The organism is Dyella psychrodurans (assembly GCF_003363265.1).
Taxonomy (GTDB): Bacteria; Pseudomonadota; Gammaproteobacteria; order Xanthomonadales; family Rhodanobacteraceae; genus Dyella_B; species Dyella_B psychrodurans.
This window is the reverse complement of record NZ_QRBF01000013.1, coordinates 1-44,970: the sequence shown is the minus strand read 5'-3', so window position 1 is coordinate 44,970 and position 44,970 is coordinate 1. Positions and strand designations below refer to the sequence as shown.

At 60.4% G+C, this 44,970-nt stretch carries 37 protein-coding genes and 1 pseudogene; 9 read left to right on the top strand and 29 right to left on the bottom strand.

Annotation, left to right across the window (positions count from 1 at the left end):
- From DWU99_RS21075 to DWU99_RS20625, 4 genes and pseudogenes are all read right to left on the bottom strand, one after another.
- Nucleotides 1-1,934, bottom strand: a pseudogene (locus DWU99_RS21075) (hypothetical protein); the annotation flags it as partial.
- A 203-nt stretch (nt 1,935-2,137) separates the two neighbouring features.
- Nucleotides 2,138-2,320 carry an SEC-C metal-binding domain-containing protein gene (locus DWU99_RS21480; protein ID WP_425476830.1) on the bottom strand — a complete coding sequence of 61 codons (183 nt, stop codon included), beginning with the start codon at nt 2,318-2,320 and terminating at the stop codon, nt 2,138-2,140.
- A 134-nt stretch (nt 2,321-2,454) separates the two neighbouring features.
- On the bottom strand, nt 2,455-4,059 hold the full coding sequence (locus DWU99_RS20630; protein WP_158543401.1) for a tetratricopeptide repeat protein: 1,605 nt from the start codon (nt 4,057-4,059) through the stop codon (nt 2,455-2,457).
- 563 nt (nt 4,060-4,622) lie between these two features.
- Nucleotides 4,623-5,444: a hypothetical protein gene (locus tag DWU99_RS20625; protein ID WP_115479990.1), complete on the bottom strand. Its 822-nt coding sequence runs from the start codon at nt 5,442-5,444 to the stop codon at nt 4,623-4,625.
- Nucleotides 5,445-5,553: 109 nt separating this feature from the next.
- On the opposite strand from DWU99_RS20625, the gene DWU99_RS20620 reads away from it, so the two are divergent.
- Nucleotides 5,554-6,465 (top strand): bestrophin family protein, encoded by a 912-nt coding sequence (locus DWU99_RS20620; RefSeq protein WP_115479989.1) that lies wholly within the window; start codon nt 5,554-5,556, stop codon nt 6,463-6,465.
- Between the two features lie 88 nt (nt 6,466-6,553).
- On the opposite strand, the gene DWU99_RS20615 is transcribed toward DWU99_RS20620, so the two are convergent.
- The gene (locus DWU99_RS20615) at nt 6,554-8,395 is read right to left on the bottom strand and encodes a hypothetical protein (protein WP_115479988.1); all 1,842 of its coding nucleotides are present in this window, start codon (nt 8,393-8,395) and stop codon (nt 6,554-6,556) included.
- A 182-nt stretch (nt 8,396-8,577) separates the two neighbouring features.
- On the opposite strand from DWU99_RS20615, the gene DWU99_RS20920 reads away from it, so the two are divergent.
- The 3 genes from DWU99_RS20920 (at nt 8,578) to DWU99_RS20610 (ending at nt 9,557) form a co-directional block, all read left to right on the top strand.
- The gene (locus DWU99_RS20920; protein WP_147292994.1) at nt 8,578-8,772 is read left to right on the top strand and encodes a hypothetical protein; all 195 of its coding nucleotides are present in this window, start codon (nt 8,578-8,580) and stop codon (nt 8,770-8,772) included.
- Nucleotides 8,773-9,068: 296 nt separating this feature from the next.
- On the top strand, nt 9,069-9,200 hold the full coding sequence (locus DWU99_RS21375; protein ID WP_267897548.1) for a hypothetical protein: 132 nt from the start codon (nt 9,069-9,071) through the stop codon (nt 9,198-9,200).
- 84 nt (nt 9,201-9,284) lie between these two features.
- Complete coding sequence (locus DWU99_RS20610; RefSeq protein ID WP_115479987.1) at nt 9,285-9,557, top strand: XAC0095 family protein; 273 nt, start codon at nt 9,285-9,287, stop codon at nt 9,555-9,557.
- A 220-nt stretch (nt 9,558-9,777) separates the two neighbouring features.
- Here the strand turns inward: DWU99_RS20610 and DWU99_RS20605 are convergent, their stop codons facing one another.
- From DWU99_RS20605 to DWU99_RS20550, 12 genes are all read right to left on the bottom strand, one after another.
- On the bottom strand, nt 9,778-10,116 hold the full coding sequence (locus tag DWU99_RS20605; protein WP_115479986.1) for a hypothetical protein: 339 nt from the start codon (nt 10,114-10,116) through the stop codon (nt 9,778-9,780).
- 39 nt (nt 10,117-10,155) lie between these two features.
- On the bottom strand, nt 10,156-11,142 hold the full coding sequence (locus DWU99_RS20600) for an RHS repeat-associated core domain-containing protein (protein ID WP_115479985.1): 987 nt from the start codon (nt 11,140-11,142) through the stop codon (nt 10,156-10,158).
- A gap of 272 nt (nt 11,143-11,414) precedes the next feature.
- A complete protein-coding gene (locus DWU99_RS20595; RefSeq protein ID WP_115479984.1) occupies nt 11,415-12,668 on the bottom strand; it encodes an ABC transporter permease in 1,254 nt (417 codons plus the stop codon).
- Nucleotides 12,669-12,734: 66 nt separating this feature from the next.
- Nucleotides 12,735-15,014, bottom strand: coding sequence for an FdhF/YdeP family oxidoreductase (locus DWU99_RS20590; RefSeq protein WP_199535895.1), 2,280 nt, complete (start codon nt 15,012-15,014; stop codon nt 12,735-12,737).
- 170 nt (nt 15,015-15,184) lie between these two features.
- On the bottom strand, nt 15,185-15,637 hold the full coding sequence (locus DWU99_RS20585) for a hypothetical protein (RefSeq protein WP_115479982.1): 453 nt from the start codon (nt 15,635-15,637) through the stop codon (nt 15,185-15,187).
- A gap of 164 nt (nt 15,638-15,801) precedes the next feature.
- Nucleotides 15,802-17,820, bottom strand: coding sequence for a hypothetical protein (locus DWU99_RS20580; RefSeq protein ID WP_115479981.1), 2,019 nt, complete (start codon nt 17,818-17,820; stop codon nt 15,802-15,804).
- 167 nt (nt 17,821-17,987) lie between these two features.
- Complete coding sequence (locus DWU99_RS20575; protein WP_115479980.1) at nt 17,988-18,407, bottom strand: hypothetical protein; 420 nt, start codon at nt 18,405-18,407, stop codon at nt 17,988-17,990.
- A 90-nt stretch (nt 18,408-18,497) separates the two neighbouring features.
- Nucleotides 18,498-19,106: a hypothetical protein gene (locus DWU99_RS20570; RefSeq protein WP_115479979.1), complete on the bottom strand. Its 609-nt coding sequence runs from the start codon at nt 19,104-19,106 to the stop codon at nt 18,498-18,500.
- 72 nt (nt 19,107-19,178) lie between these two features.
- Nucleotides 19,179-20,240, bottom strand: a complete 1,062-nt coding sequence (locus DWU99_RS20565) for a hypothetical protein (protein ID WP_199535894.1) — start codon at nt 20,238-20,240, stop codon at nt 19,179-19,181.
- A gap of 96 nt (nt 20,241-20,336) precedes the next feature.
- Nucleotides 20,337-21,071, bottom strand: coding sequence for a TSCPD domain-containing protein (locus tag DWU99_RS20560; RefSeq protein ID WP_115479978.1), 735 nt, complete (start codon nt 21,069-21,071; stop codon nt 20,337-20,339).
- A 216-nt stretch (nt 21,072-21,287) separates the two neighbouring features.
- Entirely contained in the window at nt 21,288-21,758 is a 471-nt protein-coding gene (locus DWU99_RS21295) for a hypothetical protein (RefSeq protein WP_115479977.1), read from the bottom strand.
- Nucleotides 21,759-21,856: 98 nt separating this feature from the next.
- Nucleotides 21,857-24,004 carry an adenosylcobalamin-dependent ribonucleoside-diphosphate reductase gene (locus tag DWU99_RS20550; RefSeq protein ID WP_115479976.1) on the bottom strand — a complete coding sequence of 716 codons (2,148 nt, stop codon included), beginning with the start codon at nt 24,002-24,004 and terminating at the stop codon, nt 21,857-21,859.
- Nucleotides 24,005-24,361: 357 nt separating this feature from the next.
- On the opposite strand from DWU99_RS20550, the gene DWU99_RS20545 reads away from it, so the two are divergent.
- From DWU99_RS20545 to DWU99_RS20525, 5 genes are all read left to right on the top strand, one after another.
- Nucleotides 24,362-25,732: a DegQ family serine endoprotease gene (locus DWU99_RS20545; protein WP_425476829.1), complete on the top strand. Its 1,371-nt coding sequence runs from the start codon at nt 24,362-24,364 to the stop codon at nt 25,730-25,732.
- 204 nt (nt 25,733-25,936) lie between these two features.
- The gene (locus tag DWU99_RS20540) at nt 25,937-27,316 is read left to right on the top strand and encodes a LysM peptidoglycan-binding domain-containing protein (protein WP_115479975.1); all 1,380 of its coding nucleotides are present in this window, start codon (nt 25,937-25,939) and stop codon (nt 27,314-27,316) included.
- 27 nt (nt 27,317-27,343) lie between these two features.
- Nucleotides 27,344-28,042 (top strand): HAD family hydrolase, encoded by a 699-nt coding sequence (locus tag DWU99_RS20535; protein ID WP_115479974.1) that lies wholly within the window; start codon nt 27,344-27,346, stop codon nt 28,040-28,042.
- 88 nt (nt 28,043-28,130) lie between these two features.
- Nucleotides 28,131-29,507: a leucyl aminopeptidase family protein gene (locus DWU99_RS20530; RefSeq protein ID WP_115479973.1), complete on the top strand. Its 1,377-nt coding sequence runs from the start codon at nt 28,131-28,133 to the stop codon at nt 29,505-29,507.
- 300 nt (nt 29,508-29,807) lie between these two features.
- The gene (locus tag DWU99_RS20525; protein WP_199535893.1) at nt 29,808-31,547 is read left to right on the top strand and encodes a M1 family metallopeptidase; all 1,740 of its coding nucleotides are present in this window, start codon (nt 29,808-29,810) and stop codon (nt 31,545-31,547) included.
- Nucleotides 31,548-31,556: 9 nt separating this feature from the next.
- Here DWU99_RS20525 and DWU99_RS20520 read toward each other — a convergent pair whose 3' ends face one another.
- The 12 genes from DWU99_RS20520 to mreC form a co-directional block, all read right to left on the bottom strand.
- Nucleotides 31,557-32,165 carry a DUF4126 domain-containing protein gene (locus tag DWU99_RS20520; protein WP_115479971.1) on the bottom strand — a complete coding sequence of 203 codons (609 nt, stop codon included), beginning with the start codon at nt 32,163-32,165 and terminating at the stop codon, nt 31,557-31,559.
- A 235-nt stretch (nt 32,166-32,400) separates the two neighbouring features.
- The gene (locus DWU99_RS20515) at nt 32,401-34,707 is read right to left on the bottom strand and encodes a carboxy terminal-processing peptidase (protein ID WP_115479970.1); all 2,307 of its coding nucleotides are present in this window, start codon (nt 34,705-34,707) and stop codon (nt 32,401-32,403) included.
- A gap of 14 nt (nt 34,708-34,721) precedes the next feature.
- Complete coding sequence (gene lipA, locus DWU99_RS20510; protein ID WP_115479969.1) at nt 34,722-35,732, bottom strand: lipoyl synthase; 1,011 nt, start codon at nt 35,730-35,732, stop codon at nt 34,722-34,724.
- An 8-nt stretch (nt 35,733-35,740) separates the two neighbouring features.
- Entirely contained in the window at nt 35,741-36,409 is a 669-nt protein-coding gene (lipB, locus tag DWU99_RS20505; protein WP_115479968.1) for a lipoyl(octanoyl) transferase LipB, read from the bottom strand.
- 132 nt (nt 36,410-36,541) lie between these two features.
- Nucleotides 36,542-36,832 (bottom strand): DUF493 family protein, encoded by a 291-nt coding sequence (locus tag DWU99_RS20500; RefSeq protein ID WP_115479967.1) that lies wholly within the window; start codon nt 36,830-36,832, stop codon nt 36,542-36,544.
- Nucleotides 36,833-36,857: 25 nt separating this feature from the next.
- Nucleotides 36,858-38,093, bottom strand: coding sequence for a D-alanyl-D-alanine carboxypeptidase family protein (locus DWU99_RS20495; protein ID WP_115479966.1), 1,236 nt, complete (start codon nt 38,091-38,093; stop codon nt 36,858-36,860).
- 66 nt (nt 38,094-38,159) lie between these two features.
- On the bottom strand, nt 38,160-39,080 hold the full coding sequence (locus DWU99_RS20490; RefSeq protein ID WP_115479965.1) for a septal ring lytic transglycosylase RlpA family protein: 921 nt from the start codon (nt 39,078-39,080) through the stop codon (nt 38,160-38,162).
- On the bottom strand, nt 39,077-40,048 hold the full coding sequence (gene mltB, locus DWU99_RS20485) for a lytic murein transglycosylase B (protein WP_115479964.1): 972 nt from the start codon (nt 40,046-40,048) through the stop codon (nt 39,077-39,079). Before mltB ends, DWU99_RS20490 begins: the two co-directional genes overlap by 4 nt.
- 135 nt (nt 40,049-40,183) lie before the next feature.
- Entirely contained in the window at nt 40,184-41,299 is a 1,116-nt protein-coding gene (gene rodA / locus DWU99_RS20480; RefSeq protein ID WP_115479963.1) for a rod shape-determining protein RodA, read from the bottom strand.
- On the bottom strand, nt 41,296-43,305 hold the full coding sequence (mrdA, locus tag DWU99_RS20475) for a penicillin-binding protein 2 (protein ID WP_115479962.1): 2,010 nt from the start codon (nt 43,303-43,305) through the stop codon (nt 41,296-41,298). The genes rodA and mrdA overlap by 4 nt, the downstream gene beginning before the upstream one ends.
- A 43-nt stretch (nt 43,306-43,348) precedes the next feature.
- Nucleotides 43,349-43,837: a rod shape-determining protein MreD gene (gene mreD / locus DWU99_RS20470; RefSeq protein ID WP_115479961.1), complete on the bottom strand. Its 489-nt coding sequence runs from the start codon at nt 43,835-43,837 to the stop codon at nt 43,349-43,351.
- Nucleotides 43,834-44,838: a rod shape-determining protein MreC gene (mreC, locus tag DWU99_RS20465; RefSeq protein WP_115479960.1), complete on the bottom strand. Its 1,005-nt coding sequence runs from the start codon at nt 44,836-44,838 to the stop codon at nt 43,834-43,836. Before mreC ends, mreD begins: the two co-directional genes overlap by 4 nt.
- Nucleotides 44,839-44,970: the final 132 nt, after the last annotated feature.

The window sequence follows — 44,970 nt, the reverse complement described above, 5'->3', positions numbered from 1 at the left end:
GGCGTTGGCGTTGGCGTTGGCGTTGGCGTCGGCGTCGGCGTCGGTGTCGGTGTCGGTGTCGGTGTCGGTGTCGGTGTCGGTGTCGGTGTCGGTGTCGGTGTCGGTGTCGGTGTCGGCGCGGGAGGCAAGCTGGAACGCAAATACCAGTTGTCCGAAGTGCCTGGCGTGACGCCGCCTTCAAACAGGTAATAGGTGTACGCACCCGCTTCCACGCGCCCGCCGTTCAACGAGAACGCCGTCGACGCAATCGTCGCGCCCTGCGTGGCCTCGACCAGCAAAATGCCGTTGGACGTGGTCAATCCACCCGTTCCGCCCGCATTGGTCACGTCAATGCCGGTGCTGCCGCTGCCACTGCCGCCGCTGATCACCAGTTTGTCGGAAGGCGAGTTGTCCGCACCGAGTACAGTGTTGAGCAACAACTTCGCGGGATCGCCGATGTAATTGCCCTGGATGGTGAACGTGTTGGATGCGGTCGATCCGCCGTTCGTCAAATCGATCGTGCCCGCGTTGGCCACGTTCACGAGCTGGCCCGCGGCGAAGGGGCTGATGCCTCCGTTCGCACCGTTGCCGGCCAGCAGCGTACTGCTCGCATCGATGGTCACCTTGCCCGTGCCCGTGCTCGCGTTGCCGACGATCATCGTGCCATCCATGGTCAGCTGCGTGCCGTTGGTGACGTTCACCGTCGGCCAGTTGGCGAATCCGGCAACCCCCGTCGCGGTGGCGCCATTGAATGTCAGGGTATCGGTCGAAACGCCGGCGCTGCTCACTGTTCCGGTCAGGTTGAACGTGCCTTGGATTTGCGCGGTGTTGAACGCGCCACTACCGCTCCAGCTCCACGAGCTGCCCTGCGCGAGCAAGGTCTTGAATCGCGTGAATGCGTTGGTGACGCTGCCGGTTCCCTGCAGAATGACCGTACTCGCACCCGTTCCGCCCCCGCCATCCGCCGAACCGATAATTACCGACCCCGTTTGCAGAATCAGCGTGTTGACGCCCAGGCCCATCTGTACGGCCACGCCGCTGTTGCTTTGAAGCAAGCCGGCGTTGACGATGGTGCTGGCACCGTTGAGCGTGCGCACCGCCGCGCCGTTCTGCGCCATGATCCTGCCGCCGGCAAGGTTCTGGATATTCGCCGTAAAGCTGGAACCCGCCGTGTTGGAGAACACCGCATCCGCACTGCTTCCCTGCGCTTGAATCGTGCCGCTGTTGACCAGCTTGTCCGTGTTGCCTTGCATGTAAGCCGTGGTGCTGCTCGTGCCGGTCGTCAACAATGTGCCCGTGTTGGTGATGGTGCCGCTTTGCCCGAGGATGGACATCGCTCGCGCATTACTGCCGGACGTGCTGATCGATCCGTTGTTGACCAACGTATTGTTCGCTTGGCCGACATTGGTCTGCCCCCACGCCGCCGTCATGCCATACGCATTCGGGCCCGCGGTCGTGATCGTGCCGTTGTTGGTCAGCGTATTGCCGTTGCCATTGGCCGCCATGCCGTCGTTGTAGGCACCCGTCGTGGCAATGCTTGCGCCGCTTGCGTTAGTCAGCACGTTGTTATCGCCCGTGCCGAGCAGCACGGCGCCACGATTGGTACCTGTACCGCCGCCGCCATTCAACGCGAGCGTGCCGCTGTTGGTGATCTGGCTGGCATGATCCACGCTGAAACTCACCGGACTGGTGGTGCGCGTGTTGGTGAAGTTCACGTTGCTGGCGACGTTGATCGCGACGTTGGCGCTGCCCGACTGCGCGATGACGGGCACTACGCCGGTGCCGCTGCACGTGACGGTGGTACCCGTCGCAGGCGCCGTATTCGTACAGGTGGCGTAGAGGGCGCTGGGATGAAGCAGCGACATCAGCAGCGCCGGCACCGCGGGAAATACATAACGCGGCAGATATCGCGACGCAGACCGACCACGATTTTCAGCACGTAGATTGCGCGACATCCTTGCCTCCCCGCATGGCTGCCAGCGGAAATGCCTTCGTGTGATGATGCATCGGTCGCTGTCTGCGGACGGCGGCCGGGGCATATCAACGTCCTTCATTATCTACGGTAATCTTTTGAAGTACATCACGTAAAGGACACGTGAAGATGCATCGACCCAGACGCGCAAAGCAGGCGGCGCGCTGCAAAAACCGCGATCACCGATCACCAAAAAAAGGGCGGCCGAAGCCGCCCTTTTGCTATCTCACGTAGTAATGGCGTCCGGCGCCATCGAACTTGCCGGTTCGCATGCAACAGTTCTTGAAACAACCTCGCGGAACCGCAGGGGCATGGATCGTTGCGGCCAAGTTTCTCGAAACAACTCCTTGCCGCCGTGCACGACGCGATCGCCTTTCTTGACCCGCTGCTCGGAAGGATAGCCCTTACGGCGTTTGCTGCTGCGTTCGAAAGCTGAAATGGTTGGTTGTCATGGCACTTCTCCTTTTGTGTCTCTGCGACGGTTTGCTGCTACTCGCGTTACGTCAGCGAGCCTGCAACGCCTCCGTCACACCTTGGCGTTGCATATCCTGCACCAGCATCTGCGCGTCGCCCATCTGTACATGCGACAGTTGGCGCGCCAGCTGACTCATGAATTTGCTGCGCGACTCCGTAATGGCCGGACTCATCGGGCCGGACGGGCTTATTTCATTGAGCGAATGCATGCATAGCGCATAGGCGGCAACGATGTCCTTTCCAACGCCCCAACCGTTCGCATACATCAAGCCCAGACCGTATTCGGCGGCGGGTTCGTCCTGCTCGGCACCCGCACGGAGCAACACGATGGCTTGAGCGTAATCCCGCGGCACGCCCAGGCCTTTGGTGTACATCATGCCGAGGCTGGTTTCTGCGTAAGTGTTGCCTTGATCGGCCGCCTTGCGAAACCATGCGACCGCTTGCGCATAATCCACAGGCCTGCCTTCGCCTTTCAGGTACATGACGCCGAGATTGGCCTCTCCGTAGGCATCGCCTTGCGCTGCGCTTTTCGTGAACCATGTAAAGGCATCGTTGTAACTCTGCGACACGCCTTGGCCCTTCTTGTACATCAAGCCGAGATTGGCCTCCGCACCCGGATCATTCTGTGCCGCCGCTTTCTGCAACCACAAAAGCGCCTGGCCATAATCCGGCGAACCGCCATAACCCATGACGTACATTTCGCCCAGATTGGATTCCCCCTGGGCGAGCCCCTGTTCGGCAGCCTTGCGATACCACTGCATCGCCTCGCCAAAATCCTGTGGCAGGCCGTGACCTGCCAGATACAAAATCCCCATGCCGTTTTGCGCGGGCGCATACCCCTGCTCGGCTGCCTGGTGATAGAGCGCGGCCGCCTGTGCGTAATTCCGCGTTACGCCTATGCCCTTCTCATACGCATGGCCGAGGTTGTATTGGCCCGACGACTCGCCTTGAGCAGCGGCCTCCTGGTAGAACGCAAGCGCCTTCTGCGGATCTTGCGGCACGCCTTCGCCGCGCGTGTACATGTTACCGAGACTGTTCTGTGCCTTGGCATCGCCTTTCTGGGCCGCCTCGTTATACCAGCGCAGCGCCTGACCGTAATCCTGCGGCACACCCAGGCCCTTTTCGTATATTCGGCCAAGGTTGAATTGGGCCGAATGATCGCCTTTCTCCGCTGCGTTGCCGAACAGGCTGAGTGCCTGGTTATAGTCCTTGGCGACACCCCGGCCATCCAGATACATCAAGCCAAGGTTGTTTTGCGACAGCGCATCGCCCTGGGCCGCCGCCTTGCCATACCACGCGGCGGCCTGAGCATCGTCCTGCGGTACGCCCTGACCGTGCGCGTACATGATCGCCAGCCTGAACTGCGCTTGCACATCCCCTTGCGCCGCGGAGAGGCCAAACCAATGCGCCGCCTGCGCATCGTCCTTCACGACGCCGTGCCCCTCCGCGTACATCAAGCCGAGATCGAATTGCGCGAACTTGTTTCCGTGTTCCGCGAGCGGCGTGAATTCCGCCACCGCCTTGGCGTAATCGCCTTCTTTCGCGGCCATGACGCCCTGACTGAGATCCGCGGCCACCGCGACTCCACACGCCATCCACAGCACGCCGTACAGGCATGCATTCCTTGCTTTCATGTTTGTCCCCCTGATGACTGAATGACCCGGATACTGGCAATACAGGCAACGCAGATGCCCCATCAGCAGGCCTAGCGTATCAAGGTTGGGGCTGCGAATCACACAGCGGGAAGAGGCAAGCCCGCCTTCAGGCAGAGCAACAACAAACAGGCGAGCCTGCCCCCGCTTTTTCCGCGCCCCACGCTCGCCAGATTGCGATGTTCGGTGGACATGCAGCCCGCGCAAGGAGCTGCTTGTCGAAGCGAACGAAGAGCTTCGCATGGCCGGCGATTCGGCCAACGAGCATGGCTATTGAGCCGGCGGCAATAAAGGGGCTGCTCCTTTATTTACCCATTGGTTTGCTCTGGTGCGGTTTCCGGCAATATCAAAGACTGACCAGTCGTCGTCCAATAAAAGCGTCTTTTTCCGTCGGAAATCGCGGAGCACTTTACACTTTTAAGCAAATCATATCGTCGCTGATCCGAACTCAGTCCACGAAAGACATCGCACTGTTGATCGAACGAATTTTGAAAGTTTGCATAAGCACGTACGTCATCGCCGTTACCATTGCGCACTCAGCCCTTTTAGGCCGTCCGTTTAATGTCGCCAATGGTTGCAGCAGTGACGTTGTTCAATCGCTTCAGGACCTCCTCATTGCGCATGACATCCTTATGTACGCGTTTGAAAATGCCCCGCAGGGCTGACTTCAAATGAGGCAAGGTTTCTCGCTGGTCGATACCAAGCATCACCGAGAAGATGGCGTGCATGTGCAACACTTCGACGTCCGACAGATAACCTTGCTGCTGCCAGCGCCAGCCTGCGGTTCTTCCGTCGTCGAAGTGAGAGAAGTTGAAACGTGAGTTGGCAAGGAAGATGCCGAATCCCATGAACACCGCAGCGAGATCGGTCGCGGGCTCCCGAACTTCCTGACCACCGGGTGGCTGCTCGGGGAACGTCGCCATGCGGTAATGTGCGAGCTCGTGCGCGAAGGTGGCCACCAGCGACATGGGGTCGCGTAACTTGCTTGGGTTATATGTGATTAGCGCACCACCCTCTTTCAGCGCACGGAACGTGCCTCCTGGCGAATTCGGTGCGCCCTGCACAAAAGCCTGTGGCGACACCATGGTGTCGGGGTCGTTTTCCTGGGATTCGAGCTTACATGGCCAGTCCGCCATGTCCGCATGCGCCTTCACCTGATGGAAGATCATTTCGGCGAAAGCGTGTCCACGCGAACCATCGTGTGGAAAGAACTGCGGCGTCGGCAGGATCAGTCGACGCTGACGAAACGCCTCAACGCCCCCGCCGTGCCGCAACAACCATTCAAAGCAGTCGAATTGCCAGCCTGCCAATTCGGCGTCCAGCAGCGCTCCCTTGCGAAACACTCCAAACATGACTCCTCCGATCATGCGTACGTACTGCTAGTGCTTGAGTATTGCACCTCGGATGGGTTTTGTCGCTCGACGAGGGGGCTGTGGTGTAATTTCCACCTGGCACCCCCTCGTCCACAGAGCCGTCATGATCGTTCGCCCCCGCCCCAACTGGTTTCGTCTTTTGCTTGTCGTTCGGGGCTCGGTCCTGCCGGCCATCCTGCCGCAGTTGCTGTTGACGCTGGCGTTTAGCGTGGTGGTTACGCTTCTGCATGGCCACGTCTATGTCTGGAAGGTGTCTTTGACGTTTGTGCCGTTCTCGCTGATCGGCCTGACCCTGGCGATCTTTCTGGGTTTTCGCAATAACACCAGCTATGCCCGTTACTGGGAGGCGCGCGTGCTGTGGGGCGAGGTGTTGAACGACACGCGCTCGCTGGCGCGGCAGTCGCTGACCTTGATCGACTCGGGTTCGGGCAGCACCGTGTTCGTTCATCGGCTTATCGCCTTTGTGCATGCCTTGCGCCATCAGCTACGCGGCACGGATTCGACGACGGATCTGGCACGCTGGCTTTCCGAGGACGATCTTGCTCGCTTGAACGGCGCGCGCTACAAAGCCTCCACCATTTTGCTGATGGCCGACGAGTGGCTTCGCGACCGGCGAATGGAAGGCCGGCTTGCCGCACCGCTGGCGCAGGCGATGCAAGTTCATATGGGGCATCTGAGCGATGCGCTTGGCGGTTGCGAACGCATCGCCAACACGCCCATACCATTCACCTACGGCGTGATCATTCACCGCACGGTCTATCTGTACTGTCTTCTGCTTCCCTTCGGCCTGGTGGATTCCATCGGCACGATGACGCCGCTCGTGGTCACCTTTATCGCGTACACGTTCTTCGCTCTCGAAGCACTCAGTTCAGAAATCGAGCAGCCCTTCGGCACCGCGCCCAACGATCTGCCGCTCGATGCCATGTCCGAGGGTATCGAGACGTCGCTGCGGGAAATATTGGGCGAACGTGACCTTCCGGATGCGCCACGCCCCAAAAACTACCTATTGACCTGACGGAAAGATCGCCCTCCTATCGCGCCCTTCCTCATCTCGAAATCTCGTGCAAAGCGACGGCCACTCGAGAAAACAAGTCGGGCAGTCTTCATAGATGGTTATTACCGTTTCGAAGTACGTCCTGCCTCTTCTCTGATGGTGACCGACGTAGCGAGACGTGTACCGAACCATAATTCATAGTATCGCAGGCGCTGGGCTTCATCACTTCGTCATCGCTAATCGACAGCGTATATCGCGCCGCTTCAAATAGTGCAGCGCTTTCGCTTTGATGCATCATCAAATAGGGCGACATGTAGCCCGCCGCAGCCGCATCATTTTGCAAGTCGTATGCAATAACCGCGTTAGTGACATAGGGAACCCACATGCCAAAATAGAACGGTTCTGGTGTATAGCCGAGGGCAATAGGTGCGTCGGCACCGAGGCTATTTAAGGCTTGCCCCGCGCGGACTAGATCCGCCGTTACTCGTCTGCCATCAGCCATAATGTAAGCATGCCGAATGACATGTGCCGATTTCCACAGCGCTATCGCTGCAAAGCACGCCGTAACCATTGGAGCGATTCGCATAGCCTTATCGCTGAACGACCTACCCTGCTGCTGTTGCGCCGTCACCGAAAGCAAAATCACGGCGCCGAGCAGTGTCGTGAAATATTCCGCGACTTTGAATCCGCCGTAACTATAGCCACGGATGACCATGAGGCTTTGCGCGACCGCAAATGTGACCAAAATAGCGACCATCGCAGTTCGGACACGGCCCAGGCCGTCTGCATGCCTGATCGCATGCCATGAAATGATGGCAATAACCAAAGTAGCGCCAAACAACGGCAGCCCGGCGTACATATCTCCAACGGCGTCGGTTGCGCCGGCGTGACTGAATTCAAGCGTCGTGCGATACACGACAAGGGTACCCCACGCCCCCCATGGTAGTAATGCGCAGGCTACAGCCAGCTCGGCGGCCAACCACCATGCCTCGACCCAAAGCAGCCGCAAGGAATATTTACGGATCGAGACACCGATGACCGCCATGCCCCTTGTCGTGAGCATAAATGCAAGCACTTCAGGATAGCCGGAGAGTATTGAGCCGAGACACAACACTGACGCAACAAACCGACCACGGGAGCGAGGCGCGAGTGCTAGAGCCACGTAGGCAGTGGCCGCTGCGAGGTTCATCGCTGTTGCGAAATTTGAATTAAATGCGACATATAGAAGTGTCGGGCTAGCAAAAAGAAATATGCAGATGACTATGCGAATCCGCCAGGACTTCGCATAAAAATCTTCGGGCAAGAAGGCGAGAACCGATAGCGCGGACACGACCACGCCAGCGGCCTGTGTAGGGTTGTATAGGTACATAGGATCAACGTTTCGCACTGCGCTAAGCCACGCCAAATAACCTTCCGCGGCGGGACGCGGCTGAATGGCCTGGCCGCCAAAATAGGCGCGGCTTATCGCATAAATGGGATGTGCAGGCGATAAATCAGCGGCACCATGAAACGCATGATCAAGCATGTAACGCGCGCTGGAAACGAATGTGAAACTGTCGGCGTTTCGCGTACCTTCAAAGACGACCGCGTGACCCATCAAAACCGGCGCACTCAATAGAACGCCAACAAGAAACGCGGCGCACGCCAATACGCAAACAAAGGGACGTTGCCGCTCTTTCAGAGCGCGCCAATCATTGCGAGCGCGTCGATATTTCCAAAGAAAAACCGTGCCAATAGCGATTAAAAAAAACAGGGGCCATGCCGTGACGCTGACTGGCCACATCATTTGAAGTGCCCTGCATACGATAAGGCAAACCGATAGGCCCAGAGCGGCAGCGTACCCGACAGCTCGCATACCGTTCCCCAATCCCAACAACGATGCGATAGGAAAACCAATCAACATCGGAACGGCGGCGGCGAAGAAAAATCCGTATCCAAATTCCAATAGCATCCAATGCCTTCAGGAAAATAACCACTATGGGTTACAGAAGGTGAGGTGTCATCAGACTTTCAAACCCCAAGCCAATCCTCCGTGTTGGCGCGGCATAACCCTTACATAGAAATTCGAATAATGACCGTATCGAGACTATGAATGACGTGCGGTAGTGAATCCGCACTCATGGCGCCGCAGGCTTGTGCACCACCAGCTCCGCAGATAATCACCACCCCATTCAACTGATTTCATTAACAAAAAAAGCTCCGGCGTCGCCGTGGTCTTTTTTAAAAAATTTAACTCTCGATGTAGGGCAATTAGAAGGCATCGAGGCGCCGCTGGTGGAAATATTGGGCGATGATGCAGCACGCTCCAAAAACTACGTATTGACCTGACGGAAAGATCGGCCGCCTATCGCACCCTTCTTCATCCCGGCGTTTCGTGCGCTAGCGACGACATTTCCAATCCGCCGCCAAGCGCTTTCGCATCTGCCGCGTAGGCATTTACCAACGCACCGAATCACTCCACCCCGACAGATGGCAAAACGCACTTCATGCGATGGTGCGTTAGTCGGGCGTGCCCATCCCTTCGATGACAACGGCACGCCCGACATGATGTGAAGTAGCGCGGATCGCCCGAGTTCAGACCTCAGACGATCCGCTGGCCACCCTCAACTTCTCAGGAGTCAATGATGGTTACGTTCGATCATACGGCACCCGCACGCCCTCGTGCCCCCGCCACGGTGCATTTCTTCTACTTCACCGCCGCGCTGACGGCGCGACGTCGAGCCACAGTGGGCATTCGCCAAAACGGAAGCAGCTGATTCCGACAAAACGAGCAGGATTTTTCTGTAGCCCTTCACGCCGCGTGCAATACGCGGCGTGACCTAAGCGTGTGGAGAACGATCATGAAAGACATGCACAGCGACCCAACGGGACCGCAGCTCTATCTCTTGTCCGAAGAAGCTTACGAAGACCTGAGAAACATCCAGACCATGCTGACGCTGATGGCACACATCGCGTACAGCGAAGACGACGCCGCCAACGGCAATGTCGTGCTGAAGATCAGCCGTGCGGATCTCTATTACTACTTCCAGGAGATCAGCGCGCAGATCGGCGACGCGCTGGATCGGCTAAGCAAGGAGAACTGGACCGACACGCACAGCCGGTTGTGGCAATGACCAAAAGGAGTTCGTCACGTTGCCCATTAAAAGGCATTTTTACCGCAGGCTCTAATTAAACTGTCCGTGGAATCGGGATGCGTTCACTCCGCCCCCTTTTTCCCGCAACACAACGGCCGCCGGTCGGCGCTATAAGGGATACACCTCTCTCCGGCATGATCGGAGACGGGTGTCTATTTGCCTATTGACCTGGGCGGCGAAATGGTGGCCCCGTTTTGGGCTACGAGCCACCTCGCATGTTAGTGACCTTCACCAATTTCGTGACCGTCAAGATTCTTTTGCAAACACCTAAATTGCCGTAGTTGCCTTGAGGTCCCAAGGTGCCCTGGACGGTGATATACGATGTGCCTTTAACGCCTTTTCCGTCATTGGAGTGCAGTTCGGCTCGCGACATATCTCCTTTCAAACACCATTGTTCATTTAAGCCGTCCGGAGTTAGGTACGCATATTCAAAGTTGTAAAAATACTCACCGCTATAGGTTTCAACTTTTGTGCCTAACGATGCGCAGCCGGCCAAGAAAAGGAAAAGCGCAAGCGATATAGATTTGTAACGTTGCATCTTCCAACTCCGATCTGTCAGCCAAAAATAAAAGACGAATCAGCAGCCTCCATTACCCGCATGCGTGCCAGGTGAGCACGTATTAGTATTTGTAGGTGCGCGAAGTATCTCTTGCATAGTTTGCTGACTTGCTTGTCCTCCATCCAAGGAATTCATAATTCCAGATTGGCTCGAATCAGCTTGCTTTATGACGTTGCCATTGACATCTACGCCGCCCTTATATTGGTCGCCTGCGCCGCTAACGTGACCGAACTCATGTGACACCGTAGCTGGCGTCACCGCGTATTCGCCAGTGGCTGAAACGGTCACTCTGTCCCCTCCAATTTTGTTTGTTTCAGCTCGCCCTGATTGAGTTACACCCTGTGTATTGGGTACAACTGAGACAAAATTAGTATGTCCGGCTGAGTTTGTACCATTGGCCTCAATGGCCTGGGCCGCCACTGTAATAGTCTGCCCATTAAGGACAACTGTCCCAGAAAAGTTTTGCTTAAATGACGCATTGATATCTGACGTCGTTATAGGCAAATGTGCACCGCCACTTACTCCGACAATGTAAGGCACTGTAAGGGTCACATGCGTTGAGTCTGTCCAGAATAATTGCGCGTCTCGACCATTGGGATCTATGTTTAGGATCGGATTGTTGCTTGCATACGCATACCGATTGAAACCGTACACATCACCCGGCTGCACTCCCGCCGGGTCCACACTCAAAAACCGTCCCGTCTCCGGGTCGTAATACCGCGCCTGCATGTACACCAGGTCGGTATCCGGATCGTTGACGTGGCCAGTGTAACCCGGCCCATTCGGCGGCTGGCCTAACGCCTGCTGGCCGTACGGCCGGTAGTCGAAGGTTTTGGTGATGTTGCCTTGCGCGTCCGCTTCGGCCAGGACCGTGCCATTGGGATCGGTGAGGATGTAGGTGACTTTGTCGGCATGCACCACGCCGCAGAGCAGCAGGCAGGTCAGTAGCCAGATCGTGCGCCAAATGGTGCGTGTAGCGCGGTGTGTTGTCTTGGCGTGACGCATACTTCTCCCTCCCTTGGGTTCGGTGTCCCTGTATCGGATACCCAAAGTGACCGCATGGAAATCGAAGTAGCGCGGTTTGGTCGTAAGGTTTCTGCCTGTCAAAGACGCAGAAAGCGGTACCAGGTTCTGAGGTATCCCCACGTTTTCATACAGGGATTCTCATTTGAGCGAGAGCCGATTGACGTTGCTCGGAATTTTGGGCGCGCAAATAGATTGAGATCACTAAATACAGTGAAAGGGAGCCGCACCGCAGCCGCCGTCGCTTACAAAGCTCACAGGTTTCGCGTCGCCTCAGCCGGCGGCACGTTGGAGGCGCGGCGTGCGGGAGCGAATACCGCACTTTGGCCCAGCAGCAAGACTACGACCACGCCGACCAGCACGTAGAGCACGGGCATACGATCCATTTGGTAGTGCTTCATCAGCAGCAGGTTGAGGCCAGTGGCCAGTGCCACGCCGATCAGGGCGCCAGCACCGGAGATAAGCAGGTTTTCAAGCTGGAAGTAGCGAAGGATGTCCACCTTGCGCGCGCCCAATGCGCGACGCATGCCCATCTGCCGATGGCGTTGACCCACCCAGAAACTGGTGAGACCCACGATGCCCGCGGCGGTGACGCCGAGCAGGATCACGCAGATCACGCTCATCAGTATCGCCATGCCTACATCGGCGCGATGGGCTTCGTCACGAATATCGGCATACGACTTCACGCTGTCGTCGTCGAGCACGCGCAGGGGATCGACTTTGTAGAGCGCGGACGCTGTCGCACGCATCGCCGCCAGCAACCGGCCCGGTTTGGCGCGAACGGCGTAATGGGAGAGATTGCTGTTGATACGCATGGGCTCGAGCACCGAGTACCCCTCGAAGGAGCCGACCCAGCTATCGGTGGAGGTGGTCTGCAGGTTCTCGATCACGCCGACGATGGTGCTCGGCGTGCTTCGGCCGTTGAGGTACACGATTTTGCCGATGGCATTGCCTTTCGGAAACAGCAGATCGGCCAAGGTCTTGTTCACCATGGCCGTGCTGGCCTGGGTGTGGTCGCTGGAGCCCTTGTTGCCGACATCGCTCGCGTTGAAGTTTCGCCCGGCGATCACGTGCAGCCCCAAGGTGGGCACGAAGTTTTCGTCGCCGAAATAGAAGATGCTGCGCGCATTGCTGCCCATCATGCTGCTGTGGGGAGTGAGCGACACCGAGCCGACCCAGCTCAACCCAAACAGCGGCAGAGCATTGACTGGCGATACGGACTCCACGTCGGGCAATGCACGCAGCGCGGCGAGGTCTTCGCGCTGCATGGCATCCAGTTTCCGGATGCTGTTCGCATCGTCGCCAGTAGGGGCGTCGACCCACTGCTGGGTGACGAGGAACATGTTCTGTTCGTCGAGGCCAACGGAACGGTTCACGCGCTGGATGCGCTGCCCGATAATGAACGACGCATTGCACACGACGGCCAGCGTCAGCGCGATCTGCAAGGCAATCAGCACCACACCCGCCTTGTGCTTGCGTAGTGCCGCAATCACGGGATGCAATTTTATGGCGCGCTCCTCAATGGCTCTTCAGCTGTCGTGTGGGGTAGCCAGAGTTAATCGTCAACCGCCCTATTATTCGGCACGCGCCACACGCACCGGAACGGACTTGTAGGAAGGCGTCCCGCTTTCCTTGTCGATATAGTCCAGAGGCACCAGGCAATTGCCCTCGGGGTAATACGTAGCCACGGAGCCTCTTGCGATTTTGTAGACCACCGCGATCACCTTCGTCATGCGGCGTTCCTGGCCTTTGCCGAATGCGGTTTCCACGATCAACTCGTCGCCTTCCGCGATGCCTCGTTCGGCGAGGTCATATTCATTCATGAAGAGCACGTCGCGCCGCCCGAAGACGCCACGGTAGCGATCGTCCAGTCCGTAGATGGTCGTGTTGTACTGATCGTGACTGCGCAGCGTGGTCAGTTTGAGGATGGTTGGGTCCGTGAAAACCGGATCTTCCTGCAGCCCGGTGAAGCGAAGGAATTCCGCCTTGCCGGACGGCGTATTCCAGATGCGCTCCGTCGGCGGCAGCGGCAACCTGAAACCTCCCGGGACACGGATACGCTCGTTGAATTTCTCGAAGCCCGGAAAGACTGCCTCGATGCCATTTCGAATGCGGTCGTAGTCCTCGATCAGATGCATCCACGGCACCTTGCTCTCGGGGAGCGTGGCGGCCGCCATGCCGGCAACGATGGCGGGTTCCGACTTCAACGCTTCCGAGGCCGGCGTCAGCTTGCCGCGCGACGCATGCACCATCGACATGGAATCTTCCACCGTGACCGACTGCGGACCCGTGGCCTGCATGTCGCGCTCGGTGCGGCCCAGGCACGGCAGGATGAAGGAGTGCTTACCCGTGAGCAGGTGCGAGCGATTGAGTTTGGTCGCGATATGCACCGAGAGTTCGAGTCGTCGCACCGCCTCGAAGCACGCCTCGGGGTCGGGCAGCGCGACCGCCAGATTGCCGCCGAGGCAAATCAGCACCTTTGATTCGCCCGCCACGATGGCTTGCATGCCGGCCACGGCGTCATGGCCGTGCGCGGCCGGCGGACGGAAGCCGAAGGTTTGCTCGATCCGCTGAAGCATGGCGGCGCCGGGCTTTTCCGTAATGCCGACCGTTCGATCGCCCTGCACATTGGAGTGACCGCGCAGCGGGCAGATGCCGGCACCGGGTTTGCCGAAGTTGCCGCGCAGCAACAGCAGGTTGGCGATCTGCTGGACGTTCTGCGTGCCCATGCTGTGCTGCGTGATGCCCATGCCATAGGTGACGATGGTCGCCTTGGACTTGGTATAGGCTTCGGCGACCTTGCGCAACTCGTCCTCGGGTATGCCCGAGATAGTCTCGATGTCCCGCCAGGACGTCGCGCGAAGATCGGCGGCGAACGCCTCGAAGCCGTGGGTGTGCTCGGCGATGAAGGCGTGATCGAGCACGACGGACTCCGGCCCCAGCACCTCATCCATCTCAAGCAGCGCCTTCATGATGCCCTTGAGCGCCGCCGCGTCGCCGCCGACTTTGGGCTGGAGGTAGGTCGACGCGATCTCGGTCGCGCCAAAGGTCGCCATCTCCAGCGGGTCCTGCGGATCGGCAAAGCGTTCCAAGGCGCGCTCGCGTAAGGGATTGAACACGATGATGGGCGCGCCGCGACGCGCCACCTCATGCAGCGTGCCCATCATGCGCGGATGGTTCGTGCCCGGGTTGTGACCCATCGCGATGATGAGCTCGCAATGATCGAAATCGTCCAGCGAAACAGTGCCCTTGCCGATGCCAATGGACTGCGGAAGGCCCACGCTGGTGGCCTCGTGGCACATGTTCGAGCAATCCGGGAAATTGTTGGTGCCGTATTCGCGCGCAAAGAGTTGATAGAGGAACGCCGCTTCGTTGGAAGCGCGCCCCGAGGTGTAGAACTCGACGGCGTTCGGGTCGGCCTGGCTGCGCAGAATCGCGCCAATGCGCGCGAAGGCTTCGTCCCAACTGACGGCTTCGTAGATGTCCTTCTCCGGGTTGTAGGCCATCGGGTGCGTCAGTCGCCCCTGATCCTCCAACTGGTAGTCGCTCCATTCGCGCAGCGACGTCACCGTGTGCGATGCAAAAAACGTCGGAGGCACGCGCTTGTTCGTCGCCTCCCAGGTGACGGCCTTGGCGCCGTTTTCGCAAAACCTGAAGGTGGATTTATGCTCCTTGTCCGGCCATGCACAGCCCGGGCAATCGAATCCTTCGGGCTGATTGGTCCGCAGGAGCGTGACGGTGGCCTCAGGAGCATTCATCTGCTCCTGAATGGCCTTGGCCGTTGCTCGCAATGCGCCCCAGCCACCCGCGGGTGCGTCGTAAGGGCGAATGCCGGGGATAGCCTTGTCAGCCATGATGCCACCTCACTGCCGCGCTTGTAGCGCCTGATTACCGTCGACCTTTTTGGACACTCGGTTGCGGCGTCTGTTCCGGCAAAGTTCCGTCTAAAGATCCGTGGCGCGGCACCGCACTGAAATATCTGCCTCTGGGCCGGCATTGTCCAGATGAAGAGGCGCGAACCATCTCAGCGGCTTGAGCGAAGTTCCTTGATGTACAAAGGAATCGGCAATATGACGAAAGAAAAAATCGCGATCCACACCCAAAGAAATATCAGCGTTTTATTCCAGGCGGAAACAGTGCCACTCATGCTTCGCGATGGATCGTCCACGCGATAGGTAATCGGAATGACGACACCGGGCTCCAGCTTTTGGCACGAGCCGTTGCCATCCCAGCCGCCCCATTGAGTAGCCCCGGTGTAAGGCTGCCCATCCACCTCATAGCTATAGGTGTAACTGAAGCCTTTGCTCGCGCAGCTTCGCGAAACGACGACAGCTTTCGACACCACGCTTGCGTAGCTAAACGGCACAACGTGGACGATCCAACACACCAACACGAGGCCGCACACGCATCCCCACACCCAGGCAAAGCTGCGGCGCTTGGCGACGTAGTATTCGCGAAATCCGTCGTACCCATCCATTTCCTCACCCTCCTTTTTGCTGAGGAAAGCAATCTCGGCGTTTTTTCGCGCTTATTCTTCGAAAGTGAACCAGACACCGCATGGAACCTGTAAGAGCAACAGGAAAAAAGGGGATTAAGTATTTTTAACTACTCCATCCCCTTTTTCCCGCTCATGGCAAAGCACTATTTAGCGTAGCTCAGTGCAAACTTTGCTGTTTGGCCGCCGAATGTCTGGCCATCTTCCAGGCTGATTTTTTGCGGACCACCGGCGACGGACGGATAGAGCCAGAGCGCGACTCCGACGCTGCCCCCATCCTTGCTTAATCGATAGGTCAAATCATCGCCCGCTGATACGTCCAGTGTGGGCGTCACCGCGATCATGAACAAACTGTTGTCCAGCGACGTTTGCAAGTCACCCGAACCGGAAGCGCACTGGCGCCCCTTGCAAAGCGTTAGCTGGAGTGAGCCATTGGACGTATTGAAATAGGTCCCTACCACAACCTCGAAAGCGACGATCCGGCCGGCTCTAGGTGCATGGATGCTGCCAAAGGCAGTCTGGCCTGCGTTGAGGATCAATGGCGTTCGATCACTCTCATCATTGGGCAAAAAAGCAAGCTGGCTGGCAGGGATCGGCACCGGTGCGGCGCGTGGCACTAGAACGGTTACGGCGGGTTCCAGTTCGCAGGATGGGTGAAGTGCGAGAGAAGAGAACGTCTGTTGCAAAGCATTCGCAGAGGTCGGGGGATAGTTCGACGATCGTGCGAACGGTGCCTGCCATTTCATGGCGACGATGCTCAACCAACCCAGGCCTTGTGTCGAGTAATAGTCCTGATGGGTGAGGCGCGGCAACATCGCCCGGATGGTGAGGTTATCGAGCAAGGACTGCAGGCGCGTGGCATCCGGGTAGGGGATGTAAAGCGGGGGTTGCTGCAAAACGACGGGGTTGCCAGTGGCCAGGTAATCACGCACGTGCCTGGTTTCGTTCACCGTAAGCGCATGTCGTTGAACCAGTGAACTCATGTCGCTTCCTTGACGTCTGTGCAGGCCAGCCAAGGTTGCAGCGAAGAACAAGGTTGCGATAGTCCAGCTGACAAGCCGTTTGTTCGTGGTTGCCAGCTGGACAAGTGCCAGGTATGCGTTCAAAGCCATGGCCATGGCGGGGATGTCCATATAGCGCGAGGAAAGCGCGCTCATGTCGTGACCACGAGAGTGGGCGATCGCGAGAAATTGCAAACCCACCCAGGTCAGCATGCCGGCGGCAAATGCGTCGGCAGGGCAAAGGTTGCGTCCTCGAAGCACGCGGACAATCCAGACCAGCGTGGGCAGCCACAACACCACCATTAACAACCACCATCGCCGAGACGTTGATGGTTGCCAAGGCCAAGCCAGGTTGATCAGCAAGGAGCGAACATGCTCGGCCAAGCCATGCGCCTTTAGAGATTCGTGGTAGGGAATCGCAGGTGTAAACACCAAGCCGACAAGGGCGATCAACGCCATGCAGACGAATACACAGGGGGCAAAGTATGCCGAAGCGGGCTTTTGCGACCTGTTGCGTACAACCACCACCACGATGACGGCCAGGCAAGCAATCAGACCGGAAGCCATCGTGAACAAAGACATGATCCCAAAAGCCAGAAGCAACCCGATGTCGCGGCCCGAGCCTTTGCCAAAGGCAGCGACGGATTGCATCGCAATGGCTACCAATGCCATGAAGTAAAACGCGCTCTGAAATCCGGATGCGATGTTTTCCCACGCAAACGGAAGCGCCGCCAGCACGGTCATGAAGACCAGCAGCCCTAGCCGTTGCGATAGGTGTGGAAGGCCCCGACAAAGTCGCGCGTATAGCAATGCTTCCATCGCCGCGAATACTCCGGCGCAAGCATAAGCTTCGACCAGATTGTCCCACTGATGATGATTGAGTTCGAATAGAGCTAGCGTAAGCAAACGCGTCAGGGCAATGCGGTGTTCATTGTGTGGACTGAACAGGTCCATCCAATGCCAAGTGCCGTTTAGCCATGGCAGTAAAAGCCGATCAGCCTCCCCGTCCCACTGATCCCAGTAGGGCAAGCTGCCTGCGTACACTGACACGTATGCAAAGCGCGCCGCCAAGGCCGCCAGAAACATCAGCCATGGGGTGATACGCCACCAGCCATCGAATCTGGCGAAAGAAGGGGATGCCGAGTCGGCAGCGTGATGCGTCATTTCAGTGTTCCTGGAACGAAATTTGTTGCACTGTCACCAGGAAAGCCAATTCCAGGCGCCAAGCCTTAACTGTTGTCGATCAGCGCCTCAAAAATCCATCTACCTTTCAAAGAAGAAAAAGGAAGAGAGCGTTTCTCCATCACAAGTACGCTGTGGTAGTCCCGATTTCACGAAGCGCTCGGCGGTAACTCACCAAAAACAGCTCGATAGGCCTTGCGCTTGTATAGCAACGACGCCTGTGCCCGCTCTTCGGTGAGTAGACTCCACGACCAATGCACGCCGCCCTCATCCTTTTTGTTTGAATTAGTCGCAATGGCAAGCAGATAGGACCCATCAGGCGCTCGGCAAAGCCACCGTGCGTCCAACATGGAAAATCCGCCAAGGCCGTCCCTTTTAGCCATCGCAGGCCAACGATAAAGAATTTTTAGGTCGTCTGACCTCACTTCCTTTCCGTCGATGACCGCACGCTGTCCGACGAAGGAAGCCCCCACTAGCTCTTCGACACTGCTTTGCGTCATGCGGCGTGCAACGATCAGCACGGTGGCCGCGAGCAGGATGACAAAGAGTCCTGGCAACATACCTTCCATTTATCGCATTCGCCTTTTTACAAACCTCTTCCGTTTCCGGGGTCAGAGTCGGCTCCTTAAAAAGTGCACTCTGACCCTGGTTTTGGAAGTCTAGTTTTGCCAGAGCCAATTTGACGCCACCATTGCCATCGCAATCAAAATAAAACCAACAATCAGAATGGCATTCATGCGACGCCCATTTTCACGTGCGAGCCTCGGAGGCTCACTTGGCACCCAATGCGTGTCGCCAGCCACCCGCATCTCCCACGGCCCCCACACGCCGCGCCTATAGAAAAGCGCTCTATAGGGCTTCAATTTAAAGCCCAGCTCGGCGAGCAGCGCGTCGAAACCTACCAACCCTCCGTCAATCTTGGTCAGAAGGATATTTTCTTTATCCAACACCAACGAATCCGTTCCACCACGTGGCTGACTAGTGGTTATCACTTCCGAAATGAGGTGAAGCGAAATTTTCTTAACACGGAAGACACCGCGAATTGATATCGCGTCATCATCTATTCGAATGCGATAACGCCTGACATAGAAGCAGCCATATACCAAGAACGTAAGAATGCTGACGTCTACCAAGCCAAAGATGACGCGGCCAATCGTGCTTGGGTTGCCCGGCCCGGATGCCAAGATGATACCCACACCAAACACAATGGGCACCGCGACGAGCACTAGTAGAAGATATAACAACCAACTTGGGAAGCGGCACTCCATAGCTCCTCATCCGTGGCGTAGCGTGAGTGTCATAAAAGTACTCTGACCCCTTTGTTTGTACTTTGTTTGTAGTCACTCCCTTTTGCGCAGCACTGCCTCTTCAGGATGATTGATGGCCGATAAAATATTTTCGGCCACTTTGTCCATGAGTTTATTGCCCCAAAAAGGATCATTCACATCGTAATAGATAACGCGAATATGTTTTAAGTCGAAAGGGATATCGGCTTCGTTTGATGAAACTAGCACTACAGGCTTTTCCAACGCATGAGCCAAACCCAGCTCGTAAAACACATTAGGGTTTCTACTTGTAAGCTCAGCGACAAGTACTTTTGCCGAGTTTATCCCAGTCCAAATTTGGTCAATAATTTTTCCGGTACCAAATATTTCCGCGTCTGCACGCACTGGCCGCAGGCCAGCTTTTTCAATAGCGGGCTTATAAATCTTTGCGTAATAGTCACCAAGCGGGGGAGCGAACGGCATCATTACAAAGCATGAGTCATTCGCATCTACCTTTACCGATTTCTCCAACTTCTTCAGAGTCGGAGACGAACCACCATCCGACGAGCCAGTAGATACGTCGATTACCCTTGTCTTCCCATCAGCTTCCGCCAATAGCTCAGCCGCGTTTAAGGAATCGATAAAAATGTCCTGAAATTCTTGAACCTTGTCTGCAGGAACGCCAAAGGTATCAATGAGAGTGTTGTGGAAAAATTGAGAATCGGGAAGGTTCTCACCACGATAATGCCCATATACCTCGGAAATCACGGGTGCACTCAATACTGCTTCTCGCATCCCTTCCAGTCTATCTTGCGGATCTTGAGGTCGAAGAATTCGCTTGGCGCGATCCGTAACCGCAATTTGACCAGGGTTGGGTCTTTCCAAAAATCCATATTTAATACCGGAGCTCACTTCAACCTGGTATGGTCCTGCCGCACCAACTCCCAAGAAAGAGGCTGACTCTGCAACTGTGCATGGTTTGCCTGCGTTTTGTTCCAATATTGCCTTCGGAATTCTTAAAGACTTATCTACGGCGTTACGTGGATATTTAGCCGGAGGAGAAATCAGTTTCTCTCCGCTTTTTTCCCGTGCTGACTTCCTCGCGGCTGGTTTCGCGGGTTTCTTCTTCAGCGCCATAACAACCTCCTGATTTCGTATCCCTACTTGACTATGCTTGCAAAAAGACAAAGGGCGACAATGCTGTCGCCCCTGTAATCTACATATTTGGGTTCTTTACCCACACTTGCTATACCCACAATTCAAACAAGTTTGACACCCATCCATCAGCACCAGCGCCTTGGTGTTGCACTTGGCGCATAGCGTCGCACCCGGCGGAAAGCCAGCGGAGTCGCTGGTGTCCGCGTCAGTGGGACTCAGCTCAGTTTTTTTTTGAGCGGCTTGTTCGTATGCGGCACGCTTTTCGGCAATCAACGCACGCTGGCCTTCGCTCATCTCGGGATCGTGGATGAGGCCGATGTTCTTCATGTGCTGCTCGATCACCGCGCCGATCTCGGCGACGATGCTGGGCATGTAGACGCCGCCGGCTTTGAAGTAGCCGCCGCGGGGGTCGAATACGGCTTTCATTTCCTCGACGAGGAAGGTGACGTCGCCGCCTTTGCGGAAGACGGCGGAGAGGATGCGGGTGAGCGCCACGATCCACTGGAAGTGGTCCATGTTCTTCGAGTTGATGAAGATCTCGAAGGGGCGGCGCTGTTCGTACTTGGTGCCGGCGTTGAGCACGATATCGTTGATGGTGACGTACAGGGCGTGTTCGAACAGCGGCGACTTGATCTTGAAGGTGGAGCCGATCAGCGCCTCGGGGCGCTCCAGGCTCTCGTGCATCTGGATGACTTCGGCGACCGGAGCTTCTTTGGGCTCGACGGCGGCGGGTGCAGCGGCGGCCGCGGCTTTGTCCTCGGGCTTGACGACCTGGTAGCCCTTGATCTTCTTTTCGATCTTGATCGTCATGTGCGGTGGTCCTGAGTGTTTGGCGGTGCGCGGCTGGTGCGGCTGGTGCGGCTGCTGGTTTGTGGCTTGGGGTTTTCGCGCCTGGCAGCTTGAAATGTTGGGGCTTCGATGCCCCCTCACCCCGACCCTCTCCCCGGAGGGGCGAGGGAGGAAAACTTTTGGAGCGTCTTAAAAAAACATCCGGCCCGGCGCGAACCGGGCCGGATGTTTTATGACTTACTTCTTGCGGGCGGCCTTCTTGGCGGTTTTCTTGCTCGCCTTACGACCGGCCTTCTTGCTGGCAGTGGACCTCTTGACCGCTTTCTTAGCGGCTTTCTTTACGGCCTTTTTGGCCGTCTTCTTACCGGCGGCCTTTTTGGCCGTCTTCTTGCTGACCTTCTTTGCAGCTTTCTTGGCCGTCTTCTTCACGGCCTTCTTGCTGGCTTTCTTGGCGGCGCCTTTCTTGGCGGCTTTCTTCGCGACTTTCTTGGCTGCGCCCTTCTTTGCAGCTTTCTTGGTCGCCTTCTTGGCAGCCTTCTTCACCGCTTTCTTCGCTGCCTTCTTGGCCGGCGCTGCAGCCTTGGCTTTCTTGGCAGCCTTCTTGCGGCGAGCCTTTTTCGGTGCAGCCGGAGCAGCTTCGGCGGATTCCGCAGCAGCCGGTGCGATCAGATCTTCATGATGAACTTCGAACTCGGTATCGATGGACATGCGGGTATTCCCCTCCGGACGTTTGTTATGGAACTAGCGATAAGTGTATTACGGTGTGTGCGAAACGTAGCGCGAATTCGCGTTACATGCCACAACAACTAGAACTTGCCGTAATAACCTTCCTTCAAGGCATCGAACAAATTGGCGGCGCTGTGCATCTCGCCGTCGTACTCCACTTCTTCGTTGCCTTTCAGTTCCACAACGCTACCGTCTTCCAATTCGAAGCGGTAGAGGGTGTTCTCGAGGTCGGCTTCTTTTACCAGCACGCCCTGGAATGCAGCGGGGTTGAAGCGGAACGTAGTGCAGCCCTTGAGGCCCTGTTTATAGGCGTAGAAGTAGATGTCTTTGAAATCTTCGTACGGGTAATCGGTGGGTACGTTGGCGGTCTTGGAGATGGAGGAATCCACCCACAGCTGCGACGCGGCCTGGATGTCGACGTGCTCTTTGGGCGAGATGTCGTCGGCGGACACGAAGTACTCGGGCAGCTTGGCCTTGGTGTCTTCGGTGAACGGCATGGCGTCCGCGTTGATGAGGGCGCGGTAGGCGAGCAGTTCGAAGCTGAAGACCTCGACTTTTTCCTTGGTTTTGCGGCCTTCGCGGATCACGTTGCGCGAGTAGTGATGGGCGAAGCTGGGCTCGATGCCGTTGCTGGCGTTGTTGGCCAGCGACAGCGAGATGGTGCCCGTGGGCGCAATAGACGTGTGGTGCGTGAAGCGCGCGCCGACTTCGGCCAGCTCTTTGACGAGGTTGGGCGCCACGGAGGCCACGCGCTGCATGTAGCGGCTGTACTTGGCGTGCAGTACGCGGCCGGGGATGAGATCGCCGGCCTTGTAGCCGTCTTCGACCATTTCCGGGCGCTTGCGCAGCATCTCGCCAGTGACGGTGTAGTTCTTGGCGAGCACGGGTGCCGGGCCTTTTTCCTTGGCCAGGTCGAGTGCCACTTCCCAACCGGCGACCGCCATTTCGCGCGAGACGTCTTCGGTGAAGGCGACGGCTTCGGCGCCGCCGTAACGCATCTTCAGCATGGTGAGCGTGCTGCCCAGGCCGAGGAAGCCCATGCCGTGACGACGCTTGGAGAGGATCTCGTTGCGCTGCTGTTCGAGCGGCAGGCCGTTGATCTCCACCACGTTGTCGAGCATGCGGGTGAAGATCTTCACCACTTCGCGGTACTCGTCCCAGTCGAAGCGTGCCTTCGGGCCGAACGGATCGCGCACGAAGGTGGTGAGGTTCACCGAGCCGAGCAGGCACGAACCGTACGGCGGCAGCGGCTGCTCGCCGCAGGGATTGGTGGCGCGGATATGCTCGCACCACCAGTTGTTGTTCATCTCGTTCACCTTGTCGATGAGGATGAACCCGGGCTCGGCGTAGTCGTACGTCGAGACCATGATCATGTCCCACAGGTGACGCGCGCGGATGTGGCCGTAGATCTTGCAGGCGACCAGGCCGTCTTCGCGCTCGACGTAGTGTTCGTGGGTGGGCCATTCGCGCCACACGACCTTGGCGGGGTCGTTGAGGTCGATGTCGTCCTGTTCCTTGACGTGCACCGGGAAGACGAGCGGCCAATCTTCATCGTGCTCCACCGCCTGCATGAAGCCGTCGGTGATGAGCAGCGAGAGGTTGAACTGACGCAGGCGGCCGTCTTCGCGCTTGGCGCGGATGAATTCCTTGACGTCGGGATGGCTGACATCGAACGTGCCCATCTGCGCGCCGCGACGGCCACCGGCCGAGGAGACGGTGAAGCACATCTTGTCGTAGATATCCATGAACGACAGCGGGCCGCTGGTGTAGGCACCGGCACCCGACACGTACGCGCCGCGCGGGCGCAACGTGGAGAACTCATAGCCGATGCCGCAGCCGGCCTTCAGCGTGAGGCCCGCTTCGTGCACTTTCTCCAGGATGTTGTCCATCGAGTCGCGGATGGTGCCGGACACGGTGCAGTTGATCGTGGAGGTGGCAGGCTTGTGTTCCAGCGCGCCGGCGTTGGAGGTGATGCGGCCGGCCGGAATCGCACCGCGGCGCAATGCCCACAGAAAACGTTCGAACCACTGCTCGCGCAGTTCCGGCGTGGCTTCCACATCGGACAGGGCGCGCGCGACGCGCTGCCAGCTGTCGTCGATGGTGGCGTCGACCGGCTCACCCGTCTTGGTGCGCAGGCGGTATTTCTTGTCCCAGATATCCTGCGATGCGGGCTGCAGCGGAATCGCGGCGGCATCGCGGGCCATGGTTGTTGCACGCAAGGTGCTCATCGGCTTCCTGACCTCCCGGTATGGCCTCACGGCCCCGTTGGTTTCTTATAGATAGATGTGATGGCGCCGGTTGACCGGGAACGACCCGGTCGTGCCCGGCTCACGCCCCGCGCGTGGCCCAGGCCTGGCGTTACTTCGCGAACAGCGGCAGCCCCCTCCTGACGTTATTCACATGGGTACCAGTTCTTGGGTGTTCAACCGGCACCAGCACACAAGATGTTGTGATTGCGAACTCGCGGAAACGTTACCCCCCCGAAGGGGCGATGTAAAGTGGTAACTGCATCTCATTTGTCGGGAACCGTCCGCCGGGTGTTCAGTCGAAGAAGCCGGACTTTCGATCGTCGACCAGGAGACTTCATGCAACCCCGTTTTCTCCGCAGTTTTTCCGCTGCTTTCGCCATCGCATTGTGCGCTGCGACGATGCACGCCCATGCATCGATACCGCCGTCGGTGGATGGTCAACCCCTGCCCTCGCTCGCGCCGATGCTTCAGAAAGTGACGCCGGCGGTGGTGAACATTTCCACCAAGACGCGTGTACGGGTGAACAACCCGTTCTTCAACGATCCGGTGCTCCGGCAGTTCTTCGGACTGAACGGCGTGCCGCGCGATCGGGTGGAGCAGAGCCTGGGCTCGGGCGTGATCGTGGATGCGGCGAAGGGCTACATCCTCACCAACAATCATGTGGTGGGCGGCGCCGACGACATCACGGTGACGCTGCAGGATGGGCGCGATTTCAAAGGCACGCTGGTGGGGACCGATCCGGCCACCGACGTGGCGGTAGTGAAGATCAACGCGACGGGATTGCAGGCGCTGCCCATAGCCGATTCGAGCCAGTTGCGCGTGGGCGATTTCGTGGTGGCGGTGGGCGATCCCTTCGGCCTGGGGCAGACGGTGACGTCGGGCATCGTGTCGGCGCTGCAACGTTCAGGTCTGGGCGGATCGAGTTTCCAGAATTTCATCCAGACGGATGCATCGATCAATCCGGGCAATTCCGGCGGTGCGCTGGTGAATCTGCGCGGCGAACTGGTGGGCATCAATACGATGATCCTCTCGCCGTCGGGCGGTAACGTGGGCATCGGCTTTGCGATACCGACGAAGATCGCCGGCGAGGTGATGGAGCAGTTGATCGCGCACGGCAAGGTGAGCCGCGGCAACCTGGGCGCGCAGACGCAGGACGTCACGCCGAACATCGCCAAGCTGCTTGGGCTGAAGGACAGCAACGGCGCCGTGGTGACGCGCGTGATGCCGGGCTCGGCTGCCGATCGCGCGGGCCTGCAGGTGGGCGATGTGATCAAGTCGATCAACGGTGCGCCGCTGGAGAATGCCGATCAGCTCAACAACACCGAAGGTCTGCTGCCGGCCGACAGCACGGTGACATTGGGCGTGCTGCGCAACGGCGCCACACGACAGGTCACCGCAAAGCTCACGCAGGAGAAAGTCGCCACGCTCGATGGCGGCAAGCTCGATCCGCGCCTGGCGGGTGTCACGTTCAGCGAGCTGACCGATCAGCAGGCCAGCGAGGCTACGTCGGGAATCATTGCCACGTCAGTTAATCCCGACAGCCGCGCTGCACAAGCGGGGCTTTCCTCGGGCGATGTGATCGTCGGCATCGGCAATCGGCGCATCACCAGCCTGCGCGATTTGCAGGGTCTGGCGGCGGCGCGCCCGCGTCAGCTGGTGCTGCTGGTGGCCACCGATGAGGGACTCAACTACGTGGTGATTCAGTAGTTTCGCGGGAGGGCGCGCGCCGGCTTAGCACGCCGATGCGCTCCCTTTCCATCGACCTTTTCATGCAAATACATGAACGTACTAAATGTTTTGGCTTGATGTTTTGGCTCCGGACCGCTGAAATACAGCAACTCCGTCACTGCATACACGCTTTGTTGACGGCACACTTGCACCACTCCGCCACTTCGTAGGTCGCATTTCCCTATGCCAGTACGCATTACCCGCTTGCTCTCCGCCGCCCTGATTGGTGCCGCGCTCTCCACCACCGCCGTGATGGCCGCCACACAATCATTGACCTGGCGAGGTGACGTGGTCACCGCCAACGGTGTCGTCAAGGGCATGGCGAAAGCCTGGCAGTCGTCCGGGCACGGCAACCTGGAAATTCAGCCATTCAACACGGCATCGGGCCTGGATGCGGTGGCGAGCGGCGCTGCCGACATCGCCGGCAGCGCGCGCGGCAGCTCCGGTAGCGCCATCGATAGCAACCTCTCCTTCACGCCGGTGGCGTGGGATGGCCTGGTGCTGGTGACCAGCCCGTCCAATCCGGTGAGCAGCCTGACGCTGCAGCAGGTGCACGACATCTACTACGGCAGGATCACCAACTGGCAGCAGGTCGGCGGCAACGATGCGCCGATGGATGTGTTCGCCGTGGCCAGCCCCGGCGACGGCGTGGAATACAGCCTGCGCAAGCTGGTGTTCGGTCGCGGCAGCCAGCCGGTGGCCGCGCCGCGCCTGTATGTGAACACCACGCAGCTGGAACAGTCCGTGATGCTCGATCCGCGCGCTTTCGGCGTGACCACGCTGTCGAGCGTGGCGGGCAATCCGAGGATCAAGATGCTGCGCATCGACGGCGTTGCGCCGAGCGCGTCCACCGTGGCCAGCGGTGCGTATCCGCTGTTCACCGAACTTTATCTGGTGACCAATCCGAGCAGCCCGAACGCCGCGGCGGCGAAGTCCTTCATCGATTTCGTGCAGAGCGCAAAGGGCGATGCCGTGCTGCGCTCGCATAGCCTGGCCCCGTATCAGGGTTCGCCGCTGATCGCGATGGACGCTTCGCGTCGCAGCCGCCTGCTCGCCGAAGTGGGTGCGCATGCCAGTGCCGAACCGACCCAGCAGTATGCATCGGCACCCGCCGCGCGTCCGGCGCTGGCAGCCGCAGCTGCCGCACGTCCGGCAGTGGCTGCCAAGTCCGCGTTGAACGGCGTTGCCGGGAGCGTGGTGGCCGCGCCTGGTATCAGCAGCCTCAAGGGTGTGCGCGGCGATGCCTTTACCGAAGCCAGTGCCAGCAGCCGTGGCGGCAACTTTGCCAAAGTCACTGCCGATGCCTATGTGAGCTACGGCAAGGTCGCCAAATCGACCACCAAGTCCGGCAAGGCGGTCGAGTCCACGGGCAAGAAGGCCGAGTCCAAGAAGATCGTCAGCGCCACCAAGGCATCGACTAGCAGCTATCGCGTCGGTGCGGGCGAAACGCTTTATTCGATCGCACGCAAGCATGGCGTGGACGTGGCGCAGATTCGCAGCTGGAATCACCTCAAGGACAACACGGTTCGCACCGGCCAGGTGCTGCGCATCGAAGCGCGCTGATGTTGTTCCCCTAAGCAGGATGCCCCGATGCGCATCCTCGCGCTGACCATCGATCTGGACGACACCCTGTGGCCGGTCATGCCGGCCCTGGAAAAAGCCGACCGCGATCTGGACAACTACCTGCGTGAGCACTATCCGCAGGTAGCCAAAACCTGGCCGATTCCGGCGATGCGCGCACTGCGGGCGCGCGTCGCCGCCGAACGCGTGGACCTGGCGCACGACTTCACCGCGCAGCGCTACATCACCATGCAGCGCGCCTTCGATGCCTGCGGCATCGCCGAGGCGCCGCTCGATGCGCTGTGGGAAATCTATGCAAGCGCGCGCAACAGCGTGGAGCTGTATCCCGATGCCCTGCCCGCGCTCGAACGCCTGCGCAGCATGCGGCCGGTGGCGAGCCTGACGAACGGCAACGCCGATCTGGAGCGCATCGGACTGGACCACCATTTTGCGTATCACATTGCCGCGCGCGACATCGGCGCGGCGAAACCCGACGCGCGCATTTTTCATGCGGCATCCACCCTGTTGAACGTGGCGCCGGAACACATCCTGCATGTGGGCGACGATCCGGAACTGGACGTCGTCGGCGCGCGCGATGCCGGACTGCGCACCGCGTGGATCAATCGCGCCGGGCACCCCTGGCCGGGCACACTGGGGCCCGCGCCCGACCTGGATCTGCGCGACCTGGCCTCGCTGGCGGAATGGCTGGATCAACAGGGCGCCGCCTGATCGGCCGGTTTTGAACCGCCTCGGAAAAGCGCGCATCATGTGCGGTCATTGATCACGATGCGCATGCCCGGCATGCGTAAGGAATTGCATGACCGCCCTGACCGAACTCCGCTCCAACCGCAAGACCTCGACGCCCATCGAGGCTACCGACGTCGCCCATCTCGCCGCCACGCGCAAGCGCCTAAGCGCTGCACAACGCACCTGGCTGGACGAAAACGGTTTCGATGCCCGACCCGGCAGCGTGTGTCTGCTGGCGGATGCGAACGGCAAGCTTGCGCGCGTGATCGTCGGCGTGGATACGCAAGATCCGCTCTCGGCACTGGCCGCGCTGCCGATGACCTTGCCGGCCGGCGATTACGCGATCGCCGCCGAAAGCATCGCGCTCGATGCGCAGTTGGCCGCATTGGGCTGGGCGCTCGGCGCGTATCAATTCACGCGCTATCGCCAGGCGAAGCGCGAGCCTGCAACGCTCGCCATCGATGCCAAGACATTCGCCACGCTGGCGCCGCTGGTCGAAGCGACGCATCTCGTGCGCGACCTGGTCAACACGCCCACCGAAGACATGGGCCCGAAGCAACTCGCGGACGCGGTGAAGCAAGTGGGCAAGGCGCACAAGGCCAAAGTGCGCGAATGGGTGGGCGACGAATTGCTGGAAGACAACTTTCCCACCATCCATGCCGTGGGCCGCGCCAGCCATCGCGCGCCGCGCCTGGTCGAGCTGACGTGGGGCAAAGCCTCCGATCCGAAGCTGGTGGTGGTCGGCAAAGGCGTGTGCTTCGACACCGGCGGCCTCGACCTGAAACCTTCCGACGGCATGCGCTGGATGAAGAAGGACATGGGCGGCGCGGCGCACGCGATCGCGCTGGCGGGCCTGATCATGCAGGCCAAGCTGCCCGTGCGCCTGACCTTGCTGATTCCGGCAGTGGAAAACGCCGTGGCCGGCAATGCGATGCGTCCCGGCGAGGTGATCGTCACCCGTGCCGGCCTCAGCGTGGAGATCGACAACACCGATGCGGAAGGCCGACTGGTGTTGTGCGATGCGCTGGCCTACGGCGCCGAACAGAAGCCGGAACTGATCATCGACTTCGCCACGCTCACGGGTGCGGCGCGCGTTGCACTCGGCCCGGATCTGCCGGCGCTGTTTGCGAATGACGATGCCATCGCCGATGCCGCGCTCGCCTGTGGACGCGCGGCCGCCGATCCGATGTGGCGACTGCCGTTGTGGCGTCCGTACCGCAAGATGCTGGAGTCGTATCTGGCCGACTTCGCCAATGCGGGCGCCTCGCGTCATGCCGGTGCGATCACGGCGGCGCTGTACATGGAGCGCTTCATTCCCGAAGGCATGCCCTGGGTTCATCTCGACACGTATGCGTGGAACGACGCGGACCGCCCAGGTCGTCCGCGCGGTGGCGAAGCGATGGGACTACGTGCCCTGTTCGCGTATCTGCAAAAACGTTACGCCTGAGACACATCGTACGCCCGAAAACTCCCTCCCCTGCGTGCAGCAGGGGAGGGTTGGGGGTGGGGTGAAGCCTTTAGACGAAGCAAAAGCGTTACCCCCTCCCAACCTCCCCCTACTTCGCAGGGGGAGGAGCAAAGCGCAGCGCTCTGTCATCGTTTGCGGCCAGCCGCCGAGCATTCTTTTTCTTAGAAGCTCTCGGAATGCCGGATGCCAGTTCGTCACTGCCGGCATGACTTTCGGCTTTGTTGGGGCTTGCATGAAACTGTCAGGATGCCGGGATTCCCACGGCCACGAAGGATGCCCATGCACGCCCTGCGCCCCGCCCTGCTCGCTGCCTGCCTGGCTCTGAGCCTGAGCAGCCACGCCGCCGACACAACGTCCCTGCCGACTCAACCGCCGCTCACCACGCTGACGGAAAACTCCGGCGGTGCGATGCCTGCCGAGCAGAAGCGCGTGCACTTCGATCACGCGGAATTGCATATCGCCGTCGATCCGTCCGAACAGAGCATCGACGCGAGCGCCACGCTGACCTTCACCGCACGCGAGTCCACCAACGTGCTGCTGCTGGATCTGGATCGCAACCTGCCGATCAGCGCCATCGAGGTGGACGGCAAACCGCTCGCCGCGAAGGACTGGAGCAACCCGGAAGGACGCCTGCGCATCCAGTTGCCGCGCACACTGGCCAGCGGCGATAAGGTGTCCGCCACGGTGAACTACGCGGGACGGCCGCATGTTGCGAAGAAAGCGCCCTGGGACGGCGGCTTCGTGTGGAGCCACACGGCCGACGGACAACCGTGGGTAGGCAGCGCGGTCGAAGGCGAAGGCTGCGATTTGTTCTGGCCGTGCATCGATCACCCGCAAGGCAAGCCGGATCTGGTCGATCTCTACGTGACCGTACCCAAGCCGCTGGTCGCACCCGGCAACGGCGTGCTGATCGGCGTGAGCGATGAGGGCGACAAGCGCACTTATCATTGGCGCGCCAAGCACCCGACGACGTATGCCATCTCGATCAATGTCGGTCCGTTCAAGGAACTGCAGGGCGAATATCACAGCCGTTACGGCAACACGATCCCGCTGCAGTACTGGTACATCGAAGGCGAAGACGCGCAGGCGAAAGCCTTGTTTGCCGAGTTCTCGCGCATGCTGGATTTCAACGAGACGTATATCGGGCCCTATCCGTTCGGCGACGAGAAAATGGGCGTGGTGGAAACGCCGTACCTTGGCATGGAACACCAGACCATCAACGCCTACGGCAACCATTACGCGAAAGACGGCAGCGGTTTCGACTGGCTGCTGCAGCACGAATTCGCGCACGAATGGTTCGGCAATCAGATGACCAATGCCGACTGGGACGACATGTGGCTGCACGAGGCGTTTGCCACCTACTGGCAGCCTTTTTACAGCTGGTCCCTCAACGGCGACATGGGTTACTACGCATGGCTGGGAAGGCTGCGCATGACCTTGCGTGATCGCCATCCGCTAGTGTCGGGCAAGAACGAAACCGAAGCGCAGGTCTATGACGAAGTAAACGGCCCGGGCCAGGACATCTACAACAAGGGTGCGCTGATGCTGCACTCGTTGCGCGCACTGATCGGCGATCGCGCCTTCTTCGACAGCATTCGCTTACTTGTGTATGGGCGCCCCGATCCGAAGCCCGGCAATTTCGAACCGCATTACGCCTCCTCGCGCGACTTCGTCGACATCGTGAGCAAAGTGACCGGCCGCGATCTCGGCTGGTTCTTCAATGTGTACCTTTACCAGGCCGCGTTGCCGAAGCTGGATATTCAGCGGCAGGGCGACACCCTCAATCTGCGCTGGGAAACGCCGAGCAATCTGCCCTTTCCGATGCCGGTGGAACTGCAGGTGGGCGATACGTTGCAAACGATTCCGATGGATCATGGCTCGGGCAGCATCACCGTGCCGACGGGTGCGCTGGTAGTTGTCGATCCGCATTCGAAGCTGCTGCGCGATGAACCGCAGATCACCGAGTTCCAGCAATGGATGAAGGAACAGCGTGCGAAGAAAAAGGGCAATCAGGACTGAGGCCCGGCCTTATCCAGCGCCGGATAACATCGCCCCGAATTTGCGAAGCTGGCCGAAGATCATGCGCAGACCGCGCACGACCTTCGGCAACAGCCAGCACAGCAGCAACAGAAACAGCGCCAGCAGAATCAGTAGCGCCAGCGGGTGCTGCCACATCAGATAAAGAATGCCGATCAGCGAGATATCCTCGCCGGCACTCGCGCTCCAGTTGCTGACCGGCTCGGGCGACGTATTGATCAACGCGCGTCCGCCCGACTTCGCCAGATGCGTACCCGTCACGATGGCCCCGCCGAGCAAGGCAGCGGCAACCTGCATGTCGACGCCGGAGTTTTTGAACACGCCCCAGGCCAGCAGCGTGCCGATCGGAATGCGGATGAAGGTGTGGATCGAATCCCACATGCTGTCGAACACCGGAATTTTGTCGGCGAGGAATTCGCCCACCATCAGCGCGCCCGAGACGATCAGCACCCAGTTGTGGCTGAGCACTTCCAGGCCGGGAGGCAAGGTCACGTAACCCAGTCGCCCCAGCATGCCGGCGATGAACAAGGTGGCGTAGAGGCGGATGCCGCTGGCCCAGGCCAGTCCACCGGCGAGTGCGATGTTCGGAAGGAGGTTCATGCGGGATGGCTCCTATCGCGCGGGGGCGCTTCCGCCCATCCTCGCTCCAAAGGGGCACGGCATCCATCCATTTTTCGAAAGGCCGGTCGTCACCCCACCGTCATTCCGGCGAAGGCCGGAATGACGGTGGGATTGTGCTAAACGCGGCTGTGGATTGTTACCTGACAAGCACGAGTGGGGCGTAAAAAAAGCAGCGCCGAAGCGCTGCTTTTTTGTCCAGCCTGTTCGAAAACCCTCAGTGGCTGCTGCTCGAAGCAGCCGCAGGAGCCCTCGATGCGCCGCCGGACTGGCCAGCACTGTTCTGCGTCGGCAGCGGCGATGCGCCACCTACCGCTGCAACCGACGGGCCGTTGCCTTCCTTCCCGCCGTAGGGCAGCACTTCCGCCGCCAGCTTCGGATTGCTGTCGATTAGACCCACCGCGTCGTAGAGGATGTGTGCGGTTTCCTGCAGCTGCGGATCGGGCGCCTTCTTGGCCTCGTCCTGTTCCTTCAGCTCGGTCTTCAGGCTGCGCTCGTTGGGGTTGAGTCCATCGTCGAGCGCGCTGTCGGCATCCGCTTCGGCGTCATTGCCGTCGATGGCTTTGTGACGTGCGCGGAAGTCGGCCTGCAACGCATCCATTTGCTTGCGCTCGGTTTCGCGCTGGGCAAAGTTGAGCGAGATCGTGGTGCGGTCGCTGAGCTTCTTGTACTGGGTGAGTTCGTCCAGCATCAGCTGCCACGCGGGCGACTTGGCGTCGCGCGCATCGTGCAGTTGCTGAAGCTGTGGCAGGTAGCCCTTCATGTCGGCTACGGGCTTGTAATCGGCCGGCGCGATCTGCGTCCACGGCAGCGCATTGTCGTAGGTCGACTCGCCGAAATCCTTCTCCTCGCCGTTGCTCGGATACAGGATGTCCGGCGTCACGCCCTTCAACTGGGTGGAACCGCCGTTGATGCGAAAGAATTCCTGCACGGTCATCTTCAGCGCGCCGTAGTCGGGCTTGCTGTTGGGATCGGAAGCAAAGCGATCGAGGTCGATCAAGGTCTGCACCGTGCCCTTGCCGAATGTCGGTGCGCCAATGACCAGGCCGCGGCCGTAGTCCTGGATCGCCGCGGAGAAGATTTCCGATGCCGACGCCGTGCCGCGATTGACCAGCACCGCCATCGGGCCGCTCCACGTCATCGGGGCGAAATCGTCCTTGCCCTGCGCCTGCACGGCAGCGCGCGCATCGCGCACCTGCACCACCGGTCCCTGGTCGATGAAGAGGCCGGTGAGTTCGTTGGCTTCGTACAGCGAGCCGCCGCCGTTGTTGCGCAGGTCCACGATCACGCCCTGCACGCCCTTGGCCTTGAGTTCGCCGAGCAGCTTGGCGACGTCGCGCGTGGCGCTCTTGAAGTTCTTGTCGCCTTCGCTGCGTGCGCCGAAGTCGGAATAGAACATGGGCAGTTCGATCACGCCGATCTTGCGATCCACGCCGCCTTCGTTGATGTCGATGACCTTCGACTTGGCGGCCTGCTCTTCGATGGCGATCTTCTGGCGCACCAGCGTGACCATCATGTGCTTGCCATCCGGACCCTGGTCGGCCGGCGCAATTTCCAGGCGTACCGTGGTGTCTTTCTTGCCGCGGATCAGGTTGACGACATCGTCCAGGCGCCAGCCGACCACGTCCACGATCGGACCGCTGTCACCCTGGCCCACGCCCAGCACGGTGTCGCCCACGTGCAGCTTGCCGGACTTGATCGCCGGGCTGGCAGGCACCAGCGAGGCAATCTGCGTGTAATCGTCGCGCGCCTGCAGTTGCGCGCCGATGCCTTCCAGCGAGAGCTTCATCGTGATGTCGAAATTCTCGGCATCGCGCGGCCCCATGTAATCCGTATGCGGATCGGTGGAGTTGGAATAGGCGGTCATGAAGGTCTGGAAAGCATCTTCGCTGTCCAGCTGCCTGACGCGGCTGATGTAGTTGCTGTAGCGCTTGTCGAGCGTCTTGCGGATCTCGTCGTCGGTCTTGCCGGCCAGCTTGAGGCGCAGCCAGTCGTTCATGGTGCGCTTGCGCCACAGATCGTTGAGCTCGGCCTGGTCTTTCGGCCAGTCGGCATTCTTGCGATCGATGGTGTAGGTGTCGTTGGTGTTGAAATCAAAACCCTGCTTGAGCAGGCTGCGCGCATAGTTCATGCGATCGACCGCGCGCAGGATGTACTGGTTGAAGATGTCGAACGGCGGCGACAGATCCCTGTTCCAGATCGCCTGGCCGAACTTGTCCTTGTACTTGGCGAAATTCGCCATGTCCTGCTGCGTGAAGAACACCTTCTCGCCGTCGAGCAGCTTGAAGTACAGCGTGTAGATCTTCTGCGACATCGCATCGTCGAGCGGCTGCGCGTCGTAGTGGAAGCGGGTGAGCAGGTGCGCGGAGATGAGCGCCGCATCCGCTTCGCTGGCGGTCGACTGCAAGGGCAGCGTGGATTCCTTGCGCGGCTTGGTGGCACCCATGTCGGCGGCCGATTGCGCGGACGCCGTCACGGTGACGCTGAGCGCCATCAGCATGGCGAGCAGAGGACGAAAGGTCATGGCGTGCTTTCTCATCAGGCGTGCTCGGCGACGCCAGCGGCATGAGCCTGCTGGTCGGCATGGTAGGAAGAACGGACAAGCGGACCGGATGCGACGTGATGGAAACCCATCTCTTCGCCGGCCACGCGCAGGGCTTCGAATTCATCCGGCGTCCAGTAGCGGACCACCGGGTGATGATGCGGCGTGGGTTGCAGGTACTGGCCGATGGTGATCATGTCGACGTCATGCGCGCGCAGGTCGCGCATGGTTTCGATCACCTGCTCGTAGGTTTCGCCCAGGCCCAGCATGATGCCGGACTTGGTCGGCACTTCCGGATGCTGCGCCTTGAAACGCTTGAGCAGATCCAGCGACCACTGGTAGTCGGCGCCGGGACGCACTTCGCGATACAGGTGCGGCACGGTTTCCAGATTGTGGTTGAACACGTCCGGCGGGAAATCCTTCAGCACTTCGAGCGCGCGCTCCATGCGGCCCTTGCCGCGGAAATCCGGCGTGAGGATTTCGATGCGGATGCTGGGGCTGGCGTGACGCACCGCGCGAATGCACGCGGCGAAATGTTCGGCGCCGCCATCGCGAAGATCGTCGCGATCGACCGAGGTGATCACCACGTACTTCAGGCGCATGTCGCGAATGGTTTCGGCGAGGCGCGCGGGTTCCAGCGGATCGGGCGCGGCAGGACGACCATGCGCAACGTCGCAGAACGAGCAGCGGCGCGTGCACACGTCGCCGAGGATCATGAACGTGGCGGTGCCCTTGCTGAAGCACTCGTGGATGTTCGGACACGAGGCTTCCTCGCATACCGTCACCAGCGCGTTCTCGCGCAGGCGCGCCTTCAGCTGCTGCACGGCGTTGCCTTGCGGCAGGCGCACGCGAATCCAGCTCGGTTTGCGCAGCGTCGGCGTCGTCGCGTCGAAGCCCGCGCGATTGAGCGCGATCTTGTCGTTGCCCAACTGCTTCTCGGCAACGGGCGTACCGCTGACGACGCTGATCGGAATAGTCTTCGTGGGTGAAGCGGACGTATCGCTCATGTAGTAGGTCAGACCGCCACGCGAGCGGGTAGTTCGGGAATGAGGGGAGCAGTCGGTTCGGCGTTAAAGTCGAACTGCCGGCAGAACTCGCCGATCAGCACATCCTCAACGTCCGACAGCCGTGACGGACCGCCCAAGTCTAGCACCTGCGTGACCGCCAGATCCTTGTAGCCGCAAGGATTTATGCGGTGAAAAGGTTCCAGGTTCATGTTCACGTTGAAGGCCAATCCATGGAAGCTGCAGCCGCGGCGGACCCTGAGACCCAGGGCCGCCACCTTGGCGTCGGCCACGTAGACACCTGGCGCGCCTTCGCGGCGCACGGCCTCGATATTCCAATGCGCCAGCGTATCGATGATGGCCTGCTCGATGCGATTCACCAGCTCGCGCACGCTCACGCCGGCGCGACGCAGGTCGATTAACGGATAGGCAACGATCTGCCCCGGCCCGTGATAGGTCACCTGGCCGCCGCGGTCCACCGGCACCACCGGAATCTCACCCGGCGCCAAGACGTGCTCCATCTTGCCGGCTTGTCCCAACGTGAAGACCGGGTCGTGCTCGAGCACCCACAGCTCGTCGACAGTCGCGGCGGTGCGGTTATCGGTGAAGGCAGTCATCGCCTGCCAGACCGGCGCGTAGGGCTGGCGGCCCAGGCGGCGGATTTTCAGCGGTTGGGACATGGATCGCGGGCCTGCTTGGGGATGGGCCAAATCTGTGGCCGGAGCCTGGCGCTTGCAAGTGAAGGAAGTCGCCTATTTGTTTGGCCCTCACCCCCACCCTCTCCCGGGAGGGGAGAGGGAAAAGCCGGTTTTTTACAGGGTGAAACGGATGTCGGGATCGGCGCGCAGCACGGAATGCGCCAGGTCGTACTGCTCGCGCGTCTCACAACGGAAACTGACGGTGACGGACAGGAAGTTACCTTCGCGTGAATGCTTGTGCCGCACGGTTTCGTGCAGCACATGCAAACCGATGCCTTCGAGGAGCTGCGGCACGCGGGCCTTCAGGTCCGCTGCCGCGTTGCCCATCGCGGTGATCTCGAATTCGCCGGGAAACTGGAAACCCTGGCCTTCCTGTTGCGCCTTGACCTCGCCCAGGTTTTTCATCGACCTACTCCGCTCGCGTCAACGATCACTTTTTGCCGCTGCCGTGGAACCACAACAGGATCGTGTCCCACAAGCGCTTGAAGAAGCCGCCTTGCGGCGCATCGTTCAGGGCGATCAGCGGTACGTCCTCGATGATCTGACCATCTTCGGTGACATGCAACGTGCCGACCTGCTGACCCTTCTTGAAGGGCGCGATCAGGGTGGACGGAATGTCCATGACCGCCTTGAGCTTGTCGTAATCGCCCGTCTTCACCGTCACCAGCACATCCTGGGCGACGCCCAGCGGCAGCTGATTGTCTTCGCCCTTCCACAGGCGCGGCGTGGAAAGTGCCTTGCCGGCTTCGTAAAGCTTGTGGGTTTCGAAGAAACGGAAACCGTAGTTGAGCAGGGCGATCGCCGAATCCGCGCGCGCTTTCTCGCTGCTGGCACCCATCACGATGGCGATCATGCGCTCGTCGCCGCGCTTGGCCGAGGCGTCCAGGCAGAAGCCGGCTTCGGCGGTGTGGCCGGTCTTCACGCCATCCACGGTGGGGTCGCGCCACAGCAGCGTGTTGCGGTTGCCCTGCTTGATGCCGTTCCACTCGAACTCCTTGATGGCGGAGATCGCGTAGTCGTCCGGGTAATCGTGAATCAGTGCGCGCGTGAGGATCGCGATGTCGTGTGCGGTGGTGTAGTGATTGTCGACCGGATAGCCGGACGCATTCACGAAGTGGCTGTTCACCATGCCCAGCTGCTTGGCGTAGGCGTTCATCAAACTCGCGAAGGTGTCTTCGGAGCCCGCCGTGTGTTCGGCCAGCGCGATCGCCGCGTCATTGCCGGACTGGATGATCATGCCGTAGAGCAGATCTTTCAGCGGCACCTGGCTGTTGAGCTGCAGGAAGCTGGTGGAACCGTCCGTGCCCGCACCACCTGCGCGCCATGCATGCTCGCTGATGCTCACCTGATCGGTGAGGTGGATCTTGCCCGACGCGATCTGCGCGGAGATCACGTAGTCGGTCATCACCTTGGTGATCGAAGCCGGCACCACGCGCGTATCCGCTTCTTTCGAGGCGAGAATCTGACCGGTGGCGTAATCCATCAGCACCCAGCTCCTGGCATCCACATCCGGCGGCGGCGGCACCGGTACCTGCATGGCTGCCGGAGCGGGCGCCGGGTTCGGGACCGGCTTGGGCGGGATCGGATTCTGCTGGGCGATTGCGCTCACGCCAAACGCCAGGCTGGCGGCGGCGAGAACATGCAGGGAGTGACGGAACAGATTCATCGTGGGCTTACATCCGTTTTTTTGCTTGGATCAGGGCGCGCGGGGCACCACTAGTTTGGAAAACGCTCAGTCTACCGCGACCTGCGGGTGAGGCAGGCCCATTTGTTCAATCTCGGAGGTCACCCGGTCCGCGCTGTCCACGTCGGCCAGGGGACCGACCCGTACACGGTGCACCAGGCGGCCACCTATCGTGGCATCCACCACCTGCACGGGAGCGAAATTGGCTACCCGCAACTGCGCAGCGACGTGCTCGGCGTTGGCGGGGTCGGCGAACGCGCCGACCTGGAGGTAAATGCCCGGTGGATGCTCCGGCGTCGCCGTCACCACGGGAGGCGGCGGAGTTTCTTCGCTGGGCGGCGCCGACGGATCGATGCCCTGCACTTCCACTAGGCCCGTCCCCTTCGGCCACACGCCGATCTTTACGGCGGCCGCATAGGACAGGTCGATGACGCGGTCCTCGTGGAACGGACCGCGGTCGTTGATGCGCACGATCACGCTCTTGCCGTTCTCAAGGTTGGTCACGCGCGCATAACTCGGCAAGGGCAGCACCTTGCTCGCGGCGGTGAATTTGTACATGTCGTAGTCCTCGAGATTCGAGGTCTTGTAGCCGTGAAATTTGCTGCCATAGAACGACGCGATGCCGCGTTCGTCATAACCGCGCGCCGTCGGCAGCACGGTGTAGGTGCGACCCAGCACGGTGTAGGGCGACTTGTTGCCATACAGCGAACGCGACTCGGTCTTCGGCACCGGCTCGGGAATAGTGCTTAGATCGGGCGGAGGCCCATCGGGAATGCTGTCGGCGCCATCGCGATAGCGGCTGCTTTGCGGGCGACTGGTGTCGTCATGGAAACCGCCGCCGGAACTTCCGCCGGGCGCCGACGAAGACGAATAGCCCGACGATGACGGCCGCGTGCTGCGGTGGCCGCCGCATCCGACCAGTACCAGGGCGGTCGCGAGCAGCCATGGCAGGCGCCATGCCGCCCTCATTGCGTCGCGCTCTCCGGACTGTTCACACCCTCCGCGATCGCCTGCGCCAGCTGATGCACCGCCATCGCGTACATTGGGCTGCGGTTGTAGCGCGTGATCACGTAAAAGTTCTGGAAGGTGAACCAGTATTCGGAGCCGCTCGCGCCCTGAAAAGTCTGCATGCTGCTCAATGCCCCCGGATCGAGATGCTGCAACGGACCATAACCCCATGCTTCAAGCTGTTCCACCGGCCACTGCGGCGCGGAGTCTTTCACGGTAAGCGGCTTTGCCGCCGCATCGGGTTGCGCGCGTGCGGCCACCGGGCCGCCCTTCACCCACCCGTGCTTGGCGAAATAGTTGGCGACGCTGGCGAAGATATCGGGCAGCGAATTTTGCAGGTCGATACGTCCGTCGCCGTCTTCATCCACGCCGTAGTCGCGGATGCTGTCGGGCATGAACTGCCCCCAACCCTGCGCGCCGGCGTAGGAGCCGGTAAGCGTGTCGAGCGGGCCGGCAAGCATGTTGTCCGGCAATTCCAGCAAGGTCTTCAGCTCGCCGCGAAAGAATGTGGCGCGCGGCGGGTAGTACAAGCCCAGCGTCACCAGCGCATCGAGCACCTTGTAATTGCCGGTGTTGCGCCCGTAGAAGGTTTCCACGCCGAGGATCGCGACGATGTATTCAGGCGCCACGCCGTACTGCGCGCCGATCTTTTCCAGCAATGCGCGATGATCGCGATAGAAACGAATGCCCTCGTCGATGCGCGCCGGCGTGATGAAGATCGGCCGGTATTCGCTCCACGGCTTCGCCTCGGCGGGACGGCTGATCGCATCGAGAATGCTTTGCTGTTTCTTCGCGCCGTCGAGCAGTGCGTTCAGCGCGGCGGGATCTTTCCCCGTGTCCTTCGCCACTTCCTGCACAAGCTGCGCTTGCCCTGGATGCTCGTCAGCCCATACTGGCGCGACGATCAGCATCGAAAGCGGAAGCAGCATCCGGAAAGGACGAAAAAGGCTTGGCCTGGCGGCCGGCGGCAGAGTGATTTTCGCTGTCTTTATCGGCATCGGCCACAGCGTAGCATGCAATGCGGCGCAAACCGTGGCACATCGCTGACGCAGTGCGGATGAAGTTCAGTCGTGCACTTTGCGATTGGCGTGGATCGACATCAGCACACCGAAACCCACCAGCAACGTCACCGCCGACGTGCCGCCGTAACTGACCATCGGCATCGGCACGCCCACCACCGGCAGCAATCCCGACACCATGCCGCCATTGACGAAGACGTAGACGAAAAAGCTCATGCCGATGGCGCCGGCCAGCAGTCGCGAGTACGTGTCGCGCGCCTCCATGGCGATCCACAGGCAACGCCCGATGATGAAGGCATAGAGCACCAGGATCGCGCACACGCCGATCAGTCCGAATTCTTCGGAGAACACCGCGAAGATGAAGTCGGTGGTGTGCTCGGGCAGGAAATCCAGTCGCGATTGCGTGCCCTGCTCGAAGCCTTTGCCGAACACGCCGCCCGAACCCACCGCGATCTGCGATTGGATGATGTGCCAGCCGTTGCCCAGCGGATCGGATTCGGGATTGATCATCGTCAGGATGCGATCGCGCTGGTACTGATGCATGAAGTGCCACGCGATCGGCACCATGCCGCCCGCGGCCGCCAGCAGCAGACCGATGCGCCACCACGCCATGCCAGATAGGAACAAGGCAAACGCGCCGGCGGCCGATACCAGCAAGGCGGTGCCGAGGTCGGGTTGTTTGGCGATCAATCCGGCGGGTATGGCGATCAGCACGCCCACCACCGCGATGTCCTTCCACCGCGGCGGCAGCTGACGCGGATGGAGATACCACGCCACCATCATCGGCATGGTCAGCTTCATCAGCTCCGACGGCTGAAAGCGCATGATGCCCAGATTGAGCCAGCGACCGGCACCGCGTCCCTCGCCCAGCACCGCCACGATCACGAGCAGTACCGTGCTGCCTGCGTAGAGCCACGGCGTCCAGTTGCGAAGCGTCGAGGGCGGGATGCGCGACATCAGCAGGATCAGCAAACCGCCGAGCACGAAGCGCGCGGCCTGACCGCCCACCAGCGCGACATTGCTGTCGCCTGCGCTGTACAGCGTGACCAGACCGACACCGCACAACACGCACAACGCAAACGCCAGCGGCAGATCGATGCGCGGGCGCGTCAGGATGCGCCGCAGGAAGCGGTAGAACCGGGTACGCACGGTATCGATCATGGCGTGCTGTCCTCCGGGCTGGATGAATCGGGCGCCGGCATATCGGTTTGATCGGTTTGCGGAGTGTCTTCCGGCGGCGCGGTGCTGGATGCCGGTATCGGCTCCGGCAGCGGATGGTCGGCGGGCACGGGGCCGCCTTGCTCGGTCAGCCACACATCCAGGATTTTACGCGCGATGGGACCGGCATCCTTCGCGCCCCACGCGCCGGCTTCGAGCATCGTGGCCACCGCGATGCGTGGATCTTCGGCCGGCGTGAACATCTCGAACCATGCGCGATGTCGCGCGGCCAGGTAGGCGGTGCTCTTGTTTTCGTTGTAGGCATCGCTGGTACGCGAATAACGTTCGGCGGTACCGCTCTTGCCCGCGATGCGATACGGGAAACCGTCGCCCAGTTTGACGCCGGCGCCGGTGGAAAACGGATCGTTGCCGTAGATCACCAGCTGCATGCCGTCGTTCACCGCCTGCCAGTCTTTCATGTTCTTGATCAGCGACGGACCCGCCGGCGGATTGGCCAGCGGCGCCGGCGCCGCACCGACGTCCGCGGTCGACATCACCACGCGCGGCGCATAGGGCACGCCGCGTCCCGCAAAGGTCGCCAGCGCATGCGCCAACTGCAGCGGCGTCACTTCCCAGTAGCCCTGTCCGATGCCGGTGATCACCGTTTCGCCCGGATACCAGGCGGGCGCCTTCGGCGAATGCCTGGCTTTCCATTCGCGCGATGGCAGGACACCGGATAGTTCACCGGGAACGTCCACGCCGCTCGGCTTGCCGAAACCGTAGGAACCCATGAAGGCGCTGACGCGATCAATGCCCAAATCGAGCGCGAGCTTGTAGAAGTACGTGTTGACCGAGTCCTCGATCGCGCGATACAGGTTGACCACGCCGACGCCGTAACGCTGATCGTCGCGATAACCGCGCGATTGCCCGGGGATATAGAAAACACCGGTGGAAACCACCGAATCCTGCGGCGTGCGCACGCCATACTCCAGACCTGCCAGCGCCATGAACGGCTTCACTGTCGAGCCCGGCGGATACGCGCCTCGCAATGCGCGGCTGAGCAGCGGCTTGTTGGGATCGGTGTTCAAGGCCTTGTAGTCGGCGGAACTGATGCCGTTGACGAACAGGTTGGGATCGAACGTGGGTACGCTGACCATCGCCAGCACCTGGCCGTTGCGCGGATCGATCGCCACGGCCGCGCCCGGCCTTCCTTCGAACGCGTCCTGCGCGGCTTTCTGCACGCGGACATCGATGCTCAGGTAGAGGTTCTTGCCAGGCACCGGCGGAATGATTTTCAGCACGCGCTGAATACGACCGTCGGCGCTCACTTCGTCCAGTTCGTATCCGGGCTTGCCGTGCAGGATGTCTTCGTAGGAGCGCTCAAGACCAATGCGCCCGATATGTGTCGTGCCCTTGTAGAGATCGGGATCGAGACGATCGAGATCGTCGGCATCGATGCGGCTGACATAGCCGATGACATGCGCAAACAGCGGCCCGAACGGATACTGGCGGATGAGGTAAGGCACCACGTCCACGCCCGGGAAACGCCATCGGTTCACGGCGAAGCGCGCGATGTCGTCCTCGGTAAGACGCATCTTCAACGGCACGCTGTCGAAGCGGCGCGTCTGCTTGAGCTCCTTGTGGAAGGCGTCCAGATCGTCCTGGTCCAGCGGAATCACCTTGCCCAGCTCGACCAGCATGGCATTCATGTTCTTGATCTGCTCCGGCACGACTTCGAGCCGGAACGCCGGCACGTTGTCGGCCAGAAGCACGCCGTTGCGGTCGTAGATCAGTCCACGCGCCGGAGGCAGCGCGCGCGGCTTCACGCTGTTGTTGATCGAGCGCAGTGCGAATTCGTCGTGATGCAGTACTTGCAGGAAAACATAGCGCCCGACCAGTGCGCCCAGGCCCAGCAGGATCAGCGCAAAACCGGCGAACGCACGGCGACGAAACATCTCGGCTTCGCCACGGGTGTCCTTGAAGGCGCGGCGGTGGATCAGCTTCGCCATGCCCGCACCTCCAGGCGGCCGCGCGCGATGTCGGCAAAACCGCTCATTGCAGTCTCAACCGCATCCGCAGGTCGTCGAGCAGCAGGAACAGGAAAGGCCACAGCGCAGCGCTGACAAACGGAGACGCCCACCACAGCGCCGATGGCGTGGCTTCTCCCGCAAAGGCGCGCACGATCAACAGCAGGAAACGATCGTTGACCAGCAGGGCGAGCACCGCAAGGGTCTGCTGCCACATCGGAAAGAAACGCAATCGCGAACGGAAGCGCAAGGCGATGAAGGCCAGCACGCACAGGCGCAGCGCCTGTTCGCCCAGCAACACGCCGTTGAGCATGTCGGCACACACACCGAACACGAAGGCCAGGCCAAGCGTGATGCGCTGGTCGCCCGATTCCAGCGCCCAATACAGCAGCACCAGTGCCGGCCAGTAAGGCTTGAACGGATCGAGCACATGGGGCAGCGGCACCAGCATCAAGACCAGCGCGAACACCAGCGTACCGACGAACCACCAGAAAGAGAGACGCTGCCGGCTCATGGCTGGGGCACCCTGGCGGCCTGTGCGGAAGCCGGCTTGACGGCGGAAGACGACGCCGCGGGCAACGTCACGCGCGGAACCGTCGCCGACGTGGCGGGTGCCGGGGCTTCATCGGCTGGCGGCCCTGCGGGATTCGCAGGCGGCGGCGGTCCGGCGGGCTCGGCGAGATCGTGCAGCAGCAGCACTTCGTCGGTGCGATCGAGATCCGCGCTCGGCTGCGCGCGCGCTTCTAGGAACGTACCAGCCTGGCCCGGGCCCACCGAACGGATTTCACCCACGGGGAAACCTTCCGGGAAGCGGCCACCCAATCCGGAGGTGAGCAGTTTGTCGCCAGGGCGCACATCGGCTGCCATCGGAATCATCGGCAAGGTGAGCTGCTCGCCGCTGCGGGAACCATAGGCGATCGTACGCAATCCGGTGCGCTCGATCATCACGGGCAACGCATGATCGGGATCGGTCACCAGCATGACCATCGACGATGTCGGCAACACGTTGATGACCTGGCCCATGACGCCGTGCGCGTCGATCACGGGCTGCCCGGCCTTCACGCCATCGCGCGCACCGACGTTGATCATCATGCGATATCGATAGGCCCCGAGATCCACGCCGATCACACGTGCCATCTGTACATGCAATTCAAGACTGCGCTGGGTGTCGAGCAGTTCCTTGAGTCGCTCATTCTGCTGGGCGACCGCACTCATGCGATTGAGCTTGGCGTTGGCCAGCAGGAGATCCTCGCGCAGGCGCTGGTTCTCTTCGGTGAGCATACGGCGATCGGCAAAGGCAACGCTCATGGCGTGCATGCCATCGGCCGGCAGACTGGCCAGCCGATAGACCGGCTCGACCACGATGGCGGTGGCATAGCGCAGGCGCCACAACCAGCCGTTGCGATGGTCGAGCACCATCAGCACCATCGCCAGGGCAAGGTAGAAGATCAGCCGCAAGGTACCGGCAGCGGTACCGGCGAACAGGGGCGAGGATTCCTCGCGCGCGAGCGGCATGACCTACACCCCCCAAGAGTCGGGTTGATGTCTCCCCGTGGTCCGCGTTGCGTCTGAGCGGCCGCCAGGTGGTAGTGCGCGGCGCAGCGCCAGACTGGCTGTCTGGTCAAGCCGCGCGCTACCACCTGGCGG

Excerpts from the sequence above, each read along its gene's own strand:
- DWU99_RS20630 (WP_158543401.1), bottom strand. The coding sequence starts at position 4,059 with ATGAAAGCAAGGAATGCATGCCTGTACGGCGTGCTGTGGATGGCGTGT.
- DWU99_RS20625 (WP_115479990.1), bottom strand. The coding sequence starts at position 5,444 with ATGATCGGAGGAGTCATGTTTGGAGTGTTTCGCAAGGGAGCGCTGCTG.
- DWU99_RS20620 (WP_115479989.1), top strand. The coding sequence starts at position 5,554 with ATGATCGTTCGCCCCCGCCCCAACTGGTTTCGTCTTTTGCTTGTCGTT.
- DWU99_RS20615 (WP_115479988.1), bottom strand. The coding sequence starts at position 8,395 with ATGCTATTGGAATTTGGATACGGATTTTTCTTCGCCGCCGCCGTTCCG.
- DWU99_RS21375 (WP_267897548.1), top strand. The coding sequence starts at position 9,069 with ATGGTTACGTTCGATCATACGGCACCCGCACGCCCTCGTGCCCCCGCC.
- DWU99_RS20610 (WP_115479987.1), top strand. The coding sequence starts at position 9,285 with ATGAAAGACATGCACAGCGACCCAACGGGACCGCAGCTCTATCTCTTG.
- DWU99_RS20605 (WP_115479986.1), bottom strand. The coding sequence starts at position 10,116 with ATGCAACGTTACAAATCTATATCGCTTGCGCTTTTCCTTTTCTTGGCC.
- DWU99_RS20600 (WP_115479985.1), bottom strand. The coding sequence starts at position 11,142 with ATGCGTCACGCCAAGACAACACACCGCGCTACACGCACCATTTGGCGC.
- DWU99_RS20590 (WP_199535895.1), bottom strand. The coding sequence starts at position 15,014 with ATGGCTGACAAGGCTATCCCCGGCATTCGCCCTTACGACGCACCCGCG.
- DWU99_RS20585 (WP_115479982.1), bottom strand. The coding sequence starts at position 15,637 with ATGGATGGGTACGACGGATTTCGCGAATACTACGTCGCCAAGCGCCGC.
- DWU99_RS20580 (WP_115479981.1), bottom strand. The coding sequence starts at position 17,820 with ATGACGCATCACGCTGCCGACTCGGCATCCCCTTCTTTCGCCAGATTC.
- DWU99_RS20575 (WP_115479980.1), bottom strand. The coding sequence starts at position 18,407 with ATGGAAGGTATGTTGCCAGGACTCTTTGTCATCCTGCTCGCGGCCACC.
- DWU99_RS20570 (WP_115479979.1), bottom strand. The coding sequence starts at position 19,106 with ATGGAGTGCCGCTTCCCAAGTTGGTTGTTATATCTTCTACTAGTGCTC.
- DWU99_RS20565 (WP_199535894.1), bottom strand. The coding sequence starts at position 20,240 with ATGGCGCTGAAGAAGAAACCCGCGAAACCAGCCGCGAGGAAGTCAGCA.
- DWU99_RS20560 (WP_115479978.1), bottom strand. The coding sequence starts at position 21,071 with ATGACGATCAAGATCGAAAAGAAGATCAAGGGCTACCAGGTCGTCAAG.
- DWU99_RS21295 (WP_115479977.1), bottom strand. The coding sequence starts at position 21,758 with ATGTCCATCGATACCGAGTTCGAAGTTCATCATGAAGATCTGATCGCA.
- DWU99_RS20550 (WP_115479976.1), bottom strand. The coding sequence starts at position 24,004 with ATGAGCACCTTGCGTGCAACAACCATGGCCCGCGATGCCGCCGCGATT.
- DWU99_RS20545 (WP_425476829.1), top strand. The coding sequence starts at position 24,362 with ATGCAACCCCGTTTTCTCCGCAGTTTTTCCGCTGCTTTCGCCATCGCA.
- DWU99_RS20540 (WP_115479975.1), top strand. The coding sequence starts at position 25,937 with ATGCCAGTACGCATTACCCGCTTGCTCTCCGCCGCCCTGATTGGTGCC.
- DWU99_RS20535 (WP_115479974.1), top strand. The coding sequence starts at position 27,344 with ATGCGCATCCTCGCGCTGACCATCGATCTGGACGACACCCTGTGGCCG.
- DWU99_RS20530 (WP_115479973.1), top strand. The coding sequence starts at position 28,131 with ATGACCGCCCTGACCGAACTCCGCTCCAACCGCAAGACCTCGACGCCC.
- DWU99_RS20525 (WP_199535893.1), top strand. The coding sequence starts at position 29,808 with ATGCACGCCCTGCGCCCCGCCCTGCTCGCTGCCTGCCTGGCTCTGAGC.
- DWU99_RS20520 (WP_115479971.1), bottom strand. The coding sequence starts at position 32,165 with ATGAACCTCCTTCCGAACATCGCACTCGCCGGTGGACTGGCCTGGGCC.
- DWU99_RS20515 (WP_115479970.1), bottom strand. The coding sequence starts at position 34,707 with ATGACCTTTCGTCCTCTGCTCGCCATGCTGATGGCGCTCAGCGTCACC.
- lipA (WP_115479969.1), bottom strand. The coding sequence starts at position 35,732 with ATGAGCGATACGTCCGCTTCACCCACGAAGACTATTCCGATCAGCGTC.
- lipB (WP_115479968.1), bottom strand. The coding sequence starts at position 36,409 with ATGTCCCAACCGCTGAAAATCCGCCGCCTGGGCCGCCAGCCCTACGCG.
- DWU99_RS20500 (WP_115479967.1), bottom strand. The coding sequence starts at position 36,832 with ATGAAAAACCTGGGCGAGGTCAAGGCGCAACAGGAAGGCCAGGGTTTC.
- DWU99_RS20495 (WP_115479966.1), bottom strand. The coding sequence starts at position 38,093 with ATGAATCTGTTCCGTCACTCCCTGCATGTTCTCGCCGCCGCCAGCCTG.
- DWU99_RS20490 (WP_115479965.1), bottom strand. The coding sequence starts at position 39,080 with ATGAGGGCGGCATGGCGCCTGCCATGGCTGCTCGCGACCGCCCTGGTA.
- mltB (WP_115479964.1), bottom strand. The coding sequence starts at position 40,048 with ATGCTGCTTCCGCTTTCGATGCTGATCGTCGCGCCAGTATGGGCTGAC.
- rodA (WP_115479963.1), bottom strand. The coding sequence starts at position 41,299 with ATGATCGATACCGTGCGTACCCGGTTCTACCGCTTCCTGCGGCGCATC.
- mrdA (WP_115479962.1), bottom strand. The coding sequence starts at position 43,305 with ATGGCGAAGCTGATCCACCGCCGCGCCTTCAAGGACACCCGTGGCGAA.
- mreD (WP_115479961.1), bottom strand. The coding sequence starts at position 43,837 with ATGAGCCGGCAGCGTCTCTCTTTCTGGTGGTTCGTCGGTACGCTGGTG.
- mreC (WP_115479960.1), bottom strand. The coding sequence starts at position 44,838 with ATGCCGCTCGCGCGCGAGGAATCCTCGCCCCTGTTCGCCGGTACCGCT.